Origin of the sequence: Streptomyces uncialis (genome assembly GCF_036250755.1) — a bacterium.
GTDB lineage: Bacteria > Actinomycetota > Actinomycetes > Streptomycetales > Streptomycetaceae > Streptomyces > Streptomyces uncialis.
In genome coordinates, this window is sequence record NZ_CP109583.1 from 7245764 (window position 1) to 7302203 (window position 56440).

55 protein-coding genes and 1 pseudogene (2 of these 56 cut by a window edge) are annotated in these 56440 nt (G+C 72.7%); 35 read left to right on the top strand and 21 right to left on the bottom strand.

Annotated features, from left to right (window positions below):
* Both OG711_RS30285 and OG711_RS30290 read left to right on the top strand, forming a co-directional pair.
* Nucleotides 1-209, top strand: partial view of an alpha/beta hydrolase gene (locus tag OG711_RS30285; RefSeq protein WP_329561678.1) — the end only. The gene continues 991 nt to the left of window position 1, outside the view; 209 of the gene's 1200 nt are visible here — the last part of the coding sequence; the start codon falls outside the window, past its left edge; its stop codon occupies nt 207-209.
* Nucleotides 210-445: 236 nt separating this feature from the next.
* Nucleotides 446-1945 carry a hypothetical protein gene (locus tag OG711_RS30290; protein ID WP_329561680.1) on the top strand — a complete coding sequence of 500 codons (1500 nt, stop codon included), beginning with the start codon at nt 446-448 and terminating at the stop codon, nt 1943-1945.
* Nucleotides 1946-1965: 20 nt separating this feature from the next.
* On the opposite strand, the gene OG711_RS30295 is transcribed toward OG711_RS30290, so the two are convergent.
* Nucleotides 1966-2379, bottom strand: a complete 414-nt coding sequence (locus tag OG711_RS30295; RefSeq protein WP_329561682.1) for a VOC family protein — start codon at nt 2377-2379, stop codon at nt 1966-1968.
* Between the two features lie 346 nt (nt 2380-2725).
* Between OG711_RS30295 and OG711_RS30300 the strand changes: the two genes are divergently transcribed.
* The 3 genes from OG711_RS30300 to OG711_RS30310 all read left to right on the top strand — a co-directional run bounded on the left by OG711_RS30300 (nt 2726) and on the right by OG711_RS30310 (nt 6027).
* Entirely contained in the window at nt 2726-4324 is a 1599-nt protein-coding gene (locus tag OG711_RS30300) for an ABC-F family ATP-binding cassette domain-containing protein (protein ID WP_073790672.1), read from the top strand.
* A 543-nt stretch (nt 4325-4867) separates the two neighbouring features.
* Nucleotides 4868-5092: a helix-turn-helix domain-containing protein gene (locus OG711_RS30305; protein ID WP_178391074.1), complete on the top strand. Its 225-nt coding sequence runs from the start codon at nt 4868-4870 to the stop codon at nt 5090-5092.
* A gap of 143 nt (nt 5093-5235) precedes the next feature.
* Nucleotides 5236-6027 (top strand): enoyl-CoA hydratase/isomerase family protein, encoded by a 792-nt coding sequence (locus OG711_RS30310; RefSeq protein ID WP_329561685.1) that lies wholly within the window; start codon nt 5236-5238, stop codon nt 6025-6027.
* Between the two features lie 186 nt (nt 6028-6213).
* On the opposite strand, the gene OG711_RS30315 is transcribed toward OG711_RS30310, so the two are convergent.
* Nucleotides 6214-7056 (bottom strand): nucleopolyhedrovirus P10 family protein, encoded by an 843-nt coding sequence (locus OG711_RS30315; protein ID WP_329561687.1) that lies wholly within the window; start codon nt 7054-7056, stop codon nt 6214-6216.
* Between the two features lie 93 nt (nt 7057-7149).
* Between OG711_RS30315 and OG711_RS30320 the strand changes: the two genes are divergently transcribed.
* From OG711_RS30320 to amaP, 5 genes are all read left to right on the top strand, one after another.
* Nucleotides 7150-7641 carry an Asp23/Gls24 family envelope stress response protein gene (locus OG711_RS30320; RefSeq protein ID WP_099283529.1) on the top strand — a complete coding sequence of 164 codons (492 nt, stop codon included), beginning with the start codon at nt 7150-7152 and terminating at the stop codon, nt 7639-7641.
* A 94-nt stretch (nt 7642-7735) separates the two neighbouring features.
* Nucleotides 7736-7927 carry a hypothetical protein gene (locus OG711_RS30325; RefSeq protein WP_073790662.1) on the top strand — a complete coding sequence of 64 codons (192 nt, stop codon included), beginning with the start codon at nt 7736-7738 and terminating at the stop codon, nt 7925-7927.
* Nucleotides 7928-7929: 2 nt separating this feature from the next.
* Nucleotides 7930-8274, top strand: coding sequence for an Asp23/Gls24 family envelope stress response protein (locus OG711_RS30330; protein WP_099283562.1), 345 nt, complete (start codon nt 7930-7932; stop codon nt 8272-8274).
* Nucleotides 8271-8972, top strand: a complete 702-nt coding sequence (locus OG711_RS30335; protein WP_329561691.1) for a DUF6286 domain-containing protein — start codon at nt 8271-8273, stop codon at nt 8970-8972. The genes OG711_RS30330 and OG711_RS30335 overlap by 4 nt, the downstream gene beginning before the upstream one ends.
* Nucleotides 8969-9556 carry an alkaline shock response membrane anchor protein AmaP gene (gene amaP, locus OG711_RS30340; RefSeq protein WP_266513919.1) on the top strand — a complete coding sequence of 196 codons (588 nt, stop codon included), beginning with the start codon at nt 8969-8971 and terminating at the stop codon, nt 9554-9556. Before OG711_RS30335 ends, amaP begins: the two co-directional genes overlap by 4 nt.
* A 935-nt stretch (nt 9557-10491) precedes the next feature.
* Here the strand turns inward: amaP and OG711_RS30345 are convergent.
* From OG711_RS30345 to OG711_RS30365, 5 genes are all read right to left on the bottom strand, one after another.
* Complete coding sequence (locus OG711_RS30345; RefSeq protein ID WP_266513916.1) at nt 10492-11247, bottom strand: SDR family oxidoreductase; 756 nt, start codon at nt 11245-11247, stop codon at nt 10492-10494.
* 67 nt (nt 11248-11314) lie between these two features.
* Entirely contained in the window at nt 11315-12112 is a 798-nt protein-coding gene (locus OG711_RS30350; RefSeq protein ID WP_329564151.1) for an SURF1 family cytochrome oxidase biogenesis protein, read from the bottom strand.
* Between the two features lie 95 nt (nt 12113-12207).
* Nucleotides 12208-13257 carry a DEDDh family exonuclease gene (locus OG711_RS30355; protein WP_266513913.1) on the bottom strand — a complete coding sequence of 350 codons (1050 nt, stop codon included), beginning with the start codon at nt 13255-13257 and terminating at the stop codon, nt 12208-12210.
* Between the two features lie 171 nt (nt 13258-13428).
* Nucleotides 13429-16029 (bottom strand): MXAN_6230/SCO0854 family RING domain-containing protein, encoded by a 2601-nt coding sequence (locus tag OG711_RS30360; RefSeq protein WP_329561695.1) that lies wholly within the window; start codon nt 16027-16029, stop codon nt 13429-13431.
* Nucleotides 16030-16221: 192 nt separating this feature from the next.
* On the bottom strand, nt 16222-16755 hold the full coding sequence (locus OG711_RS30365) for a DUF7848 domain-containing protein (protein WP_073790645.1): 534 nt from the start codon (nt 16753-16755) through the stop codon (nt 16222-16224).
* A 92-nt stretch (nt 16756-16847) separates the two neighbouring features.
* On the opposite strand from OG711_RS30365, the gene OG711_RS30370 reads away from it, so the two are divergent.
* The 6 genes and pseudogenes from OG711_RS30370 to OG711_RS30395 form a co-directional block, all read left to right on the top strand.
* Complete coding sequence (locus OG711_RS30370; protein ID WP_266513906.1) at nt 16848-17999, top strand: helix-turn-helix domain-containing protein; 1152 nt, start codon at nt 16848-16850, stop codon at nt 17997-17999.
* 54 nt (nt 18000-18053) lie between these two features.
* Nucleotides 18054-18383, top strand: a complete 330-nt coding sequence (locus OG711_RS30375; RefSeq protein WP_073790640.1) for an antibiotic biosynthesis monooxygenase family protein — start codon at nt 18054-18056, stop codon at nt 18381-18383.
* A gap of 116 nt (nt 18384-18499) precedes the next feature.
* Nucleotides 18500-19240, top strand: a complete 741-nt coding sequence (locus OG711_RS30380; RefSeq protein ID WP_073790638.1) for a VIT1/CCC1 transporter family protein — start codon at nt 18500-18502, stop codon at nt 19238-19240.
* 177 nt (nt 19241-19417) lie between these two features.
* Nucleotides 19418-20350 (top strand): sterol desaturase family protein, encoded by a 933-nt coding sequence (locus tag OG711_RS30385; RefSeq protein ID WP_329561699.1) that lies wholly within the window; start codon nt 19418-19420, stop codon nt 20348-20350.
* The gene (locus OG711_RS30390) at nt 20347-21072 is read left to right on the top strand and encodes a lysoplasmalogenase (RefSeq protein WP_405674196.1); all 726 of its coding nucleotides are present in this window, start codon (nt 20347-20349) and stop codon (nt 21070-21072) included. The genes OG711_RS30385 and OG711_RS30390 overlap by 4 nt, the downstream gene beginning before the upstream one ends.
* A gap of 27 nt (nt 21073-21099) precedes the next feature.
* A pseudogene (locus OG711_RS30395) lies at nt 21100-22137 on the top strand (zinc-dependent alcohol dehydrogenase family protein); the annotation flags it as partial.
* Between the two features lie 43 nt (nt 22138-22180).
* Here the strand turns inward: OG711_RS30395 and OG711_RS30400 are convergent.
* The 3 genes from OG711_RS30400 to OG711_RS30410 form a co-directional block, all read right to left on the bottom strand.
* Nucleotides 22181-23263: a CopD family protein gene (locus OG711_RS30400; RefSeq protein WP_405675042.1), complete on the bottom strand. Its 1083-nt coding sequence runs from the start codon at nt 23261-23263 to the stop codon at nt 22181-22183.
* A 636-nt stretch (nt 23264-23899) separates the two neighbouring features.
* Nucleotides 23900-25438, bottom strand: coding sequence for a S8 family serine peptidase (locus tag OG711_RS30405; protein ID WP_329561703.1), 1539 nt, complete (start codon nt 25436-25438; stop codon nt 23900-23902).
* Nucleotides 25439-25652: 214 nt separating this feature from the next.
* Nucleotides 25653-27203, bottom strand: a complete 1551-nt coding sequence (locus tag OG711_RS30410) for a S8 family serine peptidase (RefSeq protein ID WP_266513889.1) — start codon at nt 27201-27203, stop codon at nt 25653-25655.
* Between the two features lie 585 nt (nt 27204-27788).
* On the opposite strand from OG711_RS30410, the gene OG711_RS30415 reads away from it, so the two are divergent.
* From OG711_RS30415 to moaA, 3 genes are all read left to right on the top strand, one after another.
* Entirely contained in the window at nt 27789-28157 is a 369-nt protein-coding gene (locus OG711_RS30415; protein WP_073790629.1) for a DUF485 domain-containing protein, read from the top strand.
* Complete coding sequence (locus OG711_RS30420) at nt 28154-29791, top strand: solute symporter family protein (protein ID WP_107499300.1); 1638 nt, start codon at nt 28154-28156, stop codon at nt 29789-29791. Before OG711_RS30415 ends, OG711_RS30420 begins: the two co-directional genes overlap by 4 nt.
* Nucleotides 29792-30027: 236 nt before the next feature.
* Nucleotides 30028-31119 carry a GTP 3',8-cyclase MoaA gene (moaA, locus tag OG711_RS30425; protein ID WP_405674199.1) on the top strand — a complete coding sequence of 364 codons (1092 nt, stop codon included), beginning with the start codon at nt 30028-30030 and terminating at the stop codon, nt 31117-31119.
* 30 nt (nt 31120-31149) lie between these two features.
* Here the strand turns inward: moaA and OG711_RS30430 are convergent, their stop codons facing one another.
* Both OG711_RS30430 and OG711_RS30435 read right to left on the bottom strand, forming a co-directional pair.
* On the bottom strand, nt 31150-31413 hold the full coding sequence (locus OG711_RS30430; protein ID WP_266518035.1) for a hypothetical protein: 264 nt from the start codon (nt 31411-31413) through the stop codon (nt 31150-31152).
* A 311-nt stretch (nt 31414-31724) separates the two neighbouring features.
* Nucleotides 31725-32123, bottom strand: coding sequence for a DUF3099 domain-containing protein (locus OG711_RS30435; RefSeq protein WP_073790625.1), 399 nt, complete (start codon nt 32121-32123; stop codon nt 31725-31727).
* Between the two features lie 226 nt (nt 32124-32349).
* Here OG711_RS30435 and OG711_RS30440 point away from each other — a divergent pair, with 226 nt between their 5' ends.
* Complete coding sequence (locus tag OG711_RS30440) at nt 32350-32631, top strand: GlsB/YeaQ/YmgE family stress response membrane protein (protein WP_073790623.1); 282 nt, start codon at nt 32350-32352, stop codon at nt 32629-32631.
* Nucleotides 32632-32717: 86 nt separating this feature from the next.
* Here OG711_RS30440 and tyrS read toward each other — a convergent pair whose 3' ends face one another.
* From tyrS to OG711_RS30455, 3 genes are all read right to left on the bottom strand, one after another.
* The gene (tyrS, locus tag OG711_RS30445) at nt 32718-34022 is read right to left on the bottom strand and encodes a tyrosine--tRNA ligase (RefSeq protein WP_329561707.1); all 1305 of its coding nucleotides are present in this window, start codon (nt 34020-34022) and stop codon (nt 32718-32720) included.
* An 81-nt stretch (nt 34023-34103) separates the two neighbouring features.
* Nucleotides 34104-35510, bottom strand: a complete 1407-nt coding sequence (locus OG711_RS30450; RefSeq protein WP_266513876.1) for a metallopeptidase TldD-related protein — start codon at nt 35508-35510, stop codon at nt 34104-34106.
* On the bottom strand, nt 35507-37030 hold the full coding sequence (locus OG711_RS30455) for a TldD/PmbA family protein (RefSeq protein WP_266513873.1): 1524 nt from the start codon (nt 37028-37030) through the stop codon (nt 35507-35509). Before OG711_RS30455 ends, OG711_RS30450 begins: the two co-directional genes overlap by 4 nt.
* 326 nt (nt 37031-37356) lie before the next feature.
* Between OG711_RS30455 and fabG the strand changes: the two genes are divergently transcribed.
* The 3 genes from fabG to OG711_RS30470 all read left to right on the top strand — a co-directional run bounded on the left by fabG (nt 37357) and on the right by OG711_RS30470 (nt 39449).
* Nucleotides 37357-38073: a 3-oxoacyl-[acyl-carrier-protein] reductase gene (gene fabG / locus OG711_RS30460; RefSeq protein ID WP_073790616.1), complete on the top strand. Its 717-nt coding sequence runs from the start codon at nt 37357-37359 to the stop codon at nt 38071-38073.
* A 5-nt stretch (nt 38074-38078) separates the two neighbouring features.
* Nucleotides 38079-38846, top strand: coding sequence for an enoyl-ACP reductase FabI (gene fabI, locus OG711_RS30465; RefSeq protein ID WP_073790614.1), 768 nt, complete (start codon nt 38079-38081; stop codon nt 38844-38846).
* 234 nt (nt 38847-39080) lie between these two features.
* Nucleotides 39081-39449, top strand: coding sequence for a hypothetical protein (locus tag OG711_RS30470; protein ID WP_073790612.1), 369 nt, complete (start codon nt 39081-39083; stop codon nt 39447-39449).
* 31 nt (nt 39450-39480) lie between these two features.
* Here OG711_RS30470 and OG711_RS30475 read toward each other — a convergent pair whose 3' ends face one another.
* A complete protein-coding gene (locus tag OG711_RS30475; protein WP_073790610.1) occupies nt 39481-40194 on the bottom strand; it encodes a FadR/GntR family transcriptional regulator in 714 nt (237 codons plus the stop codon).
* Between the two features lie 78 nt (nt 40195-40272).
* Between OG711_RS30475 and OG711_RS30480 the strand changes: the two genes are divergently transcribed.
* The 4 genes from OG711_RS30480 (at nt 40273) to OG711_RS30495 (ending at nt 42866) form a co-directional block, all read left to right on the top strand.
* Complete coding sequence (locus tag OG711_RS30480; protein WP_329561710.1) at nt 40273-41670, top strand: CynX/NimT family MFS transporter; 1398 nt, start codon at nt 40273-40275, stop codon at nt 41668-41670.
* Between the two features lie 70 nt (nt 41671-41740).
* Nucleotides 41741-41857 carry an SGM_5486 family transporter-associated protein gene (locus OG711_RS30485; protein WP_099279381.1) on the top strand — a complete coding sequence of 39 codons (117 nt, stop codon included), beginning with the start codon at nt 41741-41743 and terminating at the stop codon, nt 41855-41857.
* Nucleotides 41858-42047: 190 nt separating this feature from the next.
* Nucleotides 42048-42257, top strand: coding sequence for a hypothetical protein (locus tag OG711_RS30490; RefSeq protein ID WP_073790606.1), 210 nt, complete (start codon nt 42048-42050; stop codon nt 42255-42257).
* Between the two features lie 84 nt (nt 42258-42341).
* Nucleotides 42342-42866 (top strand): SixA phosphatase family protein, encoded by a 525-nt coding sequence (locus OG711_RS30495; protein WP_329561712.1) that lies wholly within the window; start codon nt 42342-42344, stop codon nt 42864-42866.
* A gap of 606 nt (nt 42867-43472) precedes the next feature.
* Here OG711_RS30495 and serB read toward each other — a convergent pair.
* Nucleotides 43473-44693 (bottom strand): phosphoserine phosphatase SerB, encoded by a 1221-nt coding sequence (gene serB, locus OG711_RS30500; RefSeq protein ID WP_329561714.1) that lies wholly within the window; start codon nt 44691-44693, stop codon nt 43473-43475.
* Nucleotides 44694-44999: 306 nt separating this feature from the next.
* On the opposite strand from serB, the gene OG711_RS30505 reads away from it, so the two are divergent.
* Nucleotides 45000-47531 (top strand): ABC transporter ATP-binding protein/permease, encoded by a 2532-nt coding sequence (locus OG711_RS30505; RefSeq protein WP_329561716.1) that lies wholly within the window; start codon nt 45000-45002, stop codon nt 47529-47531.
* 136 nt (nt 47532-47667) lie between these two features.
* Here OG711_RS30505 and OG711_RS30510 read toward each other — a convergent pair whose 3' ends face one another.
* The 3 genes from OG711_RS30510 to OG711_RS30520 all read right to left on the bottom strand — a co-directional run bounded on the left by OG711_RS30510 (nt 47668) and on the right by OG711_RS30520 (nt 50640).
* Nucleotides 47668-48402: a transglycosylase SLT domain-containing protein gene (locus OG711_RS30510; RefSeq protein WP_073790598.1), complete on the bottom strand. Its 735-nt coding sequence runs from the start codon at nt 48400-48402 to the stop codon at nt 47668-47670.
* A gap of 295 nt (nt 48403-48697) precedes the next feature.
* Nucleotides 48698-49945 carry an S-adenosylmethionine:tRNA ribosyltransferase-isomerase gene (locus OG711_RS30515; RefSeq protein ID WP_073790596.1) on the bottom strand — a complete coding sequence of 416 codons (1248 nt, stop codon included), beginning with the start codon at nt 49943-49945 and terminating at the stop codon, nt 48698-48700.
* Nucleotides 49942-50640 carry an SDR family NAD(P)-dependent oxidoreductase gene (locus OG711_RS30520; RefSeq protein WP_266513854.1) on the bottom strand — a complete coding sequence of 233 codons (699 nt, stop codon included), beginning with the start codon at nt 50638-50640 and terminating at the stop codon, nt 49942-49944. Before OG711_RS30520 ends, OG711_RS30515 begins: the two co-directional genes overlap by 4 nt.
* A 255-nt stretch (nt 50641-50895) precedes the next feature.
* Between OG711_RS30520 and OG711_RS30525 the strand changes: the two genes are divergently transcribed.
* The 4 genes from OG711_RS30525 (at nt 50896) to OG711_RS30540 (ending at nt 53705) form a co-directional block, all read left to right on the top strand.
* Nucleotides 50896-52041, top strand: a complete 1146-nt coding sequence (locus OG711_RS30525) for a GAF domain-containing sensor histidine kinase (RefSeq protein WP_073790592.1) — start codon at nt 50896-50898, stop codon at nt 52039-52041.
* Between the two features lie 7 nt (nt 52042-52048).
* Nucleotides 52049-52681, top strand: coding sequence for a response regulator (locus OG711_RS30530; protein ID WP_073791566.1), 633 nt, complete (start codon nt 52049-52051; stop codon nt 52679-52681).
* A gap of 224 nt (nt 52682-52905) precedes the next feature.
* Nucleotides 52906-53151 (top strand): chaplin ChpE, encoded by a 246-nt coding sequence (gene chpE / locus OG711_RS30535; RefSeq protein WP_099279373.1) that lies wholly within the window; start codon nt 52906-52908, stop codon nt 53149-53151.
* Nucleotides 53152-53465: 314 nt separating this feature from the next.
* Nucleotides 53466-53705, top strand: a complete 240-nt coding sequence (locus OG711_RS30540) for a chaplin family protein (protein ID WP_073790588.1) — start codon at nt 53466-53468, stop codon at nt 53703-53705.
* Nucleotides 53706-53774: 69 nt separating this feature from the next.
* On the opposite strand, the gene OG711_RS30545 is transcribed toward OG711_RS30540, so the two are convergent.
* The gene (locus OG711_RS30545) at nt 53775-54563 is read right to left on the bottom strand and encodes a hypothetical protein (RefSeq protein WP_073790586.1); all 789 of its coding nucleotides are present in this window, start codon (nt 54561-54563) and stop codon (nt 53775-53777) included.
* 119 nt (nt 54564-54682) lie between these two features.
* On the opposite strand from OG711_RS30545, the gene OG711_RS30550 reads away from it, so the two are divergent.
* The 3 genes from OG711_RS30550 to OG711_RS30560 form a co-directional block, all read left to right on the top strand.
* The gene (locus OG711_RS30550) at nt 54683-55474 is read left to right on the top strand and encodes an ABC transporter ATP-binding protein (protein ID WP_073790584.1); all 792 of its coding nucleotides are present in this window, start codon (nt 54683-54685) and stop codon (nt 55472-55474) included.
* A 203-nt stretch (nt 55475-55677) separates the two neighbouring features.
* Nucleotides 55678-56109: an NfeD family protein gene (locus OG711_RS30555; RefSeq protein WP_329561722.1), complete on the top strand. Its 432-nt coding sequence runs from the start codon at nt 55678-55680 to the stop codon at nt 56107-56109.
* 230 nt (nt 56110-56339) lie between these two features.
* Nucleotides 56340-56440: the beginning of an SPFH domain-containing protein gene (locus OG711_RS30560; RefSeq protein WP_073790580.1), read on the top strand. 832 nt of this gene lie beyond the right edge of the window; 101 of the gene's 933 nt are visible here — the first part of the coding sequence; the start codon lies at nt 56340-56342; its stop codon lies beyond the right edge, outside the window.

The following is a 56440-nucleotide window of genomic DNA, read 5'->3' on the forward strand; positions in this document are numbered from 1 at the left end:
ACATCCGCGAGCTGCGCGTCCCCACGCTGGTGGTGCACGGCCCGGGGGACACCGTCGCCCCCTGGGGGCTGTCCCGCCGCTTCGCCCGCACCCGGCCCGATCTCGTCACCCTGCACACCGTCCCGGACGCCCCGCACGGCGCGATGTGGAACGCCGACCCGAAGGGCTACGAAGAGGCCATGCGCCGCTTCCTCACCCCCTTCGGCTGACGCGCACCCCGTCCCCCCTCCCGCCCCGGTGGCTCCACGCGGCCCCGGCGGCACCACCGCCACCCATACCCCCCTGCGGTAACGCGCACCTCGTACGGGGCCCGTGCGGGCACCTCCGGCCGCGCCTTCCGTTTCTCCTCTCTCGAACACGGCACGAACCACGGGACAGGGGTTCGCTGTCTACCCGCGTGGCATTCCGTTTGGGTTTTCCGACCGTCAACCGGAAGACTGCACCCGTGACGTCCCGTATCCCGCGCGACTCCAGGCTCCGACTCGTCCGTCCGCGCCCCCTGGCCGCCGCCACCCCGGCGGTCGGTGAGCGACGCACCCGCCGCCCCGCACCCAGGCCCCCGGAAGGCACACCCGCGCCCTCCGAACTGGCCCGCACGGCCCGTGCCGGCCTCGCCGGCGCGGTCCGGGTCGCCCGCTGGGCCGACACCGAACTGCGTCCCGGCGGTGACCTCACGGGGCCCCGGAGGAACCCCGCCCCCGGCCTGCGCGGCGCCCCGGCGCCGACCGCACCGGCCGCCTCGGGCACCCCACACAACTCCCTCGCCACCACGCCCGACGGCGGCGGCAACCTCTCCGACCCCACCGCCGAACGCGCCGCCGCCGAACTGGGGCTGTCCGCGCGTCAGATCCGCGCCGACTGGGACACCGCCCGGCTCGCCGGACTCGTCGAGGTGCACGGCGACTACGCCCGCCCCGGCTGGCGGCTGCGCGCCTGGGACCGGGACGACGCCGCCGTGCTGCGCGGCTGGGTCGCCCTCTTCGACGCCTGGTCGCTGGCCCACCCCGCCCCCGGCGGACTCGACCCGGCGGCCGTCGCCGAGGCCGTGGAGGCGATGCCCCAGGTGCTGTCCTTCCTCCAGCTCTCCGCCGGACCCGTCCCCGTGCCGCAGCTGCTGGACCTGCTGGAGCAGCGCGTCACCGAACTGCGCACCGAGCGCTGCGAGATCCCCTACGGTCCGCGGCCCGAGCCCCCCGCGCCCGACGCCCGCGCCGCCGCCACCGCGCTGCCCGCCCTGCTGGACTGGGCCCTGCGCGCGCTCACCGCCGTCGGCGCGCTCACCTGCGCCCCCGGCCAGGCCACCCTCACCCCGCTCGGCAGCTGGGCGGTGTGGGTCAAGCTGGAGCAGATCTGCGTGGCCGCGCAGAGCCAGGCCGGGGGCAACATCGAGCAGTCCGCCGAGGACATGCTGCGCGGCTGCGCGCGGCTGCGCCCCGGTGACGCCCGCGCCGAGTACCGCGCGTGGCTCGCCGCCCGGACGGTCTCCAGCGCGGTCACCGAACTCGTCGGCGCGGCCCGGGGCGAGGACGCGCTGCTGCGCGGGCTGGCCTTCGAGGCGCTGCGGGTCGTCGGCGCCCCCGCCGAGTCGGAGGTCCGCCAGGTCCGCGACGAGCCCTCGCTGAGGCCGTACGTCCTGCTGTGGCTGGCCGAGATAGAGGGCGTCGACCCCGAGGACACCCACACCGTCCTCACCCATGACGAGGAGACCTGGCTCTGGGTCGACACCGCGGCGGCCGTCGCCGACCACGGTGAGGCGCAGCTGCTCGTCCGCCATCTGGAATCCGCGCGGCAGCCCACGGTCCCGGCGCTGCTGGACGACATCCGCAAGGTCGGGCATCCGCGTACGGTGCAGGTCCTCGTGGCACTGGCCGCCGCCCATCCCGATCCCGCGCTCGCCAAGGCCGTGCGCCGCGCGGCCTTCCAGGTCCACACCGGGGGAGGCTGACCCGCCCCGGACCCGCCGGATCACCCCCCGATCGCGGGGGCGTACGTACCGAAGCTCCACAGATTGCCCTCGGTGTCCCGGGCCAGGTAGTCCCGCGAGCCGTAGTCCTGGTCCGCCGGGGGCGTCACGATCTGCGCGCCCTGCTCCACGGCCCGCCGGTGGTGGGCGTCGATGTCGTCCACCACCACGTACGTCCCCGACGGGCCCGCGCCGGACATCGCCTGGTCGAACCGGCCGCCGCGGCCCTTGGAACCGAGCATCACCGCGCCGTTCCCGTGGGCCAGCTCGGCGTGCGCGACCCGGCCGTCCGCCCCCTCGTGGACACTCACCACCGTGAAGCCGAACGCCTCCGTGAGCTGCTTGATCGCCGCGTGCGCGTCGGCGTACAGCAGGGACGGGTAGACGGTCGGCGGGGTGCCGTTCGCCGCTGCCATGGGACTCCTCCTCGGTCGTGCGGCACCGGGCCGCTCCCGGCGCCTCCGCGAGCGGAAACCGGACTGTCACTCAGTGTGACACCGGCCACTGACAGTGACCTCCTGAACGGCCGCCGTCCCGCCCGTCCGCTCCGCCCCGCGCCCCGCCGAGATCTCCGCACGACCCCCGCCGAGACCCTGCCGCGACCCCCGCTGCGGCTTCCCGCCAAGGCGTCCGGGGCCCGATCGGGAAATCCGCTTGCGTACGCCCGTTAGAATTGCTCCATGGCTGTTCTCCTCGTGCATTAGACGGCGTCACCCGCCCTCGCCGCCCACCTCGCCGTCCACCCGCCACAGGAGTACGTCCGTGATCACCGCCTCCGGTATCGAGCTGCGTGCCGGTGCCCGCATCCTCATCGAGTCCGCGACCTTCCGTATCGCCAAGGGCGACCGCATCGGCCTGGTGGGCCGTAACGGCGCCGGCAAGACCACCCTCACCAAGGTTCTCGCCGGGGAAGGCCAGCCCGCCGGGGGTACCGTCGCCCGTTCGGGCGAGGTCGGCTACCTCCCGCAGGACCCCCGCACCGGCGACCTCGACATGCTCGCCCGCGACCGGGTGCTGTCCGCCCGCGGCCTCGACACCCTGATCCGCAAGATGCGCGAGAACGAGCAGCGCATCGCCGTCGGCCAGGGCGCCACCCGCGAGAAGGCCATGCGGCAGTACGAGCGGCAGGAGACCGAGTTCCTCACCAAGGGCGGGTACGCCGCCGAGGCCGAGGCCGCCACCATCGCCGCCGCGCTCAACCTCCCCGACCGGGTCCTCGGCCAGCCGCTCCATACGCTCTCCGGTGGCCAGCGCCGCCGGATCGAGCTGGCGCGCATCCTCTTCTCGGACGCGGACACCCTGCTCCTGGACGAGCCCACCAACCACCTCGACGCCGACTCGATCGTCTGGCTGCGCGACTACCTCAAGACGTACCGCGGCGGCTTCATCGTGATCTCCCACGACGTCGACCTCGTGGAGACCGTCGTCAACAAGGTGTTCTACCTGGACGCCAACCGGTCCGCGATCGACGTCTACAACATGGGCTGGAAGCTGTACCAGCAGCAGCGCGAGGCCGACGAGAAGCGCCGCAAGCGCGAACGGCAGAACGCCGAGAAGAAGGCCGCCACGCTCAACGCCCAGGCCGACAAGATGCGCGCCAAGGCCACCAAGACGGTCGCCGCCCAGAACATGGCCCGTCGCGCCGACCGGCTGCTGGCCGGTCTCGACGCCGTCCGCCAGTCCGACAAGGTCGCCAAGCTGCGCTTCCCCGACCCCGCGCCCTGCGGCCGGACCCCGCTCACCGCGGAAGGCCTTTCCAAGTCGTACGGCTCGCTGGAGATCTTCACCGATGTCGACCTGGCCATCGACAAGGGCTCCCGGGTCGTCATCCTCGGACTGAACGGCGCGGGCAAGACCACCCTGCTCCGGCTGCTCGGCGGGGTCGAGAAGCCCGACACCGGCGAGGTCGTCGAGGGCCACGGCCTCAAGCTCGGCTACTACGCCCAGGAGCACGAGACCCTCGACCCGGAGCGCACGGTCCTGGAGAACATGCGCTCGGCGGCTCCCGACCTGGACCTGGTCCAGGTCCGCAAGACGCTCGGCTCGTTCCTGTTCTCCGGCGACGACGTCGACAAGCCCGCCGGTGTGCTCTCCGGCGGGGAGAAGACCCGGCTCGCCCTCGCGACGCTCGTGGTGTCCTCCGCCAACGTCCTGCTCCTGGACGAGCCCACCAACAACCTCGACCCGGCCAGCCGTGAGGAGATCCTGGGCGCGCTGCGCACCTACAAGGGCGCCGTCGTCCTCGTCACCCACGACGAGGGCGCCGTGCAGGCGCTCCAGCCCGAGCGGATCATTCTCCTCCCCGACGGTGTCGAGGACCTGTGGGGCGCCGACTACGCGGACCTGGTCGCCCTCGCCTGACCCCGCCCGCCCGGCGCCCACGCGCCCGGCCCGCCGACCGCCGCCCGCCGGACCTTCCCCGGCGGGCGGTTTCCGTTCCGGCCCGGGCCCCCGGTCCCCGACCCGGACCGCACCGGCCGGTCCGGTCGGACAGCGCCTGGCCACCCCGGACCGGGCCGACCCCGACCCGTGCCGCCGCCCCCGGAGGGCGTGGCCGCTCGATGGGTGATCCAAGCAGTGATCCACCGCGTATGGATCATTCGGCCCAGCGGTGATCCATCAAAGGTGTGAGATCGCCTAGTGCCGTGGTGCGCCCTACACCGATCCCAGGGAGCGGACCCGTCCCTTCCACTTCCGCCCGGCATCGCCGTTCTGACCTGCCGATTCCCCGCCGATCGGCTGCCAGGGGGTGTGAAAGCCCGAGCGGAGGCAAAGATTCCCCTCGTGTGGATCGCTTCCCAATCGGCCTCCGATGTCGTACTGACCTTGCCGAATGGGTGGCCAGGAAGCCGAAGAGGGGTGATCATGAGAAGTCCAGAGCGCACTTCCCATGAGGAGGCACGGGTGGCCGAGACTCTGAAGAAGGGCAGCCGGGTAACCGGCGCCGCGCGCGACAAGCTCGCGGCAGACCTGAAGAAGAAGTACGACTCCGGTGCGAGCATCCGGGCACTGGCCGAGGAAACCGGCCGCTCGTATGGATTCGTCCACCGGATGCTCAGCGAATCCGGCGTCACGCTGCGGGGACGCGGCGGGGCGACGCGAGGCAAGAAGGCGTCCGCCGCGGGCTGAGGTTCCGGCGGCTCCACCGGTTCCGGTGTGGCCACCCGGTCGGCTTCCGGGCCGACCGGGTGGTTACTGTGCAGTCACTTAAGGGTGCGGCCGTGCGTGTTACGGTCCCGCACCCTCCGGACGGCACACCTCGGAGGCGCTCCATGACGTCGGTGGAACCGGTACTCGACAAGGACGGCGTACGGCTCGTCGTGACCGATCGGACCGCGACGGTCACACTGACCGGCCCGGCCCGGCGCAACGCGCAGAGTCCCGCTCTGTGGCGGGCCCTGGTCGAGGCCGGACAGGCCCTTCCGGGTGCCGTCCGTGTCGTCGTGCTGCGCGGTGAGGGTCCGTCCTTCTCCGCGGGACTCGACCGGCAGGGGTTCACCCCGGAAGGCTTCGACGGCGAGCCGTCGTTCCTCGATCTCGCGCGCGGCACCGACAAGGAGCTGGACGCGGCGATCGCCGGGTACCAGGAGGCCTTCACCTGGTGGCGGCGGACCGACCTCGTGACCATCGCCGCTGTCCAGGGCCACGCCATCGGCGCGGGCTTCCAGCTGGCGCTGGCCTGCGATCTGCGGATCGTCGCCGAGGACGTGCAGTTCGCCATGCGCGAGACCGGGCTCGGTCTGGTGCCCGACCTCACCGGCACCCATCCCCTGGTGGGACTCGTCGGCTACGCGCGGGCCCTGGAGATCTGTGTGACCGGCCGCTACGTCCAGGCCGCCGAGGCCGAACGGATCGGCCTCGCCAATCTCGTCGTCCCCGCCGACCAGCTGGACGCCGCCGCGAGCGACCTCGCCGCCGCGCTCCTCGGCGCGCCCCGGGACGCCGTCATCGAGACCAAGGCTTTGCTCCAGGGCGCGACCCGTCGCGGCTACGAGGAACAGCGCGCCGCCGAACGCGCCGCCCAGGCCCGACGGCTCCGCGACCTGGCGGGCCTCGGCGACTGACCCGCCCCCGCCCCGGGTTCCTCAGCCCCCGGCCCCTCGTCCGCCGTCCTGGCCGCCGGATCCCGTGCGTCGGGGTCGGGCCCCCGGGGTCCGGGCCGCCGGGTCCGTGCATCCGGTCCGGCGCATCCGGTCCCGTGCATCCGGCGGTCCCGTGCGTTCGGGCCGGGTCCACCGGGCCGGGGCCGGTCAGGGGTCCAGCGCGGTCACCAGTACCGCGACCGTCGGGCGGTCCGGTGCCGCGTCCGTGACCGCCCGGCGTACCGCGCGCACCACGGCCGACGGACCGGCCGCCACCGACAGGGCCAGCTCCACCCGTACATGCCGCCGCGGCAGCGCCGCCGCGTCCCCGTCGCCCGGGTGCTCCGCGATCCGTACCGGGGCGGCCCGGCCGCCCAGCGCGCCGGTCAGCCGGGTCACCCCGGGCACCGCCGCCGCCACCGCGCCCAGCCGCCCCGCCTCACCGTCCGATTCGTCCCCGGGCGCTCCGTCCGTACCCGCGTCGTCCCCGGCCCGCGGTCCCGTACCGGCGCCGCTTTCGGCTCGTCCGTCAGCCGGGCGTTTCTCCGGGCCGTCCCCGTCCGGGTGACCGCCGTTCGCCGCGCCGTCCGGGTGATCCGGGGCCAGGACCCCGGTCACCCGGAGGTCCACCTCCGTCACCGCCAGCCCCAGTGATCCGGCCGCCGCCGCGAGCGCCGTACGCACCCCGGCCACCGTCACGGGCAGCGGGGTGTGCAGTGTCGCGGCCAGCTCCGCGGTGATCCGCAGCGGGCCCGGCGGCACGGCGCCCGGTGGCGCCACAACCGCCGGTTCCCGGGCCGTTCCAGGGGCATCGTCCGAGGTCACGGGGGAGGCCGCGGCGATCCGCAGTGCTCCGAGGCGTACTCCCGACCGGGTGTCCAGTGCCCGTCGCAGTGCGCCGCGCGCCGCGGCCTCCGTCACCCAGGCCCCGTCACCCGGTCCGCCCAGCGGCAGCAGTCTGCCGAGGCCGAGCTGCTGCCTTACCACCTGTGTCCAACCGTCAGCGGTCATCGCCCCAGCCTGCCGTATCCCCGGCGCGCCACCCGGCAACCGCGCTTAGTGTGGATTGCAGGACCACGACTCCGGTGAGAGGGACGAACGGCGATGACCGAATCCACGCAGCGGAAGGGCCCGGACAATCCGGCGCAGTCCTCGAACGAGCAGCGCGAGTCGCTGCGCAAGCAGAGCGGGGCCAGGAAGAGCGGCGATCCGGCCACCCGGGGCCGCACCACCATCGCGGACGGTGTGGTCGAGAAGATCGCCGGACTCGCCGCCCGTGATGTCGTCGGTGTGCACGCCATGGGCAGCGGGCTGTCCCGGACGTTCGGCGCCGTCCGCGACCGGGTGCCCGGCGGCACCAAGTCCGTGTCCCGAGGGGTCAAGGCCGAGGTCGGCGAGGTCCAGACCGCCCTCGATCTGGAGATCGTCGTGGACTACGGCGTGGCGATCGCCGAGGTCGCCCGCGCGGTACGCGAGAACGTCATCACGGCGGTGGAGCGGATGACCGAACTGGAGGTCGTCGAGGTGAACATCGCCGTCAGCGATGTGAAGCTCCCCGACGAGGAGGACGACGAGCCGGAGTCACGGCTCCAGTGACACCCCCGAGGACCGCCGCCCCCGGCGGACCCGGGGCGCGGCCCGGTCCCGTCCCGGACCCCCGCAGCAGCGCACAGGCGCAGAGGAGCGCACGATGAGCATGGCCGTGGTCGGCTTGATCGCCGGAATGGCACTGGGCTTCGCCGGTTACTTCGGCGGCTTCGGCGCCTTCCTGCTGGTGGCGGCGCTCGGCGCCGTCGGTTTCGTGGCGGGCAGGTTCCTGGAGGGCGACCTGGAACCGGGTGACTTCTTCCGTTCCCGTTCCCGTGGCGACCGGCGGGGGTGACGGTGCCCGCTCAGGTCGTCGACGCCGCCGAGCGCGGCGCCACCGCGATCGCCGACCGGGTCGTCGCGAAGATCGCCGCGCAGGCCGCCCGTGAAGCACTGACCGGACTGCCCCGCGCCGCGGCCCCGCCGCACGCCACGGTCGTCGTGCACAAGGACAGCGCGCGGGTCCGGGTCGTCCTCGAACTCGGCTACCCCTCCGACATCGGCGCCCAGTGCGGTGCCGTACGCCGCCAGGTCGCCGAACGGGTGCGGACCCTGGCGGGGATGACGGTGCCCGAGGTCACCGTCCAGGTGGAACGGCTGCACTCACCGCTGGACAGCGGTACCCGGGGGAGGACCCGATGAGCGAGCCCCACGAGCCCGCGAAGGCTTCCGCCAAGGCGGGTGCGGGCGGGTCCGCCGGTGGCGGTGCGGGTGCCGGTGCGGGTGCGGATGGTGGTGCGGGCCCGGTGTCCGTGCTCGATCCGTCCGGCGACGACAGCGCGTACCCCGCGTCGTCCGCGCCCCGCCGCTTCTGGTCGCCGCGCCGGGTGCCCGCCGGGATCGTCGCCGCCCTGCTCGTCGCCGCCGCCGGTCTCCTCCTGTACGACATCGCCGCCGTACGCGCCGGACGACCCGCGATGCACTGGCGGCAGGTCCTCGGCCGGGAACTCGCCGAACGTCCCCTGGACGATGTGTGGGTCCTTGTCGGCGCGGGTGTCGCGACGGCGCTCGGCCTGCTGCTGCTCGTGCTCGCGCTCACCCCCGGCCGGCGCGCCCTGCTGCCCATGCTGGGCGCCGACGACGCCATGCGCGTGGCGCTCGACCGCCGCGCCGCCGCGATGGTCCTGCGGGACCGGGCCGCCGAGGTGTCCGGGGTGCAGTCCGTACGGGTACGGGTGAAGCGCCGCAAGGCGCGTGTCCGTGCCGTCTCGCACTTCCGCCCGCTGGACGACGTCCACACCGATCTCGACTCCGCGCTCGCCGACGGCGTCCGCGAACTGGGCCTCGCCAGGCCCCCGTCGCTCGACATCCGGGTGCGGCGGCCCGGCAAGAAGGGGTGAGGCCCGTGCTCAGGACCGTCGACCGTGTGCTGCTCGGTCTGCTGGGGCTCGTCCTGCTGATCGCCGGGGGCAGCGTCCTCGCGATCGGCCTCGGGGTGCGCCCGCCCTCCTGGTGGCCCTACGAGGATCAGCACGACGTCCTGCTGAGCGCGGCCCGGCGGACCCGCTGGCGCGACGAGGGCTGGTGGTGGCCCGTGGTGATCGCGGCGCTCGCCGTCGCGGTGCTGCTCGCCCTGTGGTGGCTGTCGGCGGTGCTGCGCAGACGGCGTCTCGCGGAGGTCCTGGTCGACACGGGGGACGGCGAGGGCGCGGTGGTGCGGGGGCGCGCGCTGGAGTCCGTCCTGGTGACGGAGGCGGAGGCGCTGGACGGGGTCGACCGGGCGGAGGTGCGGCTCGTCGGCCGGCGGGGTGAGCCGGGGGCACGGGTGCGGCTCGTGCTGGAGCCGCACGGGGTGCCGCGGGATGCCGTGCGGCGGCTGCACGGGGAGGTGCTGGCGGGGGCCCGTACCTCGTCGGGGTCCGCGCGGTGGCCCTCCACGGTGCGGATCCGGGCGGTGAAGCACCCCCCGGAACGCGTGACCTGACGGGTCGCCTTCGCTTGCGCTTCCCAGGTCCGTCCGGCGGGACGTACTCCGCTGCTGTGCCGTCGCTCGTGGGGTGCGCAGTTCCCCGCGGGTCGCCTTCGCTTGCGCTTCCCGGGTCCGTCCGGCTGGACGCACTTCGTTCCTGTGCCGTCGCTCGTCGTTTTTGCGCAGTTCCCCGCGCCCCTGGATGCTGCCCCTGTTCGTCGCTCTTCGGGTGCGGGCCGGTTCTCGTTTTTGCGCAGTTCCCCGCGCCCCTTTGGGGCGCACCCGGTCGGTTCTTAGGGTCGGTGCCGGTCGGGATTCTCCGTCCTCGATCCGACACGCTCGGTAAGTCGTTCCGTGACCCGACTGAAGAGCATCGGAGTCTGCGGGCAGAGATTCCCGCCCACCCCCTCCCGCAGCAGCGCGGGTCCGCGAGGAGGGTGCTTCCGCAGACGACGGACAACAGCGAGGCGCCCCCAAAGGGGCGCGGGGAACTGCGCAAAAGACGAGGACGGCGCCGCACTCGAAGAGCGACCGCAAGGGGGCAGCATCCAGGGGCGCGGGGAACTGCGCACCCCCGTCCTGACCCGTACGGGAACGGGTACGTCCAGGTGGGGAACCCCAGGGGCGCGGGGAACTGCGCATCCACGAACGACCCGCGCGAACGGGGTGCGCCTACCGGGGCTGACCCAAGGGGCGCGGGGAACTGCGCGAAGACGAGGGCGGCGACGCACTCGAAGAGCGACCGCAAGGGGGCAGCATCCAGGGGCGCGGGGAACTGCGCAAAAACGACGAACGACGGCACAGGAAACAAGTACGCCCAGCACAGGGAACCCAGGGGCGCGGGGGAACTGCGCACCCACGAACGGCCCGCACGGGAACAAGTACGTCCAGCCGGACGGACCTCGGAAGCGCGAGCGAAGGCGACCCGCGCCCCCTGCAACCCGGGCTGGTCAGAAGCCCTTGCGGGCGCCGCCGTCCACCGGGACCATCACCCCGGTGAGGTAGGACGCCGCGGGCGACAGCAGGAACGCGGCCACCCGCCCGAACTCCTCGGGCGTCCCGTACCTCCGCAGCGGGATCTGCGACTCGAACCCCAGCCGGGTGGCCCCCGGGTCCGCGGACAACGCGTCCAGCTCCCGCACCCGGTCCGTATCGATCCGCGACGGCAGCAGCCCCACCACCCGCACACCCCGCGGACCCACCTCGTCCGCCAGCGACTTCGCGAAGCCCGCGAGCCCGGGCCGCAGCCCGTTGGAGATGGTGAGTCCGGGGATCGGCTCGTGCACGGACGCCGATAGGACGAACCCGATGACCCCGCCCTCGCCCAGTTCCCGCGCGGCGGCCCGCGCGAACCGCACCGCGCCGAGGAAGACCGACTCGAACGCCGTGCGCCACTGCTCGTCCGTGTTGTCGTCGAGATGGCCGGGCGCGGGCCCGCCGACGCTGATGAGGATGCCGTCGAAACGGCCGAACCGCTCGCGCGCGGCCCCGATCAGCCGCTCCGGCGCATCCGGGTCGGCGTTGTCCGCCGCGAGCCCGACAGCCCCCGGCCCGAGGGCCGACGCGGCCTCTGCGGCACCCCGCTCGTCGCGCCCGGTGACGATCACCTTGGCCCCGTCGGCGATCAGCTCACGGGCGCTCGCGTTGCCGAGCCCCCGGGTCGCCCCGGTGACGACGTACACACGGTCCTTCAGTCCAAGATCCATGGCCCTATCCTGCCCCGGGAACCCGCCGGGAGTCAGTACGGGAGCCGGGGTGTGAGGACGGGACGGGTCAGACCGGGACGGTGGCGGGGGCGTCCTCGGACGAGGTGGCAGCCGCCTTGGCCGCCGCCTGGTCCCGCAGTTCCCGGCGCACCAGGATCACCCAGCCCACGGGCACCGCCGCGGTGAACAGCCACCACTGGACGGCGTACGCCATATGCGCGCCGATCCCGCTGGAGTCGGGGGCGGGCAGCAGCTCCGGGGTCCCGTTCGCGGGGGCGGGCGAGGCCAGCTGGACGAAGCCGCCGAGCACCGGATCACCGAGGGTCGTGGCCATCTGCGCGCTGCCGATCAGCATGACCATGCCGTCGGGGAGGCCCTTGAGGTCCTTGATGCCGCTGGTCGAGGTGGTCTCGTCGGGCATCAGCCGCCCGGTGACGTTCACCTCGCCGCGCGGGGGCGCGGGGATCGGCGGGACCTTGTTCTGCGGCCCGTTCGCCTCGATCCAGCCCCGGTTGACCAGCAGCACCTTGCCGCTGTCGAGGACCAGCGGGGTGACCACATGCACCCCGACCCGGTCGTCGGCGTTGGTCCGGCGGCGTACGACGACCTCGTGCTCCGTGTCGTACCGGCCGGTCGCCGTCACCTGGCGGTAGCGCTCCCGCTCGGACACCTTGTGCCCCGGGGAGGTCAGCTCCTCGGCCGGAACGGGGGCCGCCTCGATCGACGTCGCGATCCGTTCGTTGCGCGCGACCCGGCTCTCGTGCCGGTGGAACTGCCAGAAGCCCAGCTCGATCATCACGGGGATGAGGACGAGGGCGAGGAGGGTGAGGATCACCCACTGCCGGGACAACAGGAAGCGGTACACCCCACGACCGTACAACTCGGCCATGGGGCGATCGTCGCCAGGGGGCCCCGAGCGGGCCCGGTCACCGTCCCGCCCCCGCCGGCCGGTGGGAGGCGTCACCCGCCCTGAGGCGGGGGAGTGCCGGGCTTCGGCGCGGCCGGTGCCACGTCGAGGAGGAGCTGGCCGAAGGCGGCCTCGTCGATCACGGGGGTGCCGAACTGCGCGGCCTTCGCCGTCTTGGAGGTGCCCGACCCGGGGTCGTTGGTCACCAGCAGGCTCGTCAGCCGGGACAGGCTCGTCGCGATGTGCAGCCCCGCCTCGACGGCCCGGTCCTCCAGCAGCTCCCGGTCGACGGAGGTGTCCCCCGAGAACGCCACCCGCATGCCCTGCCGGAGCGGCTCGCCCGGGACGTACCGCCCCGGGTTCGGATACGGGCACGCCGGGCGCTTGCGCGAGGGCCGCCAGCTGCCCGCGCCGTACGAGGAGCCCCCGGCGCGCGCCCCCGGCGAACCGCCGCCGTACGACGCCTGGCGGCCGATCACGGGCGTCGCCGGGCTGTCCGACCACTCGGTGAGCGGACGGCACTCCAGCAGCGGCAGCCGCAACCCGTCGCGGGCGGCGGCGCGCAGACTCGGGCGGAACGCCTCGGCGAGCACCCGCGCGTCGTCCAGCGCGTGGTGCGCGCGCTGCTGGACGACCCCGAAGTGCGCGGCCAGCGACGCCAGCTTGTGGTTGGGCAGCGGCAGACCGAGCTCCTTGGAGAGCGCGATGGTGCACAGCCGCCGGCGCACCGGGGCGGTGCGCCCGGCGCGGGCGTACTCGCGGGCGATCATCGACCAGTCGAAGACGGCGTTGTGCGCGACGAGGACCCGGCCGTCGAGGCGGGAGGCGAACTCCTCGGCGATGTCGGCGAACAGGGGTGCCCCGGCGAGCGCGGCGCTCGTCAGCCCGTGGATCCACACCGGGCCCGGGTCCCGCTGGGGGTTCACGGTGGTGTACCAGTGGTCCTCGACGTCACCGCGCGCGTCGAGGCGGTACACGGCGGCGGACACGATCCGGTCGTCGCGGGCGAGGCCCGTCGTCTCGACGTCGACGACCGCGTACCCCTCGGGATACGCGGTCGGCCACTCGGGCGGGTGCGCTGCGGTCGTTCGGTCGTCGAGCATGGTCAACGAGGATACGTCCCGGGACTGACACTCTGTCCGCCACCACCCGTGTTCGGGCGGCAAACGCCCCTCGCGCGCGGGGGGCGCACAACTCCGCAGGACATGTGTCCACTTGGCCCGGTCGGAGTCCGTGGCACATCGGCGGCCGTACGGGTGCCCCCGTACGGCCGGTCAGCGCAGCGCCGCCACCAGGTCCTGGGCCGCGAGCTGCTCCAGCCCGCAGCCGTCGACCGGGCCCGGGAGCAGCCGGTACACCTCCCCGGTCACGTCGTCGGGCGCGAGGTCGCCGCGCACCAGCGCGCACAGGACCCGCTTGCCCCGCGCGTGGGCCGCGGCGAGCTTGTCGACATCCTTGCTCGGGAGCCGTCGCTGCGGGGTGCCCACGTCGCGGATCCGGGCGGCGAAGGCGGTGACCGTCTCCCCGGCCTGACGCCGGTAGTGCCACAGTTCGTCCGTCCCCTCGGGGCGCGGGTCGCGGTGGATGACGGCGACCCGCTCCGCGCGGGCGGCGGCGTGCCACACGGCGAGGTCCCACAGGGTGGTGCGGCCCCGGCCGAAGGACTCCGTCAGATCCCGTCCGATCCGGCCCAGGTCCCACCGGTGGCGCTCCACGCTGTGATAGCCCTCGGACGCCGGGAGATGGACGTCCGTCCACAGGCACGTCCGCCGTTCCAGGTCCACCAGCATCGGCAGCAGGATGCGTGAGCTGCCGGCCAGGTCGAAGCGCTGGCGCACCGCGCGCGGGTCGAAGCGGGCGTCGCGTCCCACGCGCGGCAGGGCCATGAACCCGGCGAAGGCGTCCGCGAGCTCGTCGAAGGGTGTGTTGTCGTAGGCGAACACGACCGGCACGGCGTAGCGGACGCCCGCCGCGCCGAGCGCCACCGGGTCGAGGTCCACGTACTCGGAGGAGCCGTTCGGCCGGGGCGCGGAGGTCAGGTCGCCGGAGTGGGTGGCCGCGTCCCGGAACCGCAGCCTGGTGTAGTCGCACAGCCCGAGGTACTCCCAGCGCGCGTCGTAGAACGCCACGGAGAGGTCCAGGTCGACGGCTTTGTGACCGTCCTGCATCCAGTGCAGGAAGAGCCGCACGATCTGTCCGTCGGGCAGCGGTCGGGTGCTCCCGCGCGGGACCCGGATCAGGGACCGGGCCGCCGCCCGCTCGGCGCTCGGCACCGCGAGGTCGGCGAGGTCCGTGTCCAGGACGGCGAGGTCCACCCGGGACGCCGCGGACAGCCGTCGCAGCAGTTCGGTCTCCAGCAGCGCGCACGCGCGCGTGGTGACGGCTTCCGGCAGTGGCGTCCTGGTGTCGTCGGTGCTGTACGACCGGGTGACCCGGCCGCGGGGCAGGAACACCCGACGCCCGGCGGGCAGATGACGGGCCCGCAGCTGTCCGTACGCGCTGAGCAGCGGCCCCGTACCGGCCTTCGGAAGCGTCTCACGCAGTACGTCCGCGACGCGGTCCGCCGCCTTCGGGTCGTCGGAGGTGAGCCGCAGGAGGTGGTCGAGCCTGCGGACGAGTTCACCGGGCCGGCGTGCCAGCAGACCGACGGCGGTGCGGGTGTCCCGCGCGCGGAGCGCGTCCTCCAGCCGGGCGCCCCAGGTGCGGGCGCGTACCCGGGTGCCCTCGACACGGACGGCGTCGGGGTGTTCGGACGCGGTACGGCGCAGCGCGGCGCCCAGCCCGTCGTCCGTCAGCTCCGTGCCCCGCAGGACCGCGCACGCGAGCGCGGCCCTCGGGTGGCGCTCGTGGCGCTCGTAGGGGTGCAGCAGTTCCGCCGCGCGCTTCCAGCCGGACGGGTGCCGGGACATGTCCTCGACCAGCGCCCGCGTGGGCAGCGCGTCCAAGGCCGCCAGCAGTTCGCGGCGCAGCGGACGCGGCAGGGTCCGCAGCCGTACGCGCGGGGTGACCTCACCGAGGTCGGCGCCGCCGCCGGACCACACATGCAGCAGGCGCAGCACATCGGTCGCGGTGGTGAGCCGGGCGGCGAGCAGCGGCCGGACCGCGTCCCGGGTCGCGGGCTTCCGCAGCAGGGTGCCGAGCACCAGGGCCTTGGTCTCGCGTACGGGGATGTCCTCGGGCAGCCAGTCGGGCGTGGTGGGCGCGTGGGCGAGCAGGACGGCCAGATCCTCCCGGTCCTCCGGCGACAGCGGCGTACGGCGGCCCAGCAGCCGTCCCAGGGCCCGCGCGCTGTCGGCGGCGGGGTCCGTGGCGAGGGCGAGCGGCTGGAGGGGGCCCTTCACGGGCGCGGGCGGCGGGCCGTCGGCGGGCGTGGTGGGGCGCAGGAAGGGGTCGGCGGGGTCGATCCGGCGGTGGCACAGCGGGCAGCCCGAGTAGTCGGCGCCGTCCCAGCAGGACCGGCACACCAGGTGGGCGCACGGCGCGACCGGGTGCACGACGCCGGTGGTCCCGCACAGCACGCACGGCTGCTCGGGCGTCTGGAGCAGCAGCGCGAACACCCGCCGTACGTACAGCTCGTGGGTGTTCTTCGGCACGGAGTGCGGGAAGCCGCGGAACAGCGGGGTGTGGGTACGGTCGGCGCCGGTCAGCCGGTCGAGATCGCGCAGCAGCGCCATGCCCTGGCGCCGCAGTCCCCGGCGGTCCAGCGCGGCGAGCGCGGCACGCAGCGGAGCGGTGAGCACATGGCCCCGCTCCAGCAGTTCCGCCTCCAGCGCGACGAGCGGGAGGTCCTCCGACGGGCGTCCGGGACCGGACCCCGTGGTGGCGACCTGGACGGTGCGCAGACGCCGGAGCAGGACGAAGGAAAGCGTGGTCATGGTGGGTCCCCCGGGATATGACGAAGCGGGGGCGGAGAGTGCGCGCACTACGGTTCTTTTGCAGAGAAGTAGAAGGAAGCACGCCGCGGAGCCGCCCCCGCGTCCCTGAGTCTACGAGGGCGCGATCACCGGGCACCAGCGGATTTCCCCGCCCCGCAACGCGCCCTTTCCGCGCGGGCGGTGCCCCTGGGCTCAGCGCCAGCAGTACGTGCCCGAGTCGACGACCGCCCCGCGGTGTCCGTCGCCGGGGTCGTGGCCGGGCTCGCGCTCGCACAGGACCATGAGGTCCGACAGATCCCGTCCGGTGACCTCACGGTACGACGCCAGCATGTCGCCTGGCAGCCTTGTGACGGCCCCGCACAGCCCCTCCAGCGGGCCGGGAGGGGCGGCCGGGGCGAGCGGCTCCTCGGCCCCGTCCACACCGACCACGCGCCAGAACCCGACCGTCTCCGCGCGGTAACGCAGGTGCCCCGCGCTGACGTCCGCGTGCGCGGTGGCCCACGCGTCCACCACGTCGACACGGTCCCAGGCGGCGGCGGGGGAGCGCGCGCCGCACGCCGCGCACACGAGCTGGAGCACCGGCGCCTCGGGCACCCCGGGCCCCTCGTCACTGACGAGGAACCGCCGTGCCCAGCGGACCTCCCCGGTCCGCCCCCGGGCCGGGCCGGCCACGGCGCTCGCGGGCGCGGCTTTCTCCGGCTTGTCGTCCGTCAGGTGTTGTGTCATGCGGCGCACCTCCGTCGGTGGTTGGTCCACCCAGATTCCCGCCCGCCGGAATTCCCCGCCAGTGGCCTCGTGTAGGCCAGGTGTAGGCCACAATGGAGGCTGTGCGAAATGTAGTCGGCGCCAATATCAAACGCCTCCGGGAACAACGGAATTGGTCGCAGGCCCATCTCGCCCGGCGCATATGCATCGCGGCGGATGTGGCAGGTGATCCGATCGGACGACAAGAGGTAAGTCGCTACGAGAACGGGCGCCGGACCCCGAGGGAGTGGCTTCCCTTCGTGGCCCAGGCGTTGAACGTCTCGGTGCACACCCTCACCGAACCCTGCTCGGCCCCGGGCCCCGCCGCTGAGGACAGCGCGGACATCACGGAGCACGCCCGTGCCTCGGTGGCGCATCTGCTGGACCACGACAACCGCTTCGGGGGCGATCACGTCGCCACCGCGGCCGTCCAGGTCTGGCGGAGCGGACAGCGCACCCTCGACACGAGCAGCAAGCAGCACCTGGCCGCGATCGCGGAACTCGCGGAGGTCGCGGGCTGGATCCTGTTCGACGCCGACCGGCAGGACGAGGCCCGGCACGCACTGCTGGAGGCGCATATGTACGCCCGGCTGGCCGGTGACGGTCCGCTCCAGTGGTTCGTGCTCGACCTGGTCGCGATGCACAGCCTCCACACCGGCAGGACCGCCGAGGCCCTCAGCATCTCCGACGAGCTGCTCACGCGCCCCCGGGTGCCTCGCCGAGTGGCTCTGATGGCCCAGATCCGCCGGGCGACGGCACTCGCGCACGCGGGCGACCGTTCACGCGCGCTGGCGGCCATCGAGACGGCGACCGGCGGATTGCAGGACTCGGTGCACGAGAGGGACCCCGCGTGGACGTGGTGGATCGACGAGGGGGAGGTGGCCCGTCACCACGGCGAGATCCTGATGTCGCTCGGCGCCACCCGGGCCGCGCTCCCCGAACTTCATCACGCGACTCTGGTCGAGCCGGGGGAGGGCCGCCGCAAACTCGGCCACGCCGTGGCCGAGCTGACCGCGCTCGTGGCCCTGGGGGCCTGGCACGAGGCCGAGACGGCCCTCACGGAACTGGTCCTGCCGCTCGGCCATGTGTCCTCGTCCCGCATCCGCCACCGCCTGGGCACGACACTGAGACACATGGAACGGTACGCACCCCCCTGGCTCACCACCCTGGCCAGGGACATCACCCCGACCGTGCCACGAGCCCGGCGGGAGCCACAGGAGCGATGAGAGCGCGCCGACCCCCCGGCACGGGCGACCGGGCCGCAGGGCAGGATGGGGGGTATGAGCATCGTGAAGATCAATGTCCTCACCGTCCCGGCGGAGCAGCGTGAGGTGCTGGAGCAGCGGTTCGCCTCGCGCGCGGGGGCCGTGGAAGGGTCCGACGGGTTCGAGTGGTTCGAGCTGCTGCGCCCCCTTGAGGGCACGGACGACTACCTCGTGTACACCCGCTGGCGGAGCGAGGAGGACTTCCAGAAGTGGATGGACGGGCCCATGCGGTCCGCCCACCGGGACGGCGCCGCCGCGGGCGGTGAGCGGCCCAAGCCCGCCGCCTCGGGGTCGTCCGTGTGGTCCTTCGAGGTCGTCCAGCAGGCCGCGCCCAAGCAGGGCTGAGGTCCGCGCCCACATCACGTTGCGGGCCGGGTCCCGGGCCCACCTGAGCCGAGGTCCGCGCGGCACGCCGGGGCGCGTTCCCCCTGCCGCGGGGCCCGGGGTGAGACGCTCCGCGCGTGAGCGAACCGACGACCCCCGGTGGCGGCCCGCCGCCCGCGCCGCACGCCGAGGCGCACGGCGGTGCCCTCGGCGGTCGGCTGAACTGGCTGCGGGCCGCCGTCCTCGGCGCCAACGACGGTGTCGTGTCGACGGCCGGTCTGGTGGTCGGTGTCGCGGGCGCCACGAGCGACCGGGACACCCTGCTGACGGCGGGGCTCGCGGGGCTGCTCGCCGGGTCGCTGTCGATGGCGGCGGGCGAGTACGTGTCCGTGTCGACGCAGCGCGACTCCGAGAAGGCGGCGATCGCCCAGGAGCGGCGCGAACTGCGGGACGAGCCCGACGAGGAACTCGCCGAACTGACCGGACTGCTCGCCGCGCGGGGACTCAGCCCCGAAACGGCGCGGGAGGCGGCCCGTCAGCTCACCGCACGGGACGCGCTGCGCGCACACGCGCGCGTGGAGCTCGGCATCGACCCCGACCAGCTCACCAACCCCTGGCACGCGGCCTGGGCCAGCTTCCTGGCGTTCACGGTCGGCGCGCTCCTGCCGCTGCTGGCGATGGTGCTGCCGCCCGCCGACCGGCGGCTCGGTGTGACCGTCGTGTCGGTGCTCGCCGCACTGGTGCTCACCGGCTGGTCCAGCGCCCGGACGGGCGCCTCCGACCCCCGGCGGGCCGTCGTACGCAATGTCGCGGGCGGCGCGATCGCCATGGGCGTCACCTACGCCGTGGGGTCGCTGCTGGGTGCCAGTGGGATCTGATCCGGGGCGACGGCTGTCCTGTGCGCCCGTGTCCTGTGCGCCCGCGCGCGTGTGTGCGGTGGGCCCGCCGTGCGGGGCAATTGGCGGAGGTGGACAGAACTCGCCCCCTACCGGACGGTAATACTTGTGGGTAACCACGTCTGGTGGTGACCCCGAGCGGGCCCTTACGGTGCACGCATGCCCCATCTGCCCGATGTCGTGCTGTGGTCGATACCCGCCTTCGTGCTGCTCACCGTCGTCGAGATCGTGAGCTACCGGCTGCACCCCGACGAGGACGCGGCGGGCTACGGCACCAAGGACACCGCCACCAGCGTCACCATGGGCGTCGGCAGCATCGGCTTCGACCTGCTCTGGAAGATCCCCGTCGTCGCGATCTGGACCGCCCTGTACGAACTCACCCCGCTGCGGGTGCCCGTCCTGTGGTGGACGATCCCGCTGATGCTGCTCGCGCAGGACTTCTTCTACTACTGGTCGCACCGGGGCCACCATGTCGTCCGCGTGCTGTGGGCGTGCCATGTGGTGCACCACTCCAGCCGCAGGTTCAACCTCAGCACCGCGCTGCGCCAGCCCTGGACCAGCCTCACCGTATGGCCGTTCTATCTGCCGCTGATCCTGTGCGGGGTGCACCCGGCGGCGCTGGCGTTCTGCTCGTCGGTGAACCTCATCTACCAGTTCTGGGTGCACACCGAACGCGTGGGCAAGCTGCCCCGGGCCGTCGAGTACGTGCTCAACACCCCGTCCCACCACCGGGTCCACCACGCGTCCCAGGGCGGCTACCTGGACCGTAACTTCGGCGGCATCCTCATCGTCTGGGACCGCCTCTTCGGTTCCTTCGCGCCCGAGACCGAACGGCCGGTCTACGGGCTCACCAAGAACATCACCACCCACAACCCGCTGCGCGTCGCCACCCACGAGTACGCCGCCATCACCCGCGACCTCCGCGCCGCCCGTAGCTGGGGCGACCGCGCCGGACACCTCCTGCGGGGCCCCGGCTGGCAGCCCCCGGCCCCGGAGCCCGCCACCCTCCCCACGGCCCGTACCGGCCCCGCCGAGCCCCCGGCGCACCCCGCCACCGCCCCCGGCGGCACCACCCCCGAAGGACCCGCGTGATCCAGCACCTCACCCCCGCGACCGTGCACGGCGACCGGCGCGCCACGGCCGCCCGCGTCCTGCTCCTCGGCTACGGCGTCGCCGCCGGCGCCGACCTGCTGGCCCTGCTCGCCGACGCCCCCACCGGGCACACCGTCTTCAAGCCCCTGCTGCTGCCGCTGCTCGCCGCGTACGCAGCCGTCAGCGGCGGCCCCCGGCTGCTGACCGTCGCGCTGCTGTTCGGCTGGGGCGGAGACGTGATGCTGCTCCTCGACGCCGACCTCGCGTTCCTCGCCGGGATGGGCTCCTTCGCGCTGGGCCACCTCTGCTACCTGGTGCTCTTCGCGCGCCACGGCGACCGGCCCGCCGACCGCCGCGCCCGCGGTTGCCGTACCGCCCTCGGCGTGGCGTACGGGGCCGCCCTCGTGGGCACCGTGGCGCTGCTCTGGCCGGATCTGCCCGCCGAACTGCGTGTCCCGGTGGCCGTGTACAGCCTGCTGCTCACCGTGACCGCGTTCCGCGCGGGTGCCCTCGGCCTGGTCGCGGGGCTCGGCGGCGCGCTCTTCCTGCTGTCCGACACCCTCATCGCCACCGGCATCGCCGACTGGCCGCAGCTCCCGCGTCCCGACCTCTGGGTGATGCTGACCTATATCGCCGCGCAGTTCCTGCTGGCCACCGGGGTGCTCCGGGCCTTCGCCGCGCGCGGGCCCGGGACCCGGCCGTACCGTGGGAAGCGCACCTGAACGGCGGTATCCGCACCGGGAAGGCCCATGCGCGCGACGACGATCCACGGCACCCGTGACATCCGGGTGGAGGACGTGCCCGCGCCCCGGGTGCAGTTCGCCACCGACGCCGTCGTACGGGTCACCCGCGCGTGTGTCTGCGGCAGCGACCTGTGGGCCTACCGGGGCGAGACCGAGCGGCGGCCGGGGCAGCGGATCGGGCACGAGTTCCTCGGCGTGGTCGAGGACACCGGCTCCGAGGTGACCCGGGTGCGCGGCGGTGACCTGGTCGTCGCCCCCTTCGCCTGGTCGGACGGGGTGTGCGAGTACTGCCGCGAGGGGCTCACGTCCTCCTGCGCGCACGGCGGCGCCTGGGGCCGCCCCGGCTACGACGGCGGCCAGGGCGAGGCCGTACGGGTGCCCTACGCCGACGGCACCCTCGTACCGCTGCCCGCCGAAGCGGCCACCGACGACCGTCTGCTGGCCGCGTTGGTCACCCTGTCCGACGTGCTCGGCACCGGACATCACGCGGCCCTCGGCGCGCGCGTGGGACCCCGGACGACGGTCGCCGTGGTCGGGGACGGCCCGGTCGGCCTGTGCGCCGTCCTGGCCGCCCGCAGGCTCGGCGCCGAGCGGATCATCACCCTCGGACGCCATCACCCGCGCACCGCGCTGGCCCGCCGCTTCGGTGCCACCGACATCGTCCCCGAACGCGGCGAGGAGGCCGTCGACGCGGTCCGTGAACTCACCCACGGCCAGGGCGCCCACGCCGTCGTCGAGGCCGTCGGCACCGAGCAGTCCATGCGGACAGCCGTCGCCATCGCCCGGGACGGCGGCGCCGTCGGCTTCGTCGGCGTCCCGCACGGCAGCGGCACCGGGATCGACCTCACCGTCCTGTTCCGGCGGAACATCGCCCTGCGCGGCGGCGTCGCGCCGGTCCGGACGTACATCCCCGAACTGCTGCCCGACGTGCTCGACGGCACTCTCGACCCGTCGCCCCTCTTCGATCTGACGATCGGCCTGGAGCAGGTGCCCGACGGCTACCGCGCGATGGACGAACGCACCGCCCTCAAGGTCCTCATCACCTTCGGGGACCGCGACGGCACAGGTCCGCGCGGCAGCGGCCCGCTCACCACCACAGAGCGCCCCATCTGATCGGCACCGGCAACGCCGTCAGCAACGCCGACACAGCCACCACCAGCCCCAGCAGCGCGACCTCCACGCGCGCGGGGACGAACGCGTGCAGCGCGTCGGCCGCCTGCCTCGACCGCCGCCCCCGCCGCCGGTCGCGCCGCCGCAGGCGCTGCCGCGCGGCCAGGGCCAGCGCGGCGACAGCCACCATCAGCAGCACCTTGGCGAGCAGCACGCGCCCGTAGGACGTCGTCCGCAACTGTTCGAAGAGGGTGTCCGGCGGCATCCGGCGCAAGGTGCTGACCAGCCCGGTCGCCGTCACACCCGCGATCAGCAGCGCCGCCACGCGCGCGTAGAGCGCCAGCAGCGCGGCACCCGCGTGCGGCGCGGACACCCGCCACCGCCAGCCGGCGCGCACCGCGTACAGCAGGCCGCCCGCCCACAGCGAGGCGCACAGCAGATGCACCAGTGTCAGTCCGGCCCCGACCATCGGCCGCAGCTCCGTGACGGGGTGCGCGCGCAGCGCCTCGGCCACCACGACGGCGGCCAGCGGCAGTGCCTGGACCACCGGCCGGCGTGAGCGCGCGAGCAGTCCGGCGGCGACGAACGCGTTCACCTCTATCAGGGCCAGCGCGCCGTCCCTGCTCTGGTAGAGGCCCCCGATGTCCATGTCGGACAGCTTCGAGGGGACCAGGTTCCCGGTGGCCACCACCGACGCCAGCCCCAGCGCCGCGACCGTCCCCGCCCATGCCGCGTATCCCGACCACGCCCTTGGTACGTCCTCCGGCGCCTGAGGCACCCGGCGGGTCAGCCATCCACCGAGCACCTCACCGGCCTGGACGGCGAGTGCCGCGAACATGACCGTCCGCAGCAGGCCGATCCCGGCGGTTCCTGGGGCCGGGTCCTCGCCGGTGCCGCTCAGGGCCGCGGACGGCCCCAGCAGGGGGATCAGGGCGGCGAGCAGCAGCAGGACGAGGACGGCGGCGGTGCGGCTGACCTGGGCGGTCGGCCGTGGGGCTTGCGTCGGCCGGGCGACCGGCGTCGGCTCGGGGCCGGGCGTGGGCGGCGGTATCGCGGGTATCGCGGGCTCGCCGTCCGCCCGGGAGTCGGAGAACAGGGACATCACACCGAATCTTCGCCATCCAGCCGTGAGTGGGGCAAGTCCCGGTGCGCGGGTCGCCTTCGCTTGCGCTTCCCAGGTCCGTCCGGCTGGACGTACTCCGTTCCTGTGCCGTCGCTCGGTGGTTTCGCGCAGTTCCCCGCGCCCCTGGATGCTGCCCCGGTCCGTTGCCCTTCGGGTGCGGGTGCGCCCTCGTCTTTTGCGCAGTTCCCCGCGCCCCTTTGGGGCGCGTCCTGTCGGTTCTTCGGGTCGGTGCCGGTCGGGATTCTCCGTCCTCGCTCCAACGCGCTCTGCGGGCAGAGATTCCCGCCCACCCCCTCCCGCAGCCGAGCGACTGCGGGAGGAGAGGGGTGCCCCCAAAGGGGCGCGGGGAACTGCGCACCCCCGTCAGTACCCGCACAGGAACAGGTACGTCCAGGTGTGGAACCCCAGGGGCGCGGGGAACTGCGCACCCACGAGCGACGGCACAGGAACAAGTGCGCCCGGCACAGCGAACCTCAGAAGCGCGAGCGAAGGCGACCCGCACAGGGGCAGGTGGGCTCAGGGGCGGAGACCCGAAGGCAGGTCTCCGGGCACCCCGGGGAACACGGGGGACCGTTACTTGCGGACTGCGTCGAGTGCGTCGGCGATGCCCGCCCCGTAGAACCCGTTGCGGTTCTTGCCGCCCTCGCACACCGCGTCGATCTTCCCGTCGCCGTTGATGTCGTACGGGTCGGTGCACGGTGTCGCGTCGGCGCCCCGGTACAGCAGTTCCTTGACCCGCGCGGCGGAAGCCCGCGGATGCGTGGACTTGATGAGCGCCGCGACGCCCGCGACATGCGGTGACGCCATCGACGTACCGGCCATGTAACCCCAGCGCCCGCCCGGCAGCGTGCCGAGGATCAGACCGCTGGTGGCGGGCGGCTCCGGCCGCTGGTACGCGGTCGAGTCGCCGCCGGGCGCGGCGATGTCGACGACGCCCTTGCCGTAGTTGGAGAACGACGACTTGATGCCCTTCGCGCCGGTGGACGCGGTCGTGACGACACCGGGGAGCTGGGTCGGGATGTCGAGACACTCCGACGGGTCGATCACCCGGGTGCCCGGGGTGGTGTCGTTGGGGCTGGACGGGTCGGTGAGCTCGTCCGCGGCGAGGTCGAAGTTCTCGTTGCCCGCGGCGGCGACGTTCACCGTGCCCTTGCGCTCGGCGTACAGCGAGGCCCGGGTTATCGCCTCGACCAGCGCCTTCTGGTCCGGGTCGTCGGCGCAGTTGAAGTACCAGGGGTCGGTGTAGTAGCTGTTGTTGGTGACGTCGACGTCGTTCTCGGCGGCCCACATGAAGCCGCAGACGACGGCCTCCGTGTAGAAGAAGCCCGCGGTGGTCGACACCTTGATGCCGGAGACCTTCACGCCCGGCGCGACCCCGGTCATGCCGATGCCGTTCTTGGCCGCGGCTATCTCACCGGCGACATGGGTGCCGTGCGGGCTCTCGGCCGCGCTGGGCCGCCACGCGCCGTCGGTGGTGTCGGGCGCGCCGGAGACGCAGTTGACGGACGCCTCGCGGTCGAAGTTCGGGGCGATGTCCGGGTGGGTGTCGTCGACCCCGGTGTCGATGACGGCGACCGTGACGTCGCGGCTGCCCAGGGTCCGCTCGTGGGCCTTGTCGGCCTTGATGGCGGGCAGGTCCCACTGGAGGGGCTGGAGCGGGTCCTGGGCGGGGGCCGCGGCCTCGGTCGCGGCCCGCACCTGCTCGGCGGTGAGGGTCTTGGGCGCGCCGAGGTCACCGGTGGCCTGCGCGGGCAGCGGCGCCGTACGGGTGGCGCCCGCCGACTCGACCCCGCGTATCTTGCGCAGCTTCTTCGCGAAGTCCGGGTCGGCGGAGTGCGCGACGATCACCCCGATCCGGTCGTACGCCGCGACGACCGAGCCACCGGCGGCGGCGATGGCCTTCTTGACGGAGGAGGAGGCGTACTTGTGCCGCAGGTTGACGACATAGCTGAGGTTGGCGCCCTGGACGGTGGCGGCGCTGAACGCGGTGGCCCGGGCCTCGGTGTCGGCCGCGGTGGCGGTGTTCGGCAGGAAGGCGAGGGAGGAGGCGACGACGGCCATGCCGAGCGGGATGGTGACGGTACGCCGCGTGCGTGACGGACGAGCGCTCATGTGATCTCCAGTTCGTCGGACCGGCGCGCGGGCGCCGGGTGGGAGTAACGATCTGAGGGAGTGCGGTGCGCGGGCGCGCGCGGGCGCCCACGGGTGCGCGCTGTGCGCGGCCCGGCGCGGGAAGCCGGGAACCCAGGGGCCGGGCCGGGGACCTGCGAAGGGGCCGGGTGACCGCCGCGCGGACAGCGCGGCGGTCACCCGGCCCCGGGGACGGTCAGTCGACGGCGTCGAGGGCGTCCACGACGCCGTGGCCGTAGAAGCCGTTGGTGTTCTTGCCGCCCTCGCAGGTGGAGTCCACGACCCCGTTGCCGTCCGGGTCGTACGGCGTGGTCGGGCAGCCCGGGTTGTCGGCCTGCGCCTTGAGCAGCGCCTGGAGCACGGCGGGCGGGGCCCACGGGTGCTTCGACTTCAGCAGCGCGGCGACCCCGGCCGCGTGCGGCGCGGCCATCGACGTGCCCTGGAGGTACGCGTAGCGGCCCTCCGGCATGGTCGACAGGATGCGGCCGTTCTTCGACGGGGTGTCGGGGATCTGGTACTTGTCGCCACCGGGCGCGGCGACGTCCACGACGCCCTTGCCGTACGAGGAGTAGTACGACTTGATGCCCTGGTTCCCGGTCGCGCTGACCGTCACGACACCCGGCAGCTGGGTCGGGAGGTCGAAGCACTCGCTCGGGTCGATGGTGCGGTCCACCGGTGTCGAGTCGTCAGGACTGGAGTCGTCCAGGATCGCGTCGGAGGCGAGGTCGTGGTTGGAGTTGCCCGCCGATGCCAGGTGCAGGGTGCCCTTGCGCTGGGCGTAGAGCTGGGCACGGTTGACTGCGTCCACGATGGCCCGCTGGTCCGGGTCGTCCATGCAGTTGTACAGCCACGGGTCCACGTAGTAGCTGTTGTTGGTGATCTCCACCCCGCGGTCGGCGGCGAAGACGAAGGCGCACACGACGCTCTCCGGGTAGAACAGCTCGCTGACCGGGTCGGCCACCTTGATGCCCGCGACCTTCACCCCGGGCGCCACGCCCGCGACACCGACACCGTTGCGCGCGGCGGCGATCTCACCGGCGACATGGGTGCCGTGGTAGTGCTCGGGGGTCTGCGGACGCCAGGCGCCCGGCGAGGTGTCGGGCTTGCCGCCGACACAGTTCGCGGACTGCTCCGCGGAGAAGTTGGGCGCGAGGTCCGGGTGGGTGTCGTCGACGCCCGTGTCGATGACCGCGACGGTGACCTTGGAGCTGCCGGGGTTGATCTTCGCCGCCTTGTCGGCGCCGATGGCCCGCAGGTCCCACTGGTCGGCCTCCAGCGGTTCCGTCGCGGGAGCGCTCTCGCGTGCGGCCGGGGCGCTCTGGGCAGCGGCGGCGGCAGCGGCCTTCGACAGGTACTGCGGGCCGCCCTCCTGGGTGGTCCCGGCGGCGCTCAGCGGCGCGGTGCGGGTGGCGCCGGCGGAGTTCACCCCGCGCACCTCGCGCAGTTGCTTCGCGAAGTCGGGGTTGGCCGAGTGGGCGACGATCACGCCGATCTGGCGGTACGCGATCACGACCGTCCCGTCGGCCTCGGCGACGGCCCGGGTCACCGCGTCGACCGTGCGCCGGTCGGTCCTGGTGTTGACGACGTACGCCAGCTTCGGGCCGGTCGGGGCGGACGCGGTCGTGCCGGCCTTCGCGTCGGCCGGGGTGGCGGTCGCGGTACCCGGCAGGAAGCCGAGCGAGGCGACCAGCGCCAGACCGATCGGCACCGTCAGGGCCGACCGGCGTCTGGAGCGCAGCGGAACCATGGGATCTCCACATCATCCGGAAACGGAACAGCCCGAACACAAGGGTTGGTGCTCGGGCAGGTACATGACGTATGGCTCAGGGTGAAGCTATCCCCAGCCGTCCCCGGCCTTCAATGATTTCCGGAAGAAATGCTGAACGTGCCGTTCTATGCGCGTCCAGTTGGGCGGCTCGTCCCGATCCCGTCCCCGCCCGGCAGCCCGTCGGCGGACCCGGCCGGGACCGGAACGCCGCACCGCCGACGGCGGACGGCCGCCGATCGATCGGCTCCGGACCGCTTCCTCGGGGCGGGCGGCGGCGTTGGGCAAGCGGTACGAGAGCACCCACCCCCCTGTCGGATCACGCGCGATGGGCCTAACATCCATGCGACCTGCGTGATCCACATCACTGTGAGGTCACCACCCGTCATGTCCTTTCCCTCCCAGCCGTCCTCCCCCCTCGGTCACGCACCGGTTCCGACGGCACCGGTGATGTCCCCCGCCGCGGACGACCCCTCCGAAGCGACCGCGGCGGCCACCACGACCGCATCGAGTCCCACATCAGGGTCACACCCCACATCCATCGCATCCGCACCGCGAGGAGACTCCGTGGCAACCGACGCACCACCCCCGCCCGGCGACGAACCCGCCCGCCGGGCCGATCTGCCGCCGACCGAGGAGTTCATCGAGGTCCAGCGCAGCGCGGAGTTCGCCGAACTGCGCCACTCGTACCGCTCGTTCGCGTTCCCGCTGACCGTGGCCTTCATCGCCTGGTACCTGCTGTACGTGCTGCTCTCCAGCTACGCGGGCGCGTTCATGGGCACCAGGCTGTTCGGCAACATCAACGTCGCCCTGGTCCTGGGCCTCGCGCAGTTCCTGACGACGTTCCTCATCGCCTGGTGGTACTCCCGCCACGCGGCGGCGAAGCTCGACCCCAAGGCCAAGGCCATCAAGGACCGGATGGAGGGCCGCGCATGAGCGCCGAGGCAGCAGCGCTGGCACCGGCCGTCCTCGCCGCCTCCGAGGCGAGCGAGCACCGGCCGCTGATCATCTCCCTGTTCGCGGCCTTCGTCGTCGCGACCCTGTTCATCACGGTGTGGGCCGGACGCCAGACCAAGGACGCCGCCGACTTCTACGCGGGCGGACGCCAGTTCACCGGCTTCCAGAACGGACTCGCCGTCTCCGGCGACTACATGTCCGCCGCCTCGTTCCTCGGCATCGCGGGCGCCATCGCCCTCTTCGGGTACGACGGGTTCCTGTACTCCATCGGCTTCCTGGTCGCCTGGCTCGTCGCCCTGCTCCTGGTCGCCGAACCCCTGCGCAACTCCGGCCGCTACACCATGGGCGACGTCCTCGCCTACCGGATGCGCCAGCGCCCGGTGCGCACCGCGGCCGGTACGTCCACCATCGTCGTGTCCATCTTCTATCTGCTCGCGCAGATGGCCGGTGCCGGAGTCCTCGTCTCCCTGCTGCTCGGCATCACCAGCGACAGCGGGAAGGTCCTCATCGTCGCCCTCGTCGGCGTCCTGATGATCCTCTACGTCACCATCGGCGGGATGAAGGGCACCACCTGGGTCCAGATGGTCAAGGCCGTCCTCCTCATCGGCGGCACCCTGCTCATCACCTTCCTGGTGCTGCTCAAGTTCGACTTCAACATCTCCGACCTGCTCGGCAGCGCCGCCGAGAACAGCGGCCAAGGCGCCGCCTTCCTGGAGCCGGGCCTGAAGTACGGCGCCACGGCCACCTCGAAGATCGACTTCATCTCGCTGGGGATCGCCCTCGTCCTCGGCACCGCCGGACTGCCGCACATCCTCATCCGCTTCTACACCGTGCCCACCGCCAAGGCCGCCCGGAAGTCCGTGAACTGGGCCATCGGCATCATCGGCGGGTTCTACCTGATGACCATCGCCCTCGGCTTCGGCGCGGCGGCGCTCATCTCACCCGAGGAGATCGTCGCCTCCAACAAGGCGGGCAACACCGCGGCACCGCTGCTCGCCCTGCACATCGGCGGTGTCGACTCGACCTGGGGCGCGATCCTGCTGGCCACCATCTCGGCCGTCGCGTTCGCCACGATCCTCGCGGTCGTCGCCGGACTCACCCTCGCCTCGTCGTCGTCCTTCGCCCATGACATCTACGCCAACGTCATCAAGAAGGGCCGGGCCACCGAGAAACAGGAGGTACGGGCCGCGCGCTGGGCCACCGTCGCCATCGGTGTCGTCTCCATCGGCCTCGGCGCCCTCGCCCGTGACCTCAATGTCGCCGGGCTCGTCGCCCTCGCGTTCGCCGTCGCGGCCTCCGCGAACCTCCCGACGATCCTCTACAGCCTCTTCTGGAAACGGTTCACCACCCGGGGCGCCCTCTGGTCGATCTACGGCGGACTGACCACCGCGGTCGTCCTGGTGCTGTTCTCGCCGGTCGTCTCCGGCAAGGCCACCTCGATGTTCCCGGACGCCGACTTCCACTGGTTCCCGCTGGAGAACCCCGGGATCATCTCCATCCCCGTCGGCTTCCTCCTCGGCTGGCTCGGCACCCTCCTGTCGAAGGAGCCCGCCGACCAGGGCAAGTACGCCGAACTGGAGGTCCGCTCGCTCACCGGCACCGGAGCCCACTGACCCCGCCGAGGGGCCCGTCCCGCCCGGCCGTGCCGCACCCGTGTCCGCCTCCCGCGGACCGGTACGGCACGGCCGGGCCGCGTCCGGGACACCGGACTCCTGGTGTTGTCGGTGGTCTCACGTACGCTCGGAGGTGACGGGAACCACGCGAGGCACCGGACGGACCCGCGAGAGGGAACCCGCGAAGGACCGAAGGAACCGCACGCACACGAGGACACCGGGGGAGGGGACCGCACATGCTGATCGACACCTATGCGCGGGTCGCCACCGACCTGCGCGTATCGCTGACGGACCGCTGCAATCTCCGCTGCACCTACTGCATGCCCGAAGAGGGCCTGAAGTGGCTGGCCAGACCCGACCTCCTCACCGACGACGAGATCGTCCGGCTGGTCCGCATAGCCGTCACCCGGCTCGGCGTCACCGAGGTCCGCTTCACCGGCGGCGAACCCCTGCTGCGCCCCGGACTCGTCGGCATAGTGGACCGGGTCGCCCGGCTCACGCCGCGCCCCCGGATCTCCCTCACCACCAACGGCATCGGCCTCGCCCGCACCGCCGCCGCGCTCAAGGCGGCCGGTCTCGACCGGGTCAATGTCTCCCTCGACACCCTGCGCCCCGATGTCTTCAAGACCCTCACCCGGCGCGACCGCCACCAGGACGTCCTCGCCGGACTGGACGCCGCGCACCGCGCGGGCCTCACCCCCGTCAAGATCAACACCGTGCTGATGCGCGGACTCAACGACGACGAGGCGCCCGAGCTGCTCGCCTGGGCCATCGAGCGGGACTACGAGCTGCGGTTCATCGAGCAGATGCCGCTCGACGCCCAGCACGGCTGGAAGCGGGACGGGATGATCACCGCGGGCGACATCCTCGCCTCGCTGCGCACCCGTTTCACCCTGGACGCGGAGGAGTCGGCGGTCCGGGGTTCCGCGCCCGCGGAGCGCTGGACCGTGGACGGCGGGCCGTACCGCGTGGGGGTGATCGGCTCGGTCACCCGTCCGTTCTGCGCGGCGTGCGACCGTACCCGGCTGACCGCCGACGGACAGGTCCGCAACTGCCTCTTCGCCCGCGAGGAGACCGACCTGCGGGCAGCCCTGCGGACCGCTCCCCGCACGGACGGCAGCGCTCCGGACGGGACCGGCACCACCTCGGACGAAGGCGCCATCGACACGGGCGGGGCCATTACCGACGCGGACGGGACCGGCGCCGGTTCGGACGACGAGATCGTCCGGCTCTGGAAGCTGGCCATGTGGGGCAAGAAGGCGGGCTCCGGTCTGGACGACCCGGCCTTTCTGCAACCCCAGCGTCCGATGTCGGCCATCGGCGGCTGAGCCGCCGCCCGCGCGGAGCGGTCCGCCGGATCAGCTCTCCGGCTCCGCCGGCCCCGTCGGCCCGTCCCACTCCGCGAGGGTCACCACATCCTTGAGGAACCCCCGCACCCCGAGGAACTGCGACAGATGCTCGCGGTGCTCGTCGCACGCGAGCCAGGTCTTGCGCCGCTCCGGCACATGGATCTTCGGGTTGTTCCAGGCGAGCACCCACACCGCGTCCGCCCGGCACCCCTTGGCGGAGCACACCGGAGGACCGGGGACGGGGTCCGGGGACGAACCGGGGAGGCCGGGCAGACCGGAGAGCGGCGGAAGGAAGTTCACGCCCCCCACAGTAGGCGGCCCGGCCCGCACCCCTCCGGGACACCCCCCGCCCGATCGCCGCGAGGATGGCCGGATCCCGGTCGGCGGGGCGCCCATGAAGGGGCCGCGGAAGGCGGGGAAAAGGCGACGCCGAGCAGCCACGGGGGGAGCTGCCCGGCGTCGGTCACATAGCTCCGACGGGGGATGCGGAGCGCGTACGCAGTATGTCACGCGTCACCCGTCGGCCGGGACCGGATCGGCATGATTGATCTGAGCCGCCCTTGAGGTCCCAGGGACGACTCCGGTCAGTCCGACCCGTCCCGGACACCGCCCGCGGGCGGGCCCCCGGCCTCCCCGGAAGGAGCCCCGCCGGGCGCGGCCGGGGATTCCGCAGGGGCCTGCGCGGCGGCCTTCGGAAGCACGGGCCGGGCGGGCGCGGGGACGAATGTCGAGGGCAGCGAAGGGGCGTTCTCGCGCCCCGCGTTGGCGATCACCACGGAGATATAGGGGAGCACCATGCCGAGGACCAGCGCCACGATCGCCACATGGCGTTGCACGTTCCACAGGGACGCCCCGGCGACGAACGAGACCGTGCGGACCGACATCGAGATCATGTAACGCCGCTGTCTGCGGCGCACGTCCTCGGTCAGCCCCTGCCGCGCCCCCGTGATCCGGAAGACCTCGCCGCTGTTCTGCTTCCGCATCCCGTTCCACCACCGCCCTGGTCCGTCGGACACCACCGGTCCGGCCCGCCCCTCACGGTACGCCCCGGCCCGGGTTCCCACGAGGCCGGGTCGGGCCCCGCGAGGCGGGGCCCGGGTCCCCCGTCACGCGTATGGCCGCGGCCGGCATGCGGCGTACGGGACCCGGCCCGAGACTGAGGGAACTGCTCGCGACGAATCACGCGTCGCGCCAGATCAGGAGGCACCCATGGGCTGGTTGTGGGCGATCATCGTCGGTTTCGTGCTCGGTCTGATCGCCAAGGCGATCCTGCCGGGCAAGCAGCACAGCCCTCTCTGGCTGACGACGATCTTCGGCATCATCGGCGCGGTGGTCGGCAACTCGCTGGCCTCTGCCTTCGGTATCGCCGAGACCAAGGGCATCGACTGGGGCAGACACGCGCTCCAGATCGTCGCCGCCATCATCATCGTCGGACTCGGCGACATGCTCTACATGGCGTTGTGGGGCAACAAGAAGAAACAGACGACCTGACGTACGGCACGCCTGCCGTACGTGAGAGGGGTGGCCCCGCGGTCCTCGACCGCGGGGCCACCCCTCCTTGTCGTGCGTCGTACGGCTCAGCCGCCCGTGACATCCGCCCCGGGGCCGCCGGCCGCCTCGTCCGTGACCTCGATCGCGGCGAGGTTGCGCTTGCCGCGGCGCAGCACCAGCCACCGCCCGTGCAGCAGCTCCGAGGGGTCCGGGACGGCGTCCTCGGCGGTGACCTTGACGTTGTTCACGTAGGCGCCGCCCTCCTTGACGGTGCGCCGCGCGGCCGACTTGCTCGCCACCAGACCCACCTCGGCGAACAGGTCCACCACCGGACCCAGCTCGGTGACCCTGGCGTGCGGCACCTCGGACAGGGCCGCCGTCAGTGTCGCCGGGTCCAGGCCGGCGAGCTCGCCCTGGCCGAACAGCGCCTTCGACGCGGCGGTCACGGCGGCGCACTGGTCGGCGCCGTGCACCAGCGTGGTCAGCTCCTCCGCCAGCGCGCGCTGGGCCGCGCGCGCCTGCGGACGCTCCTCGGTGGCCCGCTCCAGCTCCTCGATCTCCTCGCGGGAACGGAAGCTGAAGATCCGCAGGAACTTGGCCACGTCCCGGTCGTCCGCGTTCAGCCAGAACTGGAAAAAGGCGTACGGCGTGGTCATCGTGGGGTCCAGCCAGATGGTGCCGGACTCCGTCTTGCCGAACTTGGTGCCGTCGGCCTTGGTGATCAGCGGGGTGCCCAGCGCGTGGACCTGCGCACCCGGCTCGACCCGGTGGATCAGGTCGGTGCCGGAGGTGAGGTTGCCCCACTGGTCGCTGCCACCGGTCTGGAGCGTGCACCCGTACCGCCGGTACAGCTCCAGGTAGTCCATGCCCTGGAGGAGCTGGTAGCTGAACTCGGTGTAGCTGATGCCCGCGTCGGAGTTGAGCCGCCGTGCGACGGCCTCCTTGGCGATCATCTTGTTGACCCGGAAGTGCTTGCCCACGTCCCGCAGGAACTCGATGGCCGACATGCCCTGGGTCCAGTCCAGGTTGTTGACCATGACGGCGGCGTTCGGGCCGTCGAAGTCCAGCAGCGGCTCGATCTGCCCGCGCAGCCGCTCCACCCACGCGGCGACGACCTCGGGCGCGTTCAGGGTGCGCTCCGAGTTCGGCTTCGGGTCACCGATCAGCCCGGTGGCCCCGCCGACCAGGCCCAGCGGACGGTTTCCCGCCCGCTGCATACGGCGCATGGTGAGGATCTGCACGAGGTTGCCGAGATGCAGGCTGGGCGCGGTCGGGTCGAAGCCGCAATAGAAGGTGACAGGACCGTCCGCGAACGCTTTGCGCAAGGCGTCCTCGTCAGTGGACAGGGCGATCAGCCCGCGCCACTTCAGTTCGTCGACGATGTCCGTCACGGTTCTCTTGTCTCCTCGCAGCGTGTGGGGTGGGCGGCGGCACATACCCGGGCGCCCCGCCGGTCAGTCTAGCTTCGGGGGTCAGACCCCCTGGCTCACCGAGCTCATGTTGAAGTCCGGCACGCGCAGCGCGGGCATCGCCGCCCGAGTGAACCAATCGCTCCATTCCCTGGGCAACGTCTTTTCGGTCCGTCCGGCCTCGACGGCCCGCCCCAGCAGATTCACCGGCGACTCGTTGAAGCGGAAGTTGTTGACCTCCCCGACGACCTCGCCGTCCTCCACCAGGTACACGCCGTCCCGGGTCAGCCCGGTCAGCAGCAGCGTCGCCGGATCGACCTCGCGGATGTACCACAGGCAGGTCAGCAGCAGGCCCCGGCCGGTCGAGGCGACCATCTCGTCCAGCGAGCGGTCCGCACCGCCGTCCAGGATCAGGTTCCCGATCGCCGGGGCGACCGGCAGCCCGGTCAGCTCCGCGCTGTGCCGGGTGGTCACCAGCCGGGACAGCGACCCCTCGCTGATCCAGTCGGTCGCCGTGAGCGGCAGCCCGTTGTCGAACACCGACGAGTCACCGCCGGAGGAGTGGGCCAGCACGAACGGCGCCGTCTCCAGCCCCGGCTCATGGGGGTCGCTGCGCAGCGTCAGCGGCAGTCCGGCCAGCTTCTCGCCCACCCTGGTGCCGCCGCCCGGCGTCGAGAACACCGTGCGCCCCTCGGCCGCGTCCCGGCCCGCCGCCGACCAGTACTGGTAGATCAGCAGATCGGCCACGGCGGTGGGCGGCAGCAGCGTCTCGTAGCGGCCCGCGGGCAGCGCGATCCGCCGCTTCGCCCAGCCGAGACGCCGCGCCAGGTCGGTGTCCGTCTCCCGCGGGTCCACATCGGTGAAGTCCCGGGTCGACCGGCCCGCCCACGCCGACCGGGTACGGTCCGGCGACTTGGCGTTCAGCTCCAGCGTCCCCATCGGCTGGTCGTGCCGCAGCCGCAGCCCCGTCGAGGTGCCGAGATAGCTCGACACCTGCTCGTGGTTGGCGAAACCGTACAGTTCCCGGCCGCCCGCGCGGGCCGTAGCGAAGGCCTCACCGAGCGCCGGGGCGAAGTCCGCGAACACCGCGGACGAGGTCTCGTGCGGGGCGTCCGTGAAGCCGGGGGAGTGCGCCGGCCCCGACACCAGCGGCTGCGCGTCCTCGGCCGCGCCCCCGGCGCTCCGCGCGGCCTCCTCGGCGGCCCGCACCAGCGGCTCCAGATCGGCGGCGGTGACCGCCGACCGGGACACCACCCCGGACGCCGTGCCCCGCGCCCCGTCCACCGTCGCGATCACGGTGAGGGTGCGGCCCCGGGTGACCCCGTTGGTGGTCAGGGCGTTGCCCGCCCACCGCAGGTTCGCGGTGGAGTGCTCGTCCGCGATGACGACACAGCCGTCCGCCCGGGACAGCTCCAGCGCCCGCTCCACCAGCTCGTGCGGCTTCCCCAGCCGCCCCTTGCGCCCGCTCATCGCCCTGCCTCCTGCGTGGTGTTGAGGATGTTCACACCGCGGAAGAGCGCGGAGGGGCAGCCGTGGGAGACCGCCGCGACCTGGCCCGGCTGGGCCTTGCCGCAGTTGAAGGCGCCACCGAGGACATAGGTCTGGGGGCCGCCTACCGCGGTCATCGAGCCCCAGAAGTCGGTGGTCGTCGCCTGGTACGCCACATCGCGCAGCTGCCCGGCGAGCCTGCCGTTCTCGATACGGAAGAAGCGCTGCCCGGTGAACTGGAAGTTGTACCGCTGCATGTCGATCGACCAGGACCGGTCCCCGACCACGTAGATGCCCCGCTCCACCCCGCCGATCAGGTCCTCCGTCGACATGCCCGCCGGGTCCGGCCGCAGCGACACGTTCGCCATCCGCTGCACCGGGACATGCCCGGGGGAGTCGGCGTACGCGCAGCCGTTGGACCGCTTGAAACCGGTCAGCCGGGCGATCCGGCGGTCCAGCTGGTAGCCCACCAGGGTGCCGCCCTTGACCAGGTCCCAGGACTGCGCGGCCACGCCCTCGTCGTCGTAGCCGATCGTCGCCAGCCCGTGCTCGGCGGTGCGGTCACCGGTCACGTTCATGATCTCGGAGCCGTACCGCAGCTTGCCCAGCCGGTCGAACGTCGCGAAGGACGTGCCCGCGTACGCCGCCTCGTAGCCGAGCGCCCGGTCCAGCTCGGTGGCGTGCCCGATCGACTCATGGATCGTCAGCCACAGGTTCGACGGGTCGACGACCAGGTCGTACAGCCCGGCCTCGACGCTCGGCGCGAGCATCTTCTCGGCGAGCAGCTCGGGGATGGTCTCCAGCTCACCCGCCCAGTCCCAGTGGTCCCCGGTCAGATACTCCCAGCCCCGTCCGGCCGGGGGCGCCAGCGTCCGCATCGAGTCGAACTCGCCCGTCGACTCGTCCACCGCGACCGCCGTGAACTCCGGATGCAGCCGGACCCGCTGCTGGGTGGTGACCGTGCCCGCCGTGTCCGCGTAGAACTTGTTCTCGTGGACGGTGGTCAGGGCCGCGTCCACATGGCTCACCCCCTTCGCGGCCAGCAGCTTCGCGCTCCACTCGGCGAGCAGCCCCGCCTTCTGTTCGTCCGGCACCGCGAACGGGTCCACCTCGTACGCCGACACCCATGTCCGGTCGGCGTGCACCGGCTCCCCGGCCAGCTCCACCCGCTCGTCCGACCCGGCCGCCTCGATGACCCGCGCCGACAGCTTCGCCATCGCCACCGCCTGGGAGGCCACCCTGGCCGCCGCGTCCATCGTCAGGTCCACCCCCGACGCGAACCCCCAGGTACCGCCGTGCACGACCCGGACCGCGTAGCCCAGGTCCGTGGTGTCCGAGGACCCCGACGGCTTGGCGTCCCGCAGCCGCCAGGACGCGCTGCGCACCCGCTCCAGCCGGAAGTCCGCGTGCTCGGCCCCCAGCGAGCGGGCCCGCGCGAGCGCCGCGTCGGCGAGTGCCCGCAAGGGCAGCGCCGTGAAGGCTTCGTCGATCGAATGTGGCACGGAGGATCTCCCGAGGGGCGTGAGGGTGTGGTGCGGGCGGACGGCCGGAGCACTCCGCGGGACGGACGGGACGGGCCGCCGTCCCCGCCGACCGGCCCGCCCCGATCATGTCCGACGGGGGTCCCGAAGGCCACCTCCTGGCGGGTACCGGACGGTGCCGTTCTGTAGGGTCCCGACAGCGGGCCCTCCCCGTCGCTGTCGGTGGCCGATTCTCTCCGTGCGGGACGGTACCGATAGGTTTTCGAAGGGTCGGTCACCAGGACCCGCCGCCACCGGCGGCGGCCGGGACCACCGCGTCAGCAGACCGCTATCGAAAGGGTGATCCGTTGAGCCGCTCGGTTCTCGTCACCGGAGGAAACCGGGGCATCGGCCTCGCCATCGCCCGCGCGTTCGCCGAGGCCGGCGACAAGGTCGCGATCACATACCGCTCGGGTGACCCCGAGGCCCTCACGGCCCAGGGCTTCCTCGCCGTCAAGTGCGACATCACCGACACCGAGCAGGTGGAGCGGGCGTACAAGGAGATCGAGGCCGAGCACGGCCCGGTCGAGGTGCTGATCGCCAACGCCGGGGTCACCAAGGACCAGCTCCTGATGCGGATGTCCGAGGAGGACTTCACCTCCGTCCTCGACACCAACCTCACCGGCACGTTCCGGGTCGTGAAGCGTGCCAACCGGGCGATGCTGCGCGCCAAGAAGGGCCGTGTCGTCCTGATCTCCTCCGTCGTCGGGCTGATGGGCTCCGCGGGGCAGGCCAACTACGCCGCCTCCAAGGCCGGCCTCGTCGGCTTCGCGCGCTCCCTCGCGCGGGAGCTCGGCTCCCGCAACATCACCTTCAACGTCGTCGCGCCCGGCTTCGTCGACACCGACATGACGCAGGTGCTCAGCGAGGAGCAGCGCGCGGGCATCGTCAAGCAGGTGCCGCTCGGCCGTTACGCGCGGCCCGAGGAGATCGCCGCCACGGTGCGGTTCCTCGCGTCGGACGACGCCTCGTACATCACTGGAGCCGTCATCCCGGTTGACGGCGGACTGGGAATGGGTCACTGATCAGCATGAGCGGAATCCTCGACGGCAAGCGCGTCCTCATCACCGGGGTGCTGCTGGAGTCGTCCATCGCCTTCCACACCGCGCGTATCGCGCAGGAGCAGGGCGCCGAGATCATCCTCACGGCCTTCCCGCGCCCCACCCTCACCGAGCGCATCGCGAAGAAGCTCCCCAAGCCGACCAAGGTCATCGAGCTCGACGTCACCAACGACGAGCACCTGGGGCGCCTCGCGGACGTGGTCGGCCAGGAGCTGGGCGGGCTCGACGGGGTCGTGCACTCCGTCGGCTTCGCCCCCCAGGACGCCCTCGGCGGCAACTTCCTCAACACCCCCTTCGAGTCCGTCGCCACCGCCATGCACGTGTCGGCGTTCTCGCTGAAGTCGCTGACCATGGCGTGCCTGCCGCTGATGCGCGACGGCGGCTCCGTCGTCGGTCTGACCTTCGACGCGCAGTACGCCTGGCCGCAGTACGACTGGATGGGCCCCGCCAAGGCGGCCCTGGAGGCCACCAGCCGCTACATGGCCCGTGAACTGGGCAAGCAGCAGATCCGCTGCAACCTCGTCTCGGCCGGTCCGATCGGTTCGATGGCCGCCAAGTCCATCCCCGGCTTCGAGGACCTGGCGAAGGTGTGGGACAGCCGCTCCCCGCTGGAGTGGGACCTGAAGGACCCGGAGCCCGCGGGCAAGGGCGTCGTCGCCCTGCTGTCCGACTGGTTCCCGAAGACCACCGGCGAGATCATCCACGTCGACGGCGGGCTGCACGCCATCGGCGCCTGAACCACCCGGCCGGCCCCTCGCCCGGCCCTCCGGTGTCACCGACGACGCCCCGTTCCCGCACCGCCCGGGGACGGGGCGTCGCCCGTTCGGGTCAGCAGCGCAGGCGGACGGGGGGCCGAACGGGGCAGGCTGGAACACGCGTTCCCGTGTCCCGCCCAAGACGCGGTGCTTCCCTTGTGGTGCAGCCGCGGCACACCTCACCGTGCGTCGCCGTACAGCCGAGGAGGTTCCCTTGTGCGCTTGTCACATGGATTCGTCCCGCTGCTCGCCGTACTCATCTTCCTGACCTCGCTGCCCGCGGGCGCCGTCCCGGGCGGGATCGACCCCGATCCCGGGCCCGAACGGTCCACCCGCGCCGAGGGCGACTTCGGCCGGTCCGGCGCCGAGTGCCGTACCAGTGTCGAGGGCGCCGAGGCCGTCACGTACTGCCACAACCCCTACCCGGCCGTCTACCGGGTCAGCCTGCACATCGAGTGCGTCCAGTGGTGGGACATCGACGTCGACGGCAGCCCCGTCGAGGTGGGTCCGGCCGGGACGGTACGGCTCACGGGCCGCTGCTGGGAGGGCATCGCGTCGGTGTGGGTCACCGAGCAGCGGGTCTGACGGACGGACCGGCCGGTCGTAGCCGTGCCGATCAGCGTGCCGACCGCCCCGTGCCGGGTGCCGGGGCCGTGCCGTGGGTGCGATGCCAGCACTTCAGGGCGTACGCGGCGGCCTCGGCGGCGGCCGTCTCCTGGTCACCGGCCCGCACGGCGTCCACCAGCCGCGCGTGGTCCATATGGGCGTCCGGCGTCAGCTCCGCGCCCACACCCTCCCGCAGCCGGTCGCGCAGCACCTCGCCGAGGTCGGCGTACATCGCCGTCAGCACATCGTTGTGGGACGCGGCGACGACCGCCAGATGAAAGGTCGCGTCGGCGGTCACGAACCGCTCCGTGTCCCCGGAACCCCAGGCCTCCTCACGACGCGCCAGCAGCGCGTCGAGCTGCCCGAGGTCACGCTCCGTACGGCGCTGCGCGGCCAGCCGCGCCGCGCTGGACTCCAGCGTGGAGCGCAGCTCGGCGATGTGCAGGGGGTCGGCGTCCGCGAACCTGCGCTGCATCACCCCGGCCAGCTCGCTGGTCGCCACCACATACGTACCGGAGCCCTGCCGGATGTCCAGCAGACCGTTGTGCGCGAGCGCCCGGACGGCCTCCCGGACGGTGTTCCGCGCCACACCGAGCTGCTCGACCAGCTCCGGCTCGGTCGGGATACGGGAGCCGACCGACCACTCACCCGAGGTGATCTGCGCCCGCAAGGCCGCGATGACCTGCTCGGACAGGGCCGATCGTCTGGGATGGCTGAGCGGCATACGGCGTCGGTCCTTCGCTCGGTGATGTGAGGCAGGCAACGGAACGACCAATCATCCCATGATTCTATGATGGGTGTCATGCAGAGCGAGGACATCCCCACGAGCAGCTCCACGGCCGGTTCCGTGACCGCCCCGACCACCGGGACGCGTCCGCGGTCCGCCGGGACACCCGTCGCCCCGCGCCCCGGCGCCTCCCCGGCCCCGGGCGGCGAACTGCTCGTCCCCACCGGTCCGGACCCGCGCACGGGCCAGGCTCCCGCCGCACGGCGCTGGACCGTCCGGCTGATGATCATCGGCATCGTCCTCGCCGCGCTGAACCTCCGCCCCGCCATCACCAGCCTCGGCGCCCTCCTCGAAGAGGTACGGGTGGGCCTCGGTATGAGCGGCAGCCTCGCCGGACTCCTCACCTCCGTCCCGCCCCTGTGCTTCGCCGTGTTCGGGATCATGGCCCCGCGCCTCGCCCGCCGCTTCGGGCCCGCCGCCGTGGTCTGCGCGGGCATGGCCGCGGTCGCACTCGGGGTCGCGATCCGCCCCTTCCTGGGCGGCACCGCCGGATTCCTGGCCGCCAGCGCCCTCGCGCTGATGGGCATCGCGGTCAGCAACGTCCTCATGCCGGTGATCGTCAAGCGCTGGTTCCCCGACCGGGTCGGCTCCATGACCGGCCTCTACTCCATGGCGCTGTCGCTGGGCACCGCGGGCGCCGCCGCCGTGACCGTCCCCCTGACCGACGCGCTCGGCGGCAGCTGGCGCACCGGACTCGCCCTGTGGGGCGCGCTCGCCGTGGCGGCCGTCGTGCCCTGGCTGCCGCTGGTCCGCGAGCGGGGCCGTACGGGGGAGCCCCGTACCGGACGGACGGCCGCCGCCGCGCCCGCGTCGGACGGGCTGCGGATCACCCGCAGCCGCACCGCCTGGGCCCTCGCCGGATTCTTCGGCCTCCAGGCCACCGCCGCGTACATCACCATGGGCTGGATGCCGCAGATCTTCCGCGACGCGGGCGTCCCCGCCGGTACGGCCGGGCTGCTGCTCGCGGTCACCATGGCCATGGGCGTACCGCTCGCGTTCGTCATCCCCCGGATCGCCACCCGACTGCCCCACCAGGGCCCGATCGTCGCCGTACTGGGCGTCTGCGGGCTCGCCGGATACGCCGGGCTGTACCTCGCCCCCGCCTCCGGCGCCTGGGCCTGGGCCCTCCTCCTCGGGATCGCCAACTGCGCCTTCCCGCTCGCCCTGACCATGGTCGGGATGCGGGCCCGCACCGCCGCCGGAGTGGTCAAGCTGTCGGCGTTCGCGCAGAGCGCGGGATATCTGCTGTCGATCCCCGGTCCGCTGCTCGTCGGTGTGCTCTACCAGCACAGCGGTGGCTGGGGGCTGCCGATCGCCCTGATGGCGGGCCTGATGATCCCCCAGATCACGATGGGTGTGCTCGCCGGACGCAACCGCACGGTCGAGTCCGAGCTGGCGGCGGCCAAGGGCTGACCCTCTCCTGGGGAGTCGCGGGGGCGACCCCCGGAGGGAGCCCGCGCCGGTCCGGTGCGAGACTGGGCCCATGCCTGTTCTCGACCCGAACCCCCAGAACGGCCAGAAGAAGCTGGTGCTCGTCTTCAGCGCCATGCTGGCCATCACCGTAGTCATCGGCGTCATCGCCACGATCGCGTCCCCCTGACCCGGAACCCCGGCCGCCCCGGCCCCCGGGATCTGCCCGGGGGTGGGGGTAGCCCCCCTGTCCCCTAGGGGGCCAGGGTCAGGGTCAAGTGGGTGGATCTCCGGATGGGTTGAGCACGCCGCGCTCCGTACTGTCGAACCATGGCCGCGGACCTGCGGCCGACCGACCGTCGAGGATCCACGGAGGCGTCATGCCGGTCCGACCGTACGCCCGGACATCCAGCCCCGTGTCCACGCCCCGCGCCGGGATCCGGCTGCCCTGGTGGGCCCTGCTGCTGCCCGCCGCCGCCTTCGTGATCCTCCTCGGGCTGATCCTCAACCCCGCCGAGGCCCAGGCCGCGACCGCCGAGCCGGGCGCCACCCAGCTGCTGGAGCGCGTCAGGGACCTGCTGGCCCGATAGCCCTCGTGGCACCCCCGGAAACCGTGGGGAACGGCTGGTCAACTCCCTGCGCCCGGTAACAGGTTTCATGCGAAGCTGGAACACATGAGCGTCGCAGAACCCCGCAGGATCGTCGTTTTCCGGCACGCCAAGGCCGACTGGCCCGACGTCGCCGACCACGAGCGCCCGCTGGCCGAGCGCGGACGGCAGGACGCCCCCGTCGCCGGACGCAGGCTCGCCGACACCGGAATCTCCTTCGACCTGGCCCTCTGTTCCACCGCGGTCCGTACCCGCGAGACCTGGAAGCTGGCGGTCCACGAGCTCCCGCACCGACCGCGGACGGTCTACGAGGAGCGGATCTACGAGGCGTCGCCGGGTGAGCTGATCACCCTGCTGAACGAGACCCCCGACGAGGCGCGGAACGTTCTCCTGATCGGCCACAATCCTGGGGCGCAGGGGCTCACCCAGGTGCTCGCCGGCTCCGCCGAGGGTGACGCCGCGGAGCGGCTCGCGGGGCGGGGTTTCCCGACCTCCGCGTTCGCGGTGCTCACGTTCACGGGTTCCTGGAAGACCCTGGAACCCGAGTCGGCCACCCTCACGGGGTACTGGGCCCCCGGCCGGACCCCCTGACCCACCCCGTCCGTACCTGCGGCTGAGCGGCGCCCCAGGTGGGTGCCTCGTGCTGTTCCTTCCCGGGTGCGGGCCGGTTCTCGTCTTGCGCAGTTCCCCGCGCCCCTTTGGGGCGCACCCGGCTTGTTCTTCGGGTCGGTGCCGGCCCCGCACCCGACCGACAGCCTCAAGAGGCGCCCCCGAAGGGGCGCGGGGAACTGCGCAAAAACGAGGGCGACCCGCCCCCGAAGAGCGACCGCAATGGGGCAGCATCCAGGGGCGCGAGGAACTGCGCGAGCAACCAAGGGCCACCCGCACCCGAACGGGAACCGGAAGCGGCACGTCCTCAGGGGCGCGGGGAACTGCGCACCCACGAACGACCTGTGCGGGAACAAGTACGCCCAGCACAGGCACCCGGAGGCGCGAGCGAAGGCGACCCGCGGGGAACTGCGCACCCCACGAGCGACGGCACAGGGACGAGTACGCCCCGCACAGGAAACCCCGGGGCGCGAGCGAAGGCGACCCGCGGGGAACTGCGCACCCCACGAGCGACGACACAGGGACAAGTACGCCCCGCACAGGAAACCCCGGGGCGCAAGCGAAGGCGACCCGCCGGGGGACGCCACCTCAAACCTGGACGGAGTCCTCGTCGTGGATGTCCGCCGCCTCGACCTCGTCCCGCGTCACCCCGAGCAGATACAGCACCGTGTCGAGGAACGGCACGTTCACCGCCGTATGCGCCGCCTCCCGCACCACGGGCTTCGCGTTGAACGCCACCCCGAGCCCGGCCGCGTTCAGCATGTCGAGGTCGTTCGCCCCGTCCCCGATCGCCACCGTCTGGGACAACGGCACCCCCGCCTCCGCCGCGAACCTCCGCAGCAGCCGCGCCTTGCCCGCCCGGTCGACGATCTCGCCGGTGACCCGCCCGGTCAGCTTGCCGTCCACTATCTCCAGCGTGTTGGCCTGCGCGAAGTCGAGTCCGAGGCGTTCCTTGAGGTCGTCCGTGACCTGGGTGAACCCGCCCGACACGACCCCCACCTGGTAGCCGAGCCGCTTGAGCGTACGGATCAGGGTCCGGGCGCCCGGCGTCAGCCGCACCTCGCTGCGGACCTTCTCCACCACCGACGCGTCGAGCCCCGCCAGCAGCGCCACCCGCGCGTGCAGCGACTGCTCGAAGTCCAGCTCCCCGCCCATCGCCGCGGCCGTGACCTCCGCGACCTGCTTCTCGCAGCCGGCGTGCGCCGCGAACAGCTCGATGACCTCGTCCTGGATCAGGGTCGAGTCGACGTCCATCACCACCAGCCGCTGCGCCCGTCGGTGCAGCCCCGCCGACACCACCGCGACGTCCACGCCGAGCGAGGCGGACGCGGTCGCCAGCTCCGTGCGCAGGGCCTCGGTGCTCGCACCGGACACCGCGAATTCGACGGCCGTCACCGGATACTTGGCGAGGCGGAAGATCCGGTCGATGTTGCCGCCGACCGCGGTGATCCTGGACGCTATGCCCGCCGTCGACTCCGCGGTGAGCGGGTGGCCGAGGACGGTCACGAGGGAGCGGCCGACACCGCGCGGGCGGTTGTCACCGTGGCCGGAGATGATCTCGGCCTGCATCTTCATGGACTGGGCCCAGCCGTGGACGGTCACCCGCAGATCGCCCGCGAGCCCGTGGGGCGGCTCGGTGACGAGGGCGCACAGGGTGATGCGGCCCCGGGTGACGACCTGCTCGATGTCGACCACGTCGACGGAGTAGGCGGCGAGGGTGTCGAAGAGCCCCGCTGTGAGACCGGGGCGGTCCCTGCCGAAGATCTTGACCAGGAGAGTGGGAACGTCTGAGGTCTGCGAAGCGCTCATGGTGCTTCCACGGTATCCGGCGCCCCCGCCGGACGCGCGAGCGGTCCGGTTGCCGGACAGCCGCGCCTCCCGCCGCGCACCGCGTGCCCCGCCCGCACCCCGCACCCCGCGTCCCGTATCGGTGCCCGCACCCGAGGCCCCGTCGGACCGTCCGCCCGGCACCCGTCCGACCGTCCGCCGGGCCCCGGTCCGATGGCCCGACTTTCGAATAGAGGGCTGAGCCTGAAATAGTTCCCCACATTGTTCGCCATCCCTAAACTCCCCATGACGGGGGACTAATCGGGGGACACAGCAGTGGGGCATGGAGTGCCGGAACTCGTAGTGGAAGTGAACGGACGGACCTGGACGCTCGACCCGTCCAGGCCGTTGACCCTCGGACGTGATCCGCAGGGGGACATCGTGCTCGACGACGCCAGGGTCTCCTGGCGGCACGCCACGATCAGCTGGAACGGCCGGACGTGGGTCGTCGAGGACCACGGCAGCACCAACGGCACCTTTGTGCAGGGCCATCGGATCCATCAGGCGGACATCGGCCCGGGAGCGGCCGTCCACCTCGGCAACGGCAACGACGGCCCGCGGATCGATCTGCGGACCGCCGGCGCCCCGGCCGCCGCGCACCAGCAGGCCGCCCCTCAGCAGGGCGCGTCCGCGCAGCAGCAGGCGTGGCCGGGACAGCAGCCGCAGCAGGCCCCGGGCGCCCAGGACTGGCAGCAGCAGCCCGCCCAGCAGCCCGCCCAGCAGCCACCCGCTCAGCAGGTACCGCGGCAGCAGGGGCCCGGCGGGGCCGGTGCGGCGGGCGCGCCGCCGGTGTACGGCGACCGCAGCCCCACCACCTTCCACCAGCTCGCCCTCGGCCGGGTCATGCGGATCGGCCGTGCGCTGGAGAACGAGCTGGTCGTCTCCGACCTCCAGGTCTCCCGCCACCACGCCGAGTTCCACGCCACTCCCGACGGCCGGTTCCAGATGCGGGACCTCGGGTCCCACAACGGCACCTACCTCAACGGTATGCCGATCGCCAAGGGCGGCACCGTCCTGCTCGGCCCGACCGACATCGTCGGTGTCGGCCACTCGACGTTCCGCCTGGTCGACGGCCGGCTGGAGGAGTTCGTCGACACCGGCGAGATCTCCTTCTCGGCCCGCCATCTGACGGTCACCGTCGACGGCGGCAAGCAGATCCTCAAGGACGTGTCCTTCGGCGTCCCGGAGAAGTCCCTGATCGCCGTCATCGGCCCGTCCGGCTCCGGCAAGTCGACGCTGCTCAAGGCGCTCACCGGCTACCGCCCCGCCGACCGGGGCGATGTCCTGTACGACAACCGGAACCTGTACAAGCAGTTCGCCGAGCTGCGTCAGCGCATCGGACTGGTCCCGCAGGACGACATCCTGCACAAGGAGCTGACCGTCCGGAAGGCGCTGAAGTACGCGGCGAAGCTGCGCTTCCCCGCGGACACCAGCGAGCAGGAGCGCGAGCAGCGCATCGGTGAGGTGCTGCGCGAGCTGAAGCTGGACATCCACAAGGAGAAGCGGGTCAGCTCCCTGTCCGGCGGCCAGCGCAAGCGGGTGTCGGTGGCGCTGGAGCTGCTGACCAAGCCGTCGCTGATCTTCCTGGACGAGCCGACCTCGGGTCTCGACCCGGGCATGGACCGCGATGTGATGCAGCTGCTGCGCGGGCTCGCGGACGACGGGCGCACGGTCCTGGTGGTCACCCACTCGGTCGCCGAGCTGGCGCTCTGCGACAAGCTGCTGGTGATGGCGCCCGGCGGGTCCGTCGCCTACTTCGGCCCGCCCGAGGAGGCCCTGAACTTCTTCGGCTACAGCAGCTGGGCCGATGTGTTCTCCGCCTTCGAGAACTACCGCGACTACGACTGGGCGGGCCGCTGGAAGGGCTCGCAGCACTACCAGATGTACGCCGCGGACATCGACGCCGTGGCCCCGCAGTCGGTGCAGCCGCCGTCCCCGCAGACGGTGCGCCCGCCGAAGCCGCAGAGCTGGGGCTCACAGCTGCTCACCCTGATCCGCCGCTATGTCACGGTGATCGCCTCGGACAAGGGCTTCATCGCCCTGATGCTGATCCTGCCGGCGGTCCTGGGCGCGGTCAGTCTGCTGATCAAGCCCGACCAGGCCATGCTGCCCAATCTGCCGGACGCGGACGGCACCATCACCCCGAACGGCACCGCCACCACGGTCCTGCTGATCCTCGCCGTCGGCGCCTGCTTCGCGGGCGCCGCGAACTCCGTCCGTGAGCTGATCAAGGAACGGGTCATCTACGAACGGGAGCGGGCCACCGGTCTGTCCCGGTCGGCGTATCTGATGTCCAAGGTCGTCGTGCTCGGGATGATCACCGTGCTCCAGGGCGCGATCGTGGGCGGTATCGGCTTCACGATGCGTGACATCCCGGAGGAGGGGGTCGTCCTCGGCGGGTTCACCCTGCTGGAGCTGTGTCTGCCGGTCATGGCGCTCGGCTTCACCTCGATGATGTTCGGTCTGATCATCTCCGCGCTGGTCAAGACGGCCGAGAAGACCATGCCGCTGCTCGTGATGTTCGCGATCGTCCAGATCGTCTTCACGGGCTGCCTGTTCACCCTGAACGGCGCTGTCGGTGTCAACGAGCTGTCCTATTTGATGCCGTCCCGCTGGGCCGTCGCGGCGGCGGGCGCCACGCTGAACCTCAATGTCGTCACCCCGAACACCGACGACCCCGGCAACACCGACCCGCTGTGGGACCACACCGCCGGGACCTGGCTGCTGGACATGGGGGTCCTGCTGCTCCTCGGGGCGCTGTGCGGCCTTCTGGTGGCCCACTTCCTGCGGCGCCACGAGCCGGAGGTCATGCGCAAGTAGGTCACCGACCGACCCGGGACGGCCGCGGAGGGCGACCCACCGGACGGCCGGCCCCACGAGAGACGCCGAGGGCGGCACCCGCGCGGGTGCCGCCCTTCGTCGTGCCGGCGTGGAGCTCCGGAGGTCCCGGCCGGGCTCAGTAGGCGCCGAAGACGTTGTCGATCGAGCCGTACCGGTCGGCCGCGTAGTTGGCGGCGGCGGTGATGTTGGAGACCGGGTGGTAGATGTCGAACGGCGTACCGGACACGTGGTACGAGCTGAACGTCGGCGGGATCACCTGGAGCAGCCCCTTCGAGGGGATGCCGTTGCGGGCGTTGATGTCCCACAGGTTGATCGCGCGCGGGTTGCCGCTCGACTCACGGATGATGTTGCGGTACAGCCCGTTGTACGAACCCGGGATGTCGTTCTTCTTCATGACGTCGAGGGACTCGCGGATCCAGCCGTCCAGGTTGTTCGCGTACGACACGGTGCGGGCGGCGGCGCGGCTCGCGGAGGTCGGCTGCTGACGGGACTGCTCGGCGTCGGCCTTCGCCTCGGCGGCACGCTCGGTCTTCGTCTTGTCGACGGCCTGCTTCGCCTCGGCGGCGCGCTGGTCCTTCTGCGCCTTCAGACGGTCGGCGGCGGCCTTGGCCTTCTGGTCGGCCACGGCACGCTGCCCGGTGACGTCCGTGCTGACGTCCTGGAGCTTCTGCTGCTTCTGGAAGGCCGCGGGGGCGGCGGCCTCGGTCACCGGGGCCTCGGAGCCGCCGGACGGGATCAGGGTGAACGCGAGGGCCGCGGCACTGAGGGTGGCGACACCGGCGATCGAGTACTTGTGCGTCCGGGTCAGCTTCAGGCGACTGTCACCGGAGGAGTTGCTGTTCTTCGGCATGGCAGTGGGACCTCTTCGAGTAGCGGAGGTCGCTCGGGCCCGGCAGGGGACAGGTGTTTCCGACACAAACGCCGCGGGCAGACTCCCGCGGCGTCGAGCGACGGCAGCCATTGTTAGCGGCCGCAAAATCGCGTGGCAATCATGTGACGTACGAAGCCGGATAGTGGATCAGGGGGGCCGGTGAAGGCCCCGAATCGGGCACCCGTCCCGTTCACATGGCCTTTATCCGACCACTAGGGACCTTCGTACGTGACGTGCGTCCTATGCCGGGGCTCACATCGCCCTTACCCCGATCTCACCTTGAGTTGCTGGAGCAACGCTCACCGTGAGGGTTCTCCGTCGGCAGGACGAGATGCACGTCCCCGAACTCGTGCCACAGGTAGAGGCCGTGCAGCGCCTCCTCGTACGCGCGGGCCACGGCCCGCTCACCGGCCAGTGCCCGCAGCAGCGCCCGCTGCGGCGCCCGCGGCCCGTGCAGCCCGGTCAGCAGCCCGTCCACCACCCGCGCCCCGCGCCCGGGGGCCACCACCAGATCCGTCCATCCCCGCGCCGCCCGGACCACCGCGGGCGCCCCCGCCGCCCCGCCGTCCCGGGGAGTGGGGTCCGCCGCACCCCGCGCCCCGGCCCCCTGGCCGAGCCTCACGCCCCCGGACACCCCCTCCGGGGCCCCCGCCCCGGTGGACGCCCCCAGGGGCTCCACCGCCGACTCCACGGCCCGCACCGCCGTCGCCCCCACCGCGATGACCCGGCCGCCGCCCGCCCGCGCGGCATTGATGAGCCGCGCCGACGCCTCCGGCACGCCGAAACGCTCCGCCGGGGGAGGACCGACCGCCTCCGGCGGCGCCACCCCCCGGTCCAGCCGGACCGGCGCGAACTGCACCCCCCGCCGCACCAGGTCCGTGACCACCCGCGCCGTGAAGGGCCGCCCCGCGGCCGGCATCTCCGCACTGCCCGAACCGTCGTCCGACCGCAACGCGAACACCGTCCGGTACGCCGACAGCGGCTGATCCCGCTCCGTGTACGCGTACCGGACCGGCCGCCCGTACCGCCGCAACAGCTCAGGCACCCCCGTACCCGCCGCCCGCCCCGCCGCACCGGCCACCAGCCGCGCCCACCACAGCCGGTCCCCGCCGCCCGCGGACTCCTCCAGTACCAGCCGCGCGCCGCCCGGCAGCCGTACCGCTGTATCCACACGCGAGCCCGCACGCGCGCGCGTGGTGCCCGTCCCGTCCGGTTCCCGCAACTCGACGGCCCACCGGCCGTCGTCCCCGCACACCGAGAAATGCACCACCACGCGCGCGCGGCCCACCTCGCCGTCCACCGCGGCGGCCAGCGTCGGCGAGGTGTTCACCACCAGCACGTCACCCGCCCGCAGCAGCGCGGGCAGCTCCCGGAACATATGACCCGACACCTCCGGGCCCCGCGACACCAGCAACCGCACCGCGTCCCGGCCCGCGCCCCCGCCCCGCCGTTCCACCGGCAGCCGCGCGGGCAGCCCGTCCGGCACCCGGAACACCGGCGCCGCGCCCCTGCCGACGGTCACCTCGGTTCCAGCAGCCCGGGTGCCGCGTACCGCCCACTGGCCGGACGCTCGTCCAGCAACCGCAGGAACGCGGGCACCACCTGCTCCGGCAGCGGACGCCCCGACTCGTCCTCCGCCGGCTCCGCCGCCCGGTACAGATCCGTCCGCATGTCCCCCGGATCGACCGCCCACACCCGCAGCCCCGGCTCCTCCACCGCCAGCACCGCCGCCAGATGGTCCAGCGCGGCCTTCGACGCCCCGTAACCGCCCCACGTCTCGAACGGCTCCGCCGCCGCCTCCGAGCTCAGCGCCAGCACCGTCCCCCGCGGCGCCCGCCGCAGCAGCGGAAGCGCCTCCTGGACCAGCCCCAGCGCGGCCACCACATTCACCTCCAGGGCGTGCCGCAGCCCGTCCAGCGGCTGCGCCTCCAGCCGCACCAGCGGCTCGGCGCCCAGCACACTCGCGTTGTTCACCAGCAGATCGAGCCCGCCCAGCGCCCGCGCGGCGGCCACCAGCTCCGCCCGGTGCGCCCCGTCCGTCACACTCCCCGGCAGCGCCGTCACCCGCGTACCGTGCGTGCGCACATCGTCCGCCGTCCGCTCCAGCACCCCGGCGGTCCGCGCGTCCAGCACCAGGTCCCAGCCCCGCCGGGCCAGCGCCATCGCCAGCGCCCGCCCCAGTCCCTTGGACGCCCCCGTGATGATCGCCACCGGCATGGCAGTCGGTCCCCTTCCCTGTTCTGGTCCCCGTCCGAAGCCCGACCGCCCCGCCGTACAGCCGGCTCCTGCCCTACGGCGGGACGGTCCGCCGCACATAGGGCGCGGCACCCCCAAACGTAGGAACCCGCCCGCCCCGCCCGCCTCGGACGCCGGGCGCAGTCCCCGGGTCCCTTGGCCCTAGTCCGCTCGGCCTACCCCGCCCCGACCAGCGGACCGATACGCAGTGTCACCCCCCGCCGGTACGGTGAAAGCATGAGTCACGGCCCACGATCCGGCCTCGCCGCGGTCAGCACCGCGCTGCTGGCGATGAGCAGGCACCTGGAGGTACGCGACGTCCTCAAGACGATCGTGGCCTCCGCCCGCGACCTGCTCGACGCGCAGTACGCCGCGCTCGGCGTCCCCGACGACCACGGGGGCTTCGCCCAGTTCGTCGTCGACGGCGTGAGCGACGAGCAGTGGCGCGCCATCGGCCCCCTCCCCAGACAGCACGGCATCCTCGCCGCGATGCTCAGGGACGCGCGGACCGAGCGCCTCGCCGATGTCCGCCGCGACCCCCGCTTCGAGGGCTGGCCCGCCTCCCACCCCGACATGTCCGACTTCCTCGGCATGCCGATCAGGGACGGCGACGAGATCATGGGCGCCCTCTTCCTCGCCAACAAGAACTGCCCCAAGCCGCACAACACCTGCGGCTTCACCCAGGAGGACGAGGACCTCCTCACGATCCTCGCGCAGCACGCCGCCATCGCCCTCACCAACGCCCGCCTCTACGAACGCAGCCGCGAGCTCACCATCGCCGAGGAACGCTCCCGCCTCGCCCACGAACTGCACGACGCCGTCAGCCAGAAGCTCTTCTCCCTGCGTCTCACCGCCCAGGCCGCCGCCGCCCTCGTCGACCGTGACCCCGTCCGCGCCAAGGGCGAGCTGACCCAGGTCGCCGCCCTCGCCGCCGAGGCCGTCGAGGAACTGCGCGCCGCCGTCGTGGAGCTGCGCCCCGCCGCCCTCGACGAGGACGGCCTCGTGGCCACGCTCCGCACCCATGTCCAGGTCCTCGACCGCGCCCACTCCGCGCGCGTCACCTACAGCGGCTATCTGCCGCGCGCCCTTCCCGCAGCCCAGGAGGAAGCCGTGCTGCGCGTCTCGCAGGAAGCCCTGCACAACGCCCTGCGCCACTCCGGCGCCGGGCAGGTGGACGTCAGCCTCGACCCCCGGGGCAAGGGCGCCCTCCTGCGTATCCGCGACGACGGCGGCGGCTTCGAACCCCGGACCGTACGCCGCGCGGGACGCCATCTCGGTCTGGTGTCCATGCGTGACCGCACCGCGGGCGTCGGTGGCAGGCTGACCGTGGAATCGGCGCCCGGCGAGGGCACCACGATCACGATGGAGGTTCCCGGTGGCTGACAAGAGGATGATCCGTGTTCTCCTCGTGGACGACCACCAGGTCGTCCGCCGGGGACTGCGCACCTTCCTGGAGGTACAGGACGACATAGAGGTCGTCGGCGAGGCCGCCGACGGCACCGAGGGGGTCGCCCAGGCCGAGGAGCTGAAACCCGACGTCGTCCTGATGGACGTCAAGATGCCCGGCATGGACGGCGTCGAGGCCCTGCGCCGGCTGCGCGAACTGGCCAACCCCGCACGCGTCCTCATCGTCACCAGCTTCACCGAGCAGCGCACCGTCGTTCCCGCGCTGCGCGCCGGAGCCGCCGGATACGTCTACAAGGACGTCGACCCCGACGCCCTCGCCGGAGCCATCCGCTCCGTCCACGCCGGACATGTCCTGCTCCAGCCGGAGGTCGCGGGCGCCCTGCTCAGCCAGGAGGGCACCGGCGGCGGCCACGGCCGCGCGGGCTCGCTCACCGAACGCGAACGCGAGGTGCTCGGCCTCATCGCCGACGGCCGGTCCAACCGCGAGATCGCCCGCGCCCTCGTCCTCTCCGAGAAGACGGTCAAGACCCATGTGTCGAACATCCTCATGAAGCTCGACCTCGCCGACCGCACCCAGGCCGCGCTCTGGGCCGTCCGGCACGGAGTGGCCGGCTGACCCCGCGCCCCGCGCCCATCCGCTGACCAGCGCTTCTTTCGCCACCCTTCCGCACGGGCGCGCCCCGGCGCACGCCACCGCGCGAAGGGGCGCCGGATTCCCGCCGGAATGAGATTCATACCATCGTGTGGATGTCACTCGAACGGCGTATCCGGGGGGAGTCCCGGCCGTTCTCCATGGTGTGCCGCGGCGAACGGTCGCGGCGAGCCAAGGAGGAGCCAGAAGTGAAGAACCTGAAGCGTGCCGCAGCCGTGACGATGGTGGCCGGTGGCCTGGTCGCCGCCGGTGCGGGGATGGCCTCCGCCACCGGCGGCGCCCACGCGCACGGCCAGGCCGTCCACTCACCGGGCGTCGCCTCCGGCAATGTCGTCCAGGCCCCCGTGCATGTCCCGGTCAACGCCGTCGGCAACACCGTGAACGTCATCGGCCTGCTGAACCCGGCCTTCGGCAACCTCGGCCTCAACCACTGACGGGTCACCCCGGCAGACGCGGGCCCCCGGCCCCACCGGGGGGCCGCCCGCGCGTGCCCACCCCGGACCCGGCCCGCACCGTCCGGCGCCCCATCGGCCACCGGCGCCCGGCACGCCACCGTCACCTCCACCGCACCCGGTACGGGGCAGACGGCCGCGGCGGCCGGGCGCACCGGTCCGATGGTCGGCCCATGGGCCTATTGCTCCGATCGGGCCGATCGGAGTGCTCCCCCGTGTCATCCCCCGGGGGCGCACGTTTCTCAGCGTGCGACCCGCGGCCGGGTCGAAACGCTCACCCAGGAGGAAACAACCCCATGAAGATCGCGAAGAAGGCCGTCCTGGCAGTCGCCGCCGCAGGCATGGCGGCCGGCGCCGCGGCCGGCTCCGCCGCCGCGGACGCGGGCGCCGAGGGCGTCGCTGCCCACTCCCCGGGCGTCGCCTCGGGCAACGTCGTCCAGGTGCCCGTCAACGTTCCGGTGAACGTCGTCGGCAACACGATCAACGTCATCGGTCTGCTGAACCCGGCGTTCGGCAACGCCGGCGTCAACCAGTGACCTGACACCACCGCGACCGTGGCCCCCGGAGAGATCCGGGGGCCACGGCCGTTCCCGGGGCGTATGCCCCTACCCCCGCTCCCGCGACTCCACATACGCGTTGTACGCGGCCACCTGCGCCCGCCGGGCCGTCCGCTCCACCGGCCGCAGCACCTCCGCCCGGGCCGCCAGCTCCGCCGCGCTGACGGCGCCCCCGTGCCCGTGCTCGTACTCACCGGCCACGGACACCAGCACCCCCACCCGCTGCGCCAGCTCCAACACCCGTACCGCGCGCGGCGGGTACCCCGGCGCGAGCAGCTCGCGCCCCCGCTCGGCCCGCGCCCGGTACGCGTCGACCGCCGCCTCCGCGACGGGCCCCGACCCCGCGAGGTCCAGCCGGGACAGGACCCGGGTCGCCTCCCGAAGGGCCTCCGCGAGCTCCCGCTCGGCCTCGCTCAGGGACGGCACGTCCGCGGGCGGCGCCACCCGCACCGGCAGACAGTGCCAGACCACCTCGACATGGACATCGCCCTGCGGACCCGCCTCGAAGACCTCCGGTACGAGCCCCAGCGCGGCCCCCTGGCAGACCACCGCCTCCTCGGCCTCCAGCGCGCGGGCGTTGAACTCCGGCGGACCGCTGAGCCCCAGCGGATGCCCCGACACCGGCAGCGCCACCCGCAGCCCGGACACCCCGAGCGCCCGCAACCGCCCCAGCGCCAGGGTCAGCCCGATGGGCCCGGACTCCCCGGGAACGCCTTCGACACGGTGGACGGCGTCCTCACCGACCACCGCCTCCGCCGCGTCGTCCGGCGAAACAAAACCGGCCAACAGGGCATTTCCCCAAGCCGCCAACCGTCCAGATCGTGGTTCCGAGAGCATGGGAACACCCTAAGGACCGACCGAGCGAACCGTGCGCACGAGCCGTGGCGTAGGTTTTGTCCGGGGGCTGCGTCCACCGACGCACGCGACGGCCGATCTGCATGGGAGACAACGCGCTCATGAGCGATGTACTGGAACTGGTGGACGTATCAGTGGTCCGCGAGGGCCGGGCACTGGTGGACCAGGTCTCCTGGTCGGTCAAGGAGGGCGAGCGCTGGGTCATCCTCGGCCCCAACGGCGCCGGCAAGACCACGCTGCTGAACATCGCCTCCAGCTACGTGTTCCCCACCAAGGGCACGGCCACCATCCTCGGCGACCAGCTCGGCAAGGTCGACGTCTTCGAGCTGCGCCCCCGTATCGGCGTCGCCGGTGTCGCGATGGCGGAGAAGCTCCCCAAGCGCCAGACCGTCCTCCAGACCGTGCTCACCGCCGCGTACGGCATGACCGCCGGCTGGCACGAGGACTACGAGGACATCGACGAGCGGCGCGCCCGCGCGTTCCTCGACCGCCTCGGTATGAGCGACTACCTGGACCGCCGCTTCGGCACCCTCTCCGAGGGCGAGCGCAAGCGCACCCTGATCGCCCGCGCGCTGATGACCGACCCCGAGCTGCTCCTGCTCGACGAGCCCGCGGCCGGCCTCGACCTCGGCGGCCGCGAAGACCTCGTACGCCGGCTCGGCAGGCTCGCCCGCGACCCCATCGCCCCGTCGATGATCATGGTCACGCACCATGTCGAGGAGATCGCCCCCGGTTTCACCCACGTCCTGATGATCCGTCAGGGCGAGGTGCTCGCCGCGGGCCCGCTCGAACTCGAACTCACCTCCCGCAACCTCTCGCTCTGCTTCGGCCTCCCCCTCGTCGTGGAACAGCGCGGCGACCGCTGGACGGCCCACGGACTGCCCCTCTCCTGACTCCGCCGACCCCGCGCGCGGGGACCCGCACCCGGGCCCCCGCGGTGACGCTCCCGACCGGCCCGCGGCCCACGTCCACCGGCCGGTACGGGAGCCTCCTCGGCCCCCGTACCCGGCAAACGCCCCGCGCTCGCCGAGATGCGCCCGATCTGCCCTGATAGGGGCCCTGTCCCCGGCACTCCCCGTGGTCCTACCATGACGATGTGGACATCGACGCATGGGTGTGGTGGCTGATCGGCGCGGTCGCGCTGGGGATTCCGCTCGTGGTGACGGCGATGCCGGAGTTCGGCATGTTCTCCGCCGGCGCCGTGGCGAGCGCGGTGACCGCCGCGCTCGGCGGAGGCATCGTTGTTCAGGTGATCGTCTTCGTCGTCGTCTCGGTGGCGCTGATCGCCGTGGTGCGCCCCATCGCGGCCCGACAGCGCGGGGGACGGCCCGACCAGGCGACCGGGATCGACGCGCTGCGCGGCAAACAGGCCGTCGTCACCGAACGGGTCGACGGCTCCGGCGGCGGCCGGATCAAACTCGCCGGGGAGATCTGGTCGGCCCGCGCGCTCGACGGCGGACAGACGTACGAGGTCGGCCAGCAGGTCGACGTGGTCGAGATCGAAGGCGCGACGGCCATCGTCATCTGACGCCCCGTCAACCCGCCGCCGTCCGGCCTCACTCGGCCTCCCGCGGGCCCGGTGGACCGCCAACGGCCGCCCCTGGGCGCGCGATCCGGCGGATCGGGGGCGTCCGGTCACCGGAACGCCCCACGCACCGGGCGGCCGTCTGACAGACTCGACCGGAAAGATCTTCAAGTAGCCGGACAATCCTCCGATCGTCCGTCAACACCGAGGTACGAAGGGTACGGGGAGCCACGATGGAACCGATCATCATCGTCCTGATCATTCTGGTGGTGCTGGTCTTCATCGCCCTGATCAAGACCGTCCAAGTCATCCCGCAGGCGAGCGCGGCCATCGT

Bases quoted from the DNA above. Each gene is read 5' to 3' on its own strand.
- fabI (WP_073790614.1), top strand. From the start codon at position 38,079: ATGAGCGGAATCCTCGACGGCAAGCGCGTCCTCATCACCGGGGTGCTG.
- OG711_RS30375 (WP_073790640.1), top strand. From the start codon at position 18,054: ATGAGCATCGTGAAGATCAATGTCCTCACCGTCCCGGCGGAGCAGCGT.
- OG711_RS30530 (WP_073791566.1), top strand. From the start codon at position 52,049: ATGATCCGTGTTCTCCTCGTGGACGACCACCAGGTCGTCCGCCGGGGA.
- moaA (WP_405674199.1), top strand. From the start codon at position 30,028: ATGCTGATCGACACCTATGCGCGGGTCGCCACCGACCTGCGCGTATCG.
- OG711_RS30365 (WP_073790645.1), bottom strand. From the start codon at position 16,755: ATGACACAACACCTGACGGACGACAAGCCGGAGAAAGCCGCGCCCGCG.
- OG711_RS30295 (WP_329561682.1), bottom strand. From the start codon at position 2,379: ATGGCAGCGGCGAACGGCACCCCGCCGACCGTCTACCCGTCCCTGCTG.
- OG711_RS30315 (WP_329561687.1), bottom strand. From the start codon at position 7,056: ATGACCGCTGACGGTTGGACACAGGTGGTAAGGCAGCAGCTCGGCCTC.
- OG711_RS30405 (WP_329561703.1), bottom strand. From the start codon at position 25,438: ATGAGCGCTCGTCCGTCACGCACGCGGCGTACCGTCACCATCCCGCTC.
- OG711_RS30540 (WP_073790588.1), top strand. From the start codon at position 53,466: ATGAAGATCGCGAAGAAGGCCGTCCTGGCAGTCGCCGCCGCAGGCATG.
- OG711_RS30335 (WP_329561691.1), top strand. From the start codon at position 8,271: ATGAGCGAGCCCCACGAGCCCGCGAAGGCTTCCGCCAAGGCGGGTGCG.
- OG711_RS30475 (WP_073790610.1), bottom strand. From the start codon at position 40,194: ATGCCGCTCAGCCATCCCAGACGATCGGCCCTGTCCGAGCAGGTCATC.
- OG711_RS30450 (WP_266513876.1), bottom strand. From the start codon at position 35,510: ATGAGCGGGCGCAAGGGGCGGCTGGGGAAGCCGCACGAGCTGGTGGAG.
- OG711_RS30485 (WP_099279381.1), top strand. From the start codon at position 41,741: ATGCCTGTTCTCGACCCGAACCCCCAGAACGGCCAGAAGAAGCTGGTG.
- OG711_RS30510 (WP_073790598.1), bottom strand. From the start codon at position 48,402: ATGCCGAAGAACAGCAACTCCTCCGGTGACAGTCGCCTGAAGCTGACC.
- OG711_RS30345 (WP_266513916.1), bottom strand. From the start codon at position 11,247: ATGGATCTTGGACTGAAGGACCGTGTGTACGTCGTCACCGGGGCGACC.
- OG711_RS30435 (WP_073790625.1), bottom strand. From the start codon at position 32,123: ATGCGGAAGCAGAACAGCGGCGAGGTCTTCCGGATCACGGGGGCGCGG.
- OG711_RS30320 (WP_099283529.1), top strand. From the start codon at position 7,150: ATGACCGAATCCACGCAGCGGAAGGGCCCGGACAATCCGGCGCAGTCC.
- OG711_RS30525 (WP_073790592.1), top strand. From the start codon at position 50,896: ATGAGTCACGGCCCACGATCCGGCCTCGCCGCGGTCAGCACCGCGCTG.
- OG711_RS30495 (WP_329561712.1), top strand. From the start codon at position 42,342: ATGAGCGTCGCAGAACCCCGCAGGATCGTCGTTTTCCGGCACGCCAAG.
- OG711_RS30520 (WP_266513854.1), bottom strand. From the start codon at position 50,640: ATGCCGGTGGCGATCATCACGGGGGCGTCCAAGGGACTGGGGCGGGCG.
- OG711_RS30385 (WP_329561699.1), top strand. From the start codon at position 19,418: ATGCCCCATCTGCCCGATGTCGTGCTGTGGTCGATACCCGCCTTCGTG.
- OG711_RS30440 (WP_073790623.1), top strand. From the start codon at position 32,350: ATGGGCTGGTTGTGGGCGATCATCGTCGGTTTCGTGCTCGGTCTGATC.
- OG711_RS30370 (WP_266513906.1), top strand. From the start codon at position 16,848: ATGGAGGCTGTGCGAAATGTAGTCGGCGCCAATATCAAACGCCTCCGG.
- OG711_RS30550 (WP_073790584.1), top strand. From the start codon at position 54,683: ATGAGCGATGTACTGGAACTGGTGGACGTATCAGTGGTCCGCGAGGGC.
- serB (WP_329561714.1), bottom strand. From the start codon at position 44,693: ATGAGCGCTTCGCAGACCTCAGACGTTCCCACTCTCCTGGTCAAGATC.
- OG711_RS30480 (WP_329561710.1), top strand. From the start codon at position 40,273: ATGCAGAGCGAGGACATCCCCACGAGCAGCTCCACGGCCGGTTCCGTG.
- OG711_RS30490 (WP_073790606.1), top strand. From the start codon at position 42,048: ATGCCGGTCCGACCGTACGCCCGGACATCCAGCCCCGTGTCCACGCCC.
- OG711_RS30360 (WP_329561695.1), bottom strand. From the start codon at position 16,029: ATGACCACGCTTTCCTTCGTCCTGCTCCGGCGTCTGCGCACCGTCCAG.
- OG711_RS30310 (WP_329561685.1), top strand. From the start codon at position 5,236: ATGACGTCGGTGGAACCGGTACTCGACAAGGACGGCGTACGGCTCGTC.
- OG711_RS30420 (WP_107499300.1), top strand. From the start codon at position 28,154: ATGAGCGCCGAGGCAGCAGCGCTGGCACCGGCCGTCCTCGCCGCCTCC.
- OG711_RS30410 (WP_266513889.1), bottom strand. From the start codon at position 27,203: ATGGTTCCGCTGCGCTCCAGACGCCGGTCGGCCCTGACGGTGCCGATC.
- OG711_RS30325 (WP_073790662.1), top strand. From the start codon at position 7,736: ATGAGCATGGCCGTGGTCGGCTTGATCGCCGGAATGGCACTGGGCTTC.
- OG711_RS30545 (WP_073790586.1), bottom strand. From the start codon at position 54,563: ATGCTCTCGGAACCACGATCTGGACGGTTGGCGGCTTGGGGAAATGCC.
- OG711_RS30355 (WP_266513913.1), bottom strand. From the start codon at position 13,257: ATGCTCGACGACCGAACGACCGCAGCGCACCCGCCCGAGTGGCCGACC.